Genomic DNA, 41412 nt, shown 5'->3' on the forward strand with positions numbered 1-41412 from the left:
GGCCCCCTCACGGCCCCGCCCCGCCCTAAACCCGTCCACCCCCCCCGCTCCGGAGCGGGGGTGTTCGACGTGACCGGCCCGGACGTCGGGCCACCGGCCGTTCGCCCACCGCCCATCGGCGCATTCGGCCGGGCCGGTGTTCACCGATGCACCTCGGACCTGCGACGCTCGGAGCAGCCCCACCGGGGCCCGACCCGCGGGCCGAAGGAGCAACGAGCGGAATGACGACACCGAAGCCCGCGACCGCTCCCGGTGTACTCGGGAGCGCGGCGCTGCTGGCGTCGGGCACCGCCCCCGGAACGGCCCTGCTGCTGCGCGCGGTCGTCGAGGCGGTGCGCGTGCGCTATCTGGGCCGGGAGACGACGCTGCGCAGCGGCCAGGGCGACGTCCGGTTGGTGCCCACCGCGGTGACGACCTCCGGCCTGGACCGGCGTGCGCTCGCCACCGGCAGGCTCGACGAGGTACGGCTCACCGCCCGGGACGTCGTCGCACCCGCCGTCCGGTTGCGCGAGCTCACCCTCGTCGCCCACCACGTCCGGATCCGCCCCGCGTTCGCCCCCGAACTGGTCACCGGAGCGGTCGAGCTGACGGCCGAGCTGGACCCGGACTGGCTCGCCGAGCGGTTCTGCGAGCACGCCCCGGGCCTGGAACCGACCATCGACGACGGGGTGCCCCGGGTCCGGCGGCGACACCGGCCGGGTCTCGGCTCGGCCGAGCTGGAGCTCGCCGTGCACGGGCACACCGTGACCTGGAAGGTCGTCGGACTCACCGTGGCGGGACGCCGGATGGGGCCGCCGCGTTCGGCCGAGACGCGCCGGTCGGTCCGCGCGCTGGTGGACCGCAGCCCCCTGCGCGGGATCCGCTCGGGCAGCGTGGCGCTCTCCGGGCTGCCCCCGCAGTTGTTCCTGCACGACCTGCACATCGCGCCGGGCCGGGTCGTCGTGCACGGCAGGCTCGACGGCTGGCGGCGGGCGGTGCCCCCGGCACGGTTCGACGACGTGCTGCGCGGCGCGCTGTCGCTGCTCGTGCCGAGCCGCTGACGGCTACGGGACGGGTTGCGGATGCGGCCCCGGCCCGGCGCACCGGGTCGGGCGCCCGGCCGGCCCCGACCGCAGCGGTGCCCTCGGCTGCCGGCCGGGTACGCCACGCGTGGGGGCCACCCGGTGCTGCCTCGTCAGCTCCGGAGCAGCCGGTGCAGCACCGAGCGCACCGGTGAGGGGTGCCCCGACCGGTCCGGCAGCCGCCCGGCGACCGCGTCGTCCAGCAGCGACCCGATGGTCTCCGCAGCGCAGGTGCGGTTGGCCCCGATGCCACCGGAGGGGCCGCGTTTGATCCAGCCGACCACGTAGTGCCCGGGTCTGCCCTCGACCCGCCCCGCATCGTTCGGGACGACGCCGCGCTCGTCGTCGAAGGGCAGCCCCGGGACCGGGCGTCCGCGGTGGCCGACCGATCGCACCACCAGCCCGGCGGGGACGACGGCCCCGTCGGCGGTGTGCACGGCCTGCACCCGAGCGGACCCCTCGAACCGCTCCGGCGCGGAGTGGAACCGGAACACCACCCGCGGTCGCTCCGCCGGGACCGACCAGTCGATCTTCTCCCGGGCCGCGCCCTGGAGCAGGGCGTGCGCGGCACCGACGGCGGGCCCGTCCAGCGACTCGGTGATGCGCGGGTCGTGCTCGTCGACCAGCACGTCCACACCGGACCGGCCGAGCAGCTCGCGCAGCTCCGGCGCGGTCGCGGCGACCGCCTCCGGCCCGCGTCGGGCCAGCAGCACGACCTCCCGGATCGCGCCCGCACGCAGCGCCGGCGGCACGTGCGCCGCGACCGGGGTGCCTGCCAGGTCGTCCGGGCGGGCGGTGAGCACCCGCGCCACGTCGATCGCGACGTTGCCGGTGCCGACCACGACGACCCGCGACACCGAGGTGTCGACGGCATCGGCGGGCACCTCGGGATGGCCGTTGTACCAGCCGACGACGGTGTCCGCGGCGATGCTGCCCGGCAGCCCGGCACCGGGCAGGTCCAGGTCCTTCGGGACCGGCGCTCCGACCGCCCACACGACCGCGTCGTGCCGCCGGGCGAGCTCGTCGGCGGTGACGTCGCTGCCCACCTCGGTGCCCAGGAGCAGCCGCACCCGGGGGTGGCGGTGGAAGCGGGCGAACATCTCGCCGATCCGCTTGGTCGAGGGATGGTCCGGGGCGACGCCGAACCGGACCAGCCCGCCCGGGGTGTCGAGCCGGTCCACCAGCGTGACCCGGGAGGAGGTGTGCAGCAGCAGGTCCTGCGCGGCGTACATGCCGGCGGGCCCGGTCCCGACGACGGCGACCTCCAGCGGCGCCATGTCGGCGGGCAGGGTGCGGGTGAACGTCGGCTGCTGCCAGGCGTGGAACGTCGGCGACCCCTCCTCGGCCGCCGCCGAGACCGGTCGTGCGGCGTAGAAGTCGGCGTTGACCTGTGCGTACCCGGCCAGCGATGCGCTCAGCCGCTCCACCGGGAACACCGCGTCGACCGGGCACGCGTCCGCGCACGCGCCGCAGTCGATGCAGGTGCGCGGATCGACGTAGAGCATGTCGGTGGTCCCGAAGTCGGGCTCGCCGGGGGCCGGGTGGATGCAGTTGACCGGGCACACCGAGACGCACGAGGCATCGGTGCAGCAGGTCTGGGTGATCGCGAAGGGCACGGTGGGCCGCCGCTGTCAGATCAGGTTCGCGCGACGGTAGAAGTACAGCGCCGGCTTCGTGAGCAGACCGCAGGAGGACAGGAACTCCATCAGGCCGGCGCAGGAGCTGCGCAGCAGTGCCTTGTGGTGCTCGTTGGCCTTCGCCTCGCGCAGCGCGCGCTCCCGGTCGAGGCCCACGTTCTCGTAGACCTTCTCGTTCCACATGCTGGAGACGATGAAGTAGGCCGCCGCGGAGACGTAGAACGCGTTGAACTGCCTGCGCATCCGGCCGGCCCGCTGCAGGTGCTCCCGGGTCTCCTCGCGGGCGAACTTCATGTGCCGCGACTCCTCGACCACGTGGATGTTGGAGACGGTGCGCACGAACGGGACCACGCGCTCGTCGCGCATCCAGTCGCGCTGCATGACGTCGAGGACCTCCTCGGCGACCAGGATCGACGCGTAGGCGGCCTCGCCGCTCGCGGTCGTCTTGAACAGCCTGCCGAGCTCGATGGTGGACCGCTTCGGCACGTAGGCGGGTGCGCCGAGCTTCGCCGAGCCACGGGCGAACATGATCGAGTGCCGGCACTCGTCGGCGATCTCGGTGAGCGCCCACTGGAACGACGGGTCGGTCGGGTCCTTGGCGTAGAAGTCCCGCAGCATCATCTGCTGGAGGATCATCTCGAACCAGATCCCGGTGGAGGCGACCGATGCGGCCTCGTGCCGGGTCAGCTCGGTGCGCTGCTCCTCGGTCAGCTCGTCCCAGTAGGCGGTGCCGTAGAGGCTGCTCCACTCCGGGCTCATGCCGTGCTTGGTGCGGTCGAGCGGGGTCTCCCAGTCGACCTGGGTGGTCGGGTCGAACGACAGCTCCGCGGACGAGCGCAGCAGCCGCTCGGCAGTGTCCTTCCGCTCGGCAGGCTGGTCGGCCCTGGCCTCGGGAACGGTCGCGGTCATCTCGACTCCTCACGGACGACGACGTCGCATGGTGCACGTCAAGTGCTGTAACCACTGGTAACGTTACCACTGGTAACGCCATGATGCACGACGTGCCCGCCGCACGGAACCCCCGGATCGACGGGCGGTGGCGGGACCACCCGCCGGGGCCGCCGGCCATCGGGGAGGGTGACCGGGCGTCGCCGGAACCGCTGCGGACGTGTGACGCCGGACACGTTCGAGAACGCCGGCGCGCCCACCTCGGCCATCAGCCGCAGGGTCGGTGCGGACCGGACGGTCCGCCGATCCGCCGGACACCGGCGTCCGCCCAACCCGGTGGGGCCGAGGTGGGCAGGTACGCAGCGCCGGACGGAATCGGCCTCGGGCGCCGGCTCGACCCGGGCGCGCTCGGCCCCGGGCTCCTGGCGCGGGTCAGCCGCGACCGGAACGGGAGGCCGAGGTACGGGCGTCGTCGACCCGGCCACCGCGGCCGTCGAGGAAGGCTCGCATCCGGGCCTGCGCCTCGTCGCTGCTGGCCGCGACGGCGGCGACCAGCGACTCCAGCAGGTAGCCCTGGGCGGGCGCGGCCTCGGCGATGCGCGGCAGGGCCTGCAGCACCGCGAAGTTGGTCAGGTCGGAGTTGGCGGCGACGGCGCGGGCCAGCCGGAGCGCCTTGGGCAGGCCCTCGCCGGGCCCCACCAGGTGGTGGGACAGTCCGCAGGCGAACCCCTCCGCGGCGTCGAGCACCCGGCCGGTCAGCATCATCTCGGCCATCCGGTGGGCGCCGATCAGCCGGGGCAGGCGGACCGATCCCCCGCCGCCGACGAACAGACCGTGCTGACCCTCCGGGAGCGCGTAGAAGGCGCTCGGTTCGGCGACCCGTACGTGCGTGGCCGCGGCCAGCTCCAGTCCGCCGCCGATCACCGCGCCACGCTGCACCGAGACGACCGGCACCCGGCCCTCGGCCATCCGCTCGAAGGCACGGTGCCACATCCGGGAGTGCTCCATCGCCGCGACGACGTCCCGGTCACCCAGCTCGGACAGGTCGAGCCCGGCGCAGAAGTGGTCGCCCTCGGCGTCGAGCACGACGGCACGCACGCCGCTCGGCGGGTCGGTGAAGAACGCCTCGACGCCCAGGACGGTCGCATCGTCCAGCGCGTTGCGTTTCGCCGGGCGGGCGAGCCGCAGCACCAGCACGTCGTCGTGTCGCTCGGTCGTCAGCGAGGCGGGCAGCGACCGCGGCCCGGCCCGGTCCACCGCGGTCATCGGGCGGCCGCCCGCTCCTGCAGCTCGACCCGCCGGATCTTGCCGGTGGCGTTGCGCGGCAGCTCGTCGACCAGCTCGACGTACGCGGGCACCTTGTAGCCGGCGAGTCGCGCGGCCAGGTACCCGCGCAGCTCGTCCGGGTCGACGACCGCGCCCGCACGGGGCTGGACGTACGCGACGCCGACCTCACCCCAGCGCTCGTCGGCGATCCCGACGACGGCGCAGTCCGCCACCGCGGCGTGCCCGAGCACAACGGCCTCCACCTCGGCGGGGTACACGTTCTCACCGCCCGATATGTACATGTCCTTCACCCGGTCCACGGCGAACGCCCAACCGTCGGGATCGGCCCGCACGACGTCACCGGTGCGGAACCAGCCACCCTCCACCCGGGACCCGATCGTCTCCTCCGGCCGCTCCCAGTAGCCGGGCCCGACGTGCGGGCCGCGGACCAGCAGTTCGCCCGGCTCGGCGTCGACCGGCGCCGGGCCGCCCGCACGCAGGATCGCGACGTCGGTGAAGAAGTGCGGGACCCCGATCGAGGTCGGCGGATGCGCGGCGGTGCCGTCCCGGGTCGCCATGTAGACGCCCGGCGACGCCTCGGTCATCCCGTAGCCCTGTTGCAGGTGCACCCCCCGGTCCAGCCAGGCGCGCGCCACCCGCTCCTGTACCGGCGACCCGCCGTAGACCACGGTGCGCAGCGAGGACAGGTCGGTGGCGTCCCAGTCGGGGTGCTCGCAGAGCATCTGCAGCATGGTGGGCACCGCCGCGAATCCGGTGATCCCGGCGTCGGTGATCCGGCCCAGTACCCGCGCCGGGTCGAAGCGTTCGACCAGCTCCACGCTCGCACCCTTGAACAGCGCGGGAAGGGTGACCTGGCTGAGCCCGACGCAGTGGAACAGCGGCGAGACGCACAGCGTGCGGTCGGTGGAGAGCAGGTCGATGTGTGCGAGCTGGTTGACCGTGTTCCAGGTCAGGTTCCCGTGGGTGAGGATCGCCGCCCTGGGTCGTCCGGTGGTGCCCGAGGTGTAGAGGAGCACCGCCGGGTCGTCCAGGCCGGTGTCCCCGTCGGCGGCGGCCGGGGGGCCGGTCGCGAGACCGGTCTCGAACTCGGTGTCGGCGACGAGGGCCCCGGTGGGACGGGACGGGTCGGGGCGGACCGCGACGAGTCGGCGCACCGACGGCGGCAACGGAGCGGCGTCGGCGACGAGCTCGGCCGCATCGGCGCTGTGGACCAGCACGCAGGCGCCGCAGTCCTCGAGCAGGTACCGCAGCTCCCGGCCGGCCAGTCGGTGGTTGAGCGGGACCGCGATCGCTCCCAGCGACCAGGCGGCGAAGCAGGTCTCCAGCACCTCGACGGCGCTCACGCCCAGATAGGCGACCCGGTCACCGCGGCGGACCCCGTTGCGGGCGAGACCGCCGGCGACCTGGGCGACACGGTGCGCCAGTTCGGCGTAGGTCAGCGACCTGCGCCGGTCGACGAGTGCGGGGGCGTCCGGGCTGATGCGGGCCCGACGGGCAGGCCAGGTTCCCAGGCCGAGGCCCGGGCCGGTGATCGGGCTCATCTCTCCCTCACACGACACGCGATATCAGAATCGTTGACAGCAAAGCTGCTGATACGGATCAGGCGTCGAGACCCGCATCCGCCGGCGGCGGCTCGATGTAACCGTCCGGTTCGGTCAGCGCGTCCAGGCAGCGCTCCAGGTTGATCGTGAAGGTCGCCGCCTCGGCCTGCTCCAGGTTGGCGAGCATCCGCTTCTCCACCTGGTCGGCCGCCTGGTGGCAGGCGGAGAGCATCCGCTCCCCGTGCTCGGTCAACCAGACGCGCAGGATCCGCCGGTTGGCGCTGTCCGCCCGGCGCTCGATGAGCTGGTCGCGCTCCATCCCCGCGACGAGCTGTTGCATCGCCTGCGGGGTCACGAAGTGCCGGCGGGCCAGCTGGGCCGAGGACAGACCGCCCCGACGCTCCAGCACGCTCAGTGCCGTGTACTGGCCGAGCGTCACCCCGAGCGGCCGCAGACGCTCCTCGAGACGGGCCCGCTCGGCCATTTCCAACCGTTTCACCAGATATGTCAGTCGTTGACCGCGCCGCCCGGTGGGCACGGCCGGAGAAGCCGGATCAGTCACGAAAACAAGCGTAACGGCCCTCAACTCTATAACAATGCTCTTGTTATAGAGCTACTTGCTATATAGGGGGTTTCGCGCAGATCTGCGCCCGCACCCGGCGAACTGCGCCGACGCCGGGCCCCCCGTCGTTCCCGTCGGCCACCGGGCGGGCGCCGCAGCCGGGACCCCGGCCGGGCCGACGGTCCGGCACCGCAGCACGGGCGCCGGACCACGGGATCACCCGCCGGTGGCCCCCGCCGCCGCCCGCGGGGCCTCCCGGCGACCGACGAACAGCGCGACCACCAGCACGAGCAGCGACACGAACGCCGCGGTCAGGAACGCCGCGTGCACCCCGGCCGCGTCCACCCCGGAACCGGCCGAGGCCAGCGTCATCACGGTGATGAACAGTGCCGTTCCGGCGGCGCCCGCGACCTGCTGCAGCGTGGTGAGGATGGCGCTGCCGTGCGAGTACAGCTCGCCCGGGAGCGCACCGAGCGCGTCGGTCATCAGCGGCGTGAACATCAGCCCGAGCGCCACCGACAGACCGATGTGCAGCAGGACGACCAGCCAGATCGGCGACGTCGCACCGAGCGTGGTGAACCCCCACATGACCGCGCTAAGCAACAGCGCACCCGGGATCACCAGCGGGCGCGCCCCGACCCGGTCGTACGCCCGGCCGATGAACGGCGCGACCAGCCCCATCACCAGCCCGCCCGGCAGCACCACCAGACCGGCGACGAACGCGCTGCCGCCGAGCACGTCCTGGATGTAGAGCGGCAACAGGATGATCGCGCCGAACAGCGACATGAAGCCGACGGCCACCAGGATCACCGCCATCGTGTAGCGGCGGATCGCGAACGGACGCAGGTCGAGCAGCGGCGCGGCGGTCCGCTGCAGCCGGATCTGCCGGTACACGAACACGGCCAGTGCCAGCAGGCCGACGACCAGCGGGACCCAGGCCGGCAGGCCCTCCTCGCCACCCCCCGCGGCGGCCGACTCACCGATCGCGGACAGGCCGTACACGAGCCCGGAGAAGGCGATCGCGGAGATCAGCACGGACAGCACGTCCAGCGGGGTCTTCGAGGTCTCGGCGGTGATCCGCAACCGGGCCGCGCCGGCCGCCAGCGCCACCAGCGCGATCGGCAGGACCAGCCAGAACATCCAGCGCCAGCCGAGCGCGGAGAGGATCACCCCGGACAGCGCAGGCCCGACCGCGGGCGCCACCGCGATCACGATCGAGATGGTGCCCATCGTCTGCCCACGGCGGGAGACCGGGACCAGCCGCAGGATCGTCGTCATCAGCAGCGGGATCATCACGGCGGTGCCGGACGCCTGCACGACCCGACCCACGAGGAGCACCCCGAAGGTGGGCGCGAGCGCGCAGAGCAGGGTGCCCGCGGCGAACAGCGTCATCGCCGCCAGGTAGACCGCGCGCGGCGGGAACCGCTGCAGCAGGTACCCGGTGATCGGGATGACCACGGCCATCGTCAGCAGGAAACCACTGGTCAGCCACTGCGCGGTCGCCGCGGTGATGTGGAGGTCGGCGATCAGCGCGGGCATCGCCACGCTCATGATCGTCTCGTTCAGGATCATCACGAACGCGGAACCGACGAGTAGCGCGATGATCAGCGGTGCACCCGCCGGGAGCCGTTCGGCCTCGGCGGGCTCGGTCGTCGGCTCGGTCGTCACGGCGGGTCGCCTCCTGTGTGTCGGACGTCGGACCGGTACGGATGCCCGGCCACGGTGGGTTCGGTACTGCACGTTCGGGCCCTGCGGGCTCGCCACCGCGGGATCGAGTCAACACGACACGATCCCGGGTGGCGACCGGATTCGCGGCGCGGACGCTGCGCCGGCCCCGTCCACCGTTGGTGTTCGCAAGTAGAATGACACGCGGGTACGACGGTGTCGGCGACATGGGTGATCCGTCACCGTCGCCGGGCCGGTGCGGACCCGGTCGGGTAGACAGGACACATGGAACAGGTCGTGCTGCTCGACGACGACGGCAACCCGGTCGGGGTCGCCGACAAGGCGACCGTGCACGGCGAGAGCACCCCCCGCCACCTGGCGTTCTCCTGTTACGGGCTGGACGACTCGGGCCGCCTGCTGGTGACCCGCAGGTCCCGGAGCAAGGCCGCCTTCCCGCTCGTCTGGACGAACACCTGCTGCGGTCATCCGGCCCCCGGCGAGGACATCGCGGCCGCGGTGCACCGCAGGCTCTCCGACGAGCTCGGGATCCGGGCCACCGAGCTGCGGCTGGTGCTGCCCGACTTCAGCTACCGGGCGTCCCAGGACGGTGTGGAGGAGAACGAGCTGTGCCCGGTGTTCGTCGCCCGGATCACCGGTGAACCGGATCCCCGGCCCGACGAGGTCGAGGACGTCCGCTGGTGGAGCTGGGAGCGGTTCCGGGCCGCCGCCGACGATCCCGGGTCCGGCCTCTCACCGTGGGCGCGGCTCCAGGTGCCGCTGCTCGACGCCGCCGACGACCCGCTGCTGGCGGCCGCGCGCGGCTGACCGGACCGGGCTGGTGTGATGGAGGCGTGAGTCGCGCGCCCGAGGCCCCTGGCACCGATCTCGCGGCCGATCTGGCCGCGGCACTCGACGACGCGCTCGATCCGGTCCCGGCCGGGCGACTCGGCCCGGTGGTGGACCGGCTGATCGGCGACTACCGCAGCGGGTCGGTTCCCGCCGCACCGATCCTGCGTACCGCCGACGACGCGGCGGCCTACGCGGCGTACCGGATGCCGGCCACGCACGCCGCCGTGCTCGACGTGCTGGGCCGGGCCGCAGGCCGGGTGCCCGAGCCGCGGGAGCTGCTCGACCTCGGCGGCGGCACCGGCGCGGCCGTCTGGGCGGTGGCGCAGACCTGGCCCTCGCTGCGCCGGGCGACGGTCCTGGAGGCGGCCGCGCCGGCCCGCGCGCTGGGGACCCGCCTCGCCGCCGGTGCCACCGCGACCGCCGTCCGGGACGCGCGCTGGGAGCCGGTGGTGCTCGGGACCGGGACCGAGCTCCCCGTGACGGACCTGGTGACGGCCTGCTACCTGCTCGGCGAGCTGCCGGCACCGGTGCGGGACGCGCTGGTCGACGCCGCTGCCCGGGCGGCCCCGGTGGTGGTCGTCGTCGAACCGGGCACGCCGGCCGGGTACGCCCGCGTGCTGGCGGCACGAGCCCGGCTGATCGCGGCCGGGATGAGCATCGTGGCACCCTGCCCGCACTCGGGAGCCTGCCCGGTGACCGGCGAGGACTGGTGTCACTTCGCGGTCAGGGTGAGCCGCAGCCAGCGGCACCGCGCACTCAAGGCGGGTTCGCTGGGTCACGAGGACGAGAAGTTCTCCTACGTCGTCGCGAGCCGCTCCGGCACCGGCGGGCCCGCTCCCGGACGGGTGGTCCGGCATCCGCGTTCCCGCAAAGGACTCGTGACGCTGCGTGTCTGTTCGGCGGACGGGACGCTGCGCGACACCCCCGTTCCACGCAGTCGCCGAGAGCACTTCCGAGCCGCCCGCGACACCGCGTGGGGCGACCCGTGGCCGAACGTCTGACGATCACCGGCAGGCGTGACCGAGCGCACCTCTGTGATCCACGACATTTTCGTTGTGCACCTGTAACACACACCGGCATCGTGGGCGACTGACCGGGCGCGACGGCCATCCGGTGGGCCGCGAGCAGTGGCTTTCTAGTAGATCGAGCACGAGCATGACCGACGTCCCCACCGGTGCCCCCACCGATCGCCTCCCCACCCTCGTGCGTACCCGTCACGGCTACCGGGTGCACGACCCGGCGCTCGTCGCCGGCACCTCCTACGTGATCGACGATGCCGGTGACCTCGTCTGGACCCGGCTCCCCGCGGGTGCGATGACCGCCGGTGCCGTCATCACCTCGCTCGTCGTGGCCGTCACCACGGGTGACAACAGCTGGACCTGGTCGGTGCTCACCTTCCTGGTCGCACTGACCGTGTCCTTCGCCGCCGTGATCGCCGTGCTGTCGGTGATCCACGCGGTCACCGACCCGGTGCGGGCCTACCGCGCACGGTTCGGGCACACCCGGTTCGCGGTCGACGTCACCGACCGGGGCTCAGCGGCGTGGCAGCTCTGCGCCCGCGCGGAGCGGCTCGCCGCGAGCCGGTCCTGGCAGGCCGGGCGGATCGATCCCACCCGCAGCCTCGGCGCGCTGCTGTGGACCGCCGTCGGCGGCGGTGAGGAGTGGGCGGCGCAGGCGCTGCACTCGCTCACCGAACCGGCGACCGGGCCCGACCTCACCGCCGTCTGAGCCCGTCGGCGCGGTCACACCGCGTAGCGGGCCACCGGCAGCAGGGCGTCGGGATCGCGGCGGTCGCCGTCCCGGGCGACGCAGGCCTGCAAGGACCGTTGCAGTGCGTCCTCGTCGAGCCCCGTGCCGATCAGCACGAGCGTGGTGCGCCGGGGCTCACCCGCCTCCCACCGGCTGCGGTGGAACCGGACATAGCGGCCGACGGTGTGCAGGTCCCAGCGCTCCCGGGACGGGGCGGCGGCGAACCGCACCGAGCCCTTGACCCGGTACAGCCCGGCCGGGCGGGCGTCGAGCAGCTCCTGCAGCCGGGCGGCGTCCAGCGGCTCGTCGCAGAGGAACGTCACGCTCTGGTAGCCGGCGTGCAGGTGCGCGGTGTGGTCACCGTCGACGGGGATGTCGCGGACCTGCTCGCCGAGCATCAGCTGGCGGCCGGGGACGATCTCGATGTCGAACAGCAACGCCGGATCGATCATGCCCTCCCGGACCGGGACGATCGGGGCCCGCGGGTTCGCCTCCCGGCAGAGCCTGCGGACCCGCCACAGCGGGCCCGGACCGACCCGGTCGATCTTGTTCAGCACCACCAGGTCGGCCATCCCGACGTGCCGGTCCAGCTGCGGGTGCTGCCGCCGGGTCGCCTCGAACTCGGCGGCGTCGACGACCTGGACCAGCCCGCCGAAGCTCAGGTGCGGGCCCAGCGCGTCGAGCACCAGCTGGACCAGCGTGCCCGGCTCGGCGATCCCGCTGGCCTCGATGACGATCACGTCGATCTCGTCCCGGCGCCGGGTCAGGTCCGCGAGCACCTCGCCGATGCCGCCCTCGCCGATCTCGCAGCACAGGCACCCGTTGCCGAGCCCGACGACGCCACCGGCCTGGCCGGCCAGGCGCATCGCGTCGATCCCGACCGAGCCGAAGTCGTTGACGACCACACCGATGCGCGTGTCCCCGCCGGCGACGAGGAGATGGTTCAGCAGGGTCGTCTTGCCGGCTCCGAGGAACCCGGCCAGCACCACGACCGGGATCTTCCGGGGCACCCGACATGAGTACCACGCTCTGCGATCGTGGCAGAGTTCCCCCTATGCCCGACTCAGCTGCCGGACGCGCACCCCGCGGGACGATCGCCGTCGCCGGTGAGGCCCTCGTCGACATCGTGCCCGCTCCCGTCCAGCGGGGAGCGGACGCGGACCGCGCATCGATACAGCGGGGAGCGGACGCGGACCGCGCATCGATACAGCACTACTGGGAGCTCGCGCCCGGTGGCAGTCCGGCGAACGTGGCGGTCGGGCTGGCCCGGCTCGAGGTGCCCGCCCGGATGCTGGCGCGGCTGGCCGACGACCTGCTCGGGCGCAGGCTGCGCGACCACCTGGCGGCCAACGGCGTCGACCTCTCGCACGCGGTCGAGGCGGACGAGGCGTCGTCGCTGGCGATCATCGAGCTGGCCGACGACGGGCAGGCCATCTACGACTTCCGGGTCGAGGGCACCGCGGACTGGCAGTGGACCCCGGACGAGCTGGCCGGAGCCCTCGACGACGGCCCGGCCGGGCCGGTCGTGGCCGTCCACTCCGGCTCGCTCGCACTCACCACGGCGCCCGGCGCGGAGGTGCTGCGGGAGCTGATGGCGAGCGCCGTGGACACCGCCACCGTCAGCTACGACCCGAACTTCCGGCCGCTGCTGATGGGGTCGCCGGACGAGGTGCTGCCCGGCGTGCACGAGCTGCTCGGCCTGGCCGACGTGGTGAAGGTCAGCGAGGAGGACCTCGCGTGGCTGCACCCGGGACGGGAGCCGGGCGACGTGGTCGGCGAGTGGCTGGAGCTGGGGCCCGCGGTCGTCGTCGTCACGCTGGGGGCGAACGGGGTGCTCGCGGGCACCGCCTCGGGCCTGCACAGCGTGCTGCCCGGGCGGAAGGTCGACGTGGTGGACACCGTCGGTGCCGGGGACAGCTTCTCCGCGGCGCTGCTGGCCGGGCTGCACCGGCGCGGGCTGCTGGGCGCGAGCGCCCGCGAGGACCTGTACCGGATCGGCCGGGACGCGCTGGACGGCGTGCTGGGCGAGGCCGTCACCGCCGCCGCCATCACCTGCTCGCGCCACGGTGCGGACCCGCCGACCCGCGCCGAGCTCGACGCCGAGAGCTGATCCGCTACCGACCGGCCAGCATCGCGTCCTGGGCCTGCTGCTCGTCCGGCGTCAGCTCGCGCGGCGCCCGCTCCGGGTAGTCACGCGGCTGACCGGTCGCGTTCGCTCCCGGTGGCAGGCTCAGCGTCGCGGGCTCGCTCTCCGGGATCGCCCACTGGCTCGCCCAGTCCATGTGCATCGCGGTCGGACCTCCCGCCGGCGGGAAGTAGTCGAGCTGCATGGTCATGTTCATCGGGCGCGGCGGGAAGTGGTCGGTGGTGGTGTTGCTGTACCACTGCTCGCCGTCGACGTAGGCGGTCATCTTCTCGGGCGTCCACTCCAGCGCGTAGGCCGACCACTCGGTGGAGTCGTGCTGCGTGGCGCCGTGGTCCTGGTCGTTGTCCGGCCCGTAGTGCAGGAAGAAGCTCGTCTCCTGGCGGTCGTCGGAGAGGATCTCCATCCAGTCGATCTCGCCGCCGACCGGGAAGTCCTCGGCCACCGGCCAGAGCAGCAGCAGCGCGTTGAGCCCGCCGCTGGCCTCGTCCGACCGGACGCACGCCTCCCAGCGGCCGTGCCGCTGGCCGGGGTGCCAGCTGACCGCGCCGGTGGTGCCCTCGGCGTCGGCGGTGATGGACATGACGCCGTCGGTCACGGTCACCGCGTCCGGGGTTCGGACACCGTTCTTCGCGTGGCCGGGCTCGGGGCCGTAGGGATGCCAGTCCGGCGGGACCTCGTCGACGCCCTCGAAGTCGGAGTGCCGGTCGGGTTCGCCCCAGCCGTACCGCTCGGCCGCGGTCACCGGGCACCTCGACGGGGGCTGCGCCGTACCGGGCTGCGCCGTACCGGGCTGCGCTGTACCGGGTTGCGCCGTACCGGGCTGCGCCGTACCGGGTTGCGCCGTACCGGGCCGGGGCTCCGACGGCGGGTCGGTGCCGGGTCCGGCCGGGCCCGGGTCGCCCCGGCCCACCACCACCGGTGCCGCCGACGCGGCGGAGGTGCCCGCCACGGTGGTCGTCGCCGACACCGCCACCGTCGCGGCCAGCACCGTCAGTGCCGCCAGACCGGTTCTCGTCCTCGTCCGCACCGTGGATCACTCCTGTCCCTCGCGTCACCGCTCGTCCCATCTGACGAGCCGACGGTGCGCGAGGCCAGCGGAAGCACCCGTCCGGGTCTCCCCCGATCAGGGCGGCGCGCACCCCCGGTGACCGGACCCCTTCGCCCCCTCACCCCGGGTGACCCCGCCCGAGCGGCGGCGTCGAACGATGGGAGGGTGGCCGGATGGTCCGTCCTGGTGTCGCTGTCGCGCTGGACCTCGCACCGCACCCCGAGGGCGGCTGGTACCGCCGCACCTGGACCTCGCCGGTCACCGTCGACACGCCGTACGGGCCGCGGCCCTCGGCGACCGCGATCCTCTACCTGCTCGACGAGCCGGGACGCTGGCACCGGGTGCGCTCGACCGAGCTGTGGTGCTGGCACTCCGGCCCGGAGGCCGAGCTCCTCCTCGCCGGTGACCGCGACGACCCCGGTGACCCGGTCGCGCTCCGGCTGGGGCCGCCCGGCCCGCCGGGGGCGGGTACGGCGGCGGTTCTGCCCCAGCGGGAGGTCCCGCCCGGGGTGTGGCAGCGGGCCGCGCCGCTGGGCGAGGGTCCGGTCCTGGTCAGCTGCGTGGTCTCCCCCGGTTTCGACTTCGCGGACTTCGAGCTGCGCTGAACGGATCGGTGCGGACGGTGCGGCGGGCCCGCCACCGTCAGCGGCTCAGCAGTCCGGCCGCGTCGCGGGTGTTGCGGATCCGCCCCGGTTCCACCCCGCAGGCCACCGCCCGGGCGCACCCGTGGTCGAGCCAGTCGAGCTGGCCGGGGGCGTGCGCGTCGGTGTCGATCGTGAACTCGCAACCCGCCTCGACGGCCAGGCGCAACAGCCGCTTGGGCGGGTCCAGCCGCTCCGGGCGCGAGTTGATCTCGACGGCGACGCCGTGCTCGGCGCAGGCGTCGAACACCCGCTGCGCGTCGAACTCCGACTCCGGACGCTTGCGGCGCCCGGTGACCATCCGGCCGGTGCAGTGCCCCAGCACGTCGACGTGCGGGTTCGCGACCGCGGCGAGCATCCGGGCCGTCATCTCCGCACACGGCATCCGCAGTTTCGAGTGCACGCTGGCGACCACGAGGTCCAGCTGCCCGAGCAGTTCCTCGGACTGGTCGAGGCTCCCGTCGTCGAGGATGTCGACCTCGATCCCGGTGAGCACCCGGAACCCGGAGCCACCGGCCGCTATCCGCTCGTTGAGCACCGCGACCTCGTCGAGCTGGCGGCGCAGCCGCTCGGCGGACAACCCGTTGGCCACGGTGAGCCGCGGGGAGTGGTCGGTGACGACGAGGTAGTCGTGCCCCAGCGCGATCGCCGTCTCGGCCATCTCGGCGAGCGGGGAACCGCCGTCGGAGGCGTCGGTGTGGCTGTGGCAGTCCCCGCGCAGCGACTCCCGGAGCCGCTGCGCCGCCTCGGCCAGCGGGACGCCGTCGGCGTCGGCCCGGGCCACCGCGTCCTCCAGCCGACGCAGGTACACCGGCTCCTCACCGGACACCGACTCGCCGACGCAGCGGGCGGTGACCTCACCGACGCCGCGCAGATCGGTCAGCCCACCGGACGCGTGCAGCCGGGCCAGCTCGTCGGCGTCGCGGCCGCGCAGCGCGGCGGCCGCGGCGCGGAACGCGCGGACCCGGTAGGTGGACTCGCCGGCCCGTTCCAACAGGAACGCGATCCGCCGCAGGTCGGCCACGGCGTCGCGGGGTTCGGTCACGCCCGAGAGGCTAGTCCCGCATCCAGCGCCGGGCCCTCGACGTCCACACCTCGGCCCAGACGCCGGGCAGCTGCCGTTCCAGCTCCAGCATCTGGGCGGTGTCCCTGCCGTGCAGCACGCCGAAGGTGAACCCGTTGCCGTTCTCCGCGCCCGCCCGGGCACCGAGGGTGCGCAGCAGGTCCCGGGAGACGACGACGTCCTGGTGGTCGCCCAGCACCCGCTGCACCCGCTTGAGCCGCTTCGCGAACCGCCGGGCGTCGGAGCCGGCGACCGGGCGGACCACCTCGGTGGCGTAGCGGAGCTGCTTGCCGGTCTTGCGGGCGTCGTGCAGCGACACCGGTGCCACCTGCCCGGACTCCAGGTCGCCCAGCGCACGTTCCATCCGGCGGTCGAGCTTGCGGGCGGTCCGGCCGACCATCGCGGGCATCGTCCGCGCGGCCGGGCCGGCCGCCTGCGCCGAGAGCGGCGGATCGGCCAGGAGCCTGCGCAGCGCTCCCTTCAACGCCGCGTACCGGTCGCCGTCGACGACCTCCAGCACGGCCGCGCCGGTCTCGGCGCGGGTCCGGGCGAAGTGCCGGGTGACGGCGGCCTGCACCGGCCCGAGCAGCAGCTCCGGTTCGAGCTCGGCGAGCCGGGCGTCGAGGCGTTCCTGCTGCACCTCGGCGTCGCGCTCCCCGGCGAGCGCGCGACCCAGCCAGCGCAGCTCGGCGATCAGGTGCGCCACCCGGGGGCCTTCCAGGAGCTTGCGGTAGGTGCGCAGGGCGCTGCGTGCGCGCCGGGCGGTGACCCGCATCTGGTGCACCGCGTCCGGTACGCCGTCGCGCAGGTCCCGCTCCCGGGCGGTCAGCGTGTCGACCTGCTCGCCCAGGTAACCGAGCAGCACCGCGCCCGCGCTTCCCTTCCGGCCGGTCCGCCGCGGTGGCTCGGCGACGCCCGCCGCGGTGAGCAGCTCGATCAGCCGCCGCTGGGCGACACCCGGGCCACGACTCAGACCGGTCGTGCGCAAGGCCTCGTCGATCTGCTGGAGCAGCTCGGTCGGGGCCGCGCCGGGCCGCACCACGGTCTCGGTCCAGCTCTCCACCGCGGTGGACGCCCCGAGCGTGGCGACCCGCACCTGGTCGCGGCGCAGCAGGGCCAGCTCGCGGCCGGAGGCGTCGTGCAGCTGCTCGACGGCACGCACCACGTGCACCCGGCCGACCGGCCCCAGCTCGGCGTCCCCGCGGACCCGCCGGACCAGCGTGTCGATCTCCTCCGGGACCCCCCCGGAGCCGGTGTCGCCGCCGGCGCCCTCCACCTGCGGTTCCGGCAGGTCGATGCGCAGCTCCTCACCGGGCTCGCCGTCCGGGAGCCGCAGCACCCAGGCTGCGGTACCGGGTCGCGAGCTCGCCCGGTCCGGCACGACCCGCTCGACGACGAGCTCGATCCCGGCCGCGGACAGCCGCAGGTCGGGAGTGTCGAAGCGCTCCTGCTCACGGACCTCCGCGTCGGTCACCGTCCGCACACCGTGCAGCCCGGGCAGCCCGGTCAGCCGGGGGGCACCGGTGTGCGCCGGTCCGCGGTAGGCGAGTTCGTCGGACGATGTGCTGGTCGTGCGGGTGTCACTCATGCGGTGAGGGTTCCCGTCGACCACCCGGGGTAGTCGCCGCCATCCGGGGGACGGTTCAGACGGCCTTGCCCGGATTGAGGATGCCGTGCGGGTCGAGCGCCGCCTTGACCGCGCGCTGCAGCGCCACCACCCGCGGCCCGAGCTCGCGCTCCATGCCCTCCCGTTTGAGCAACCCGACGCCGTGCTCACCGGTGACCGTGCCGCCCAGGTCCACAGCGGCGGTGATGATCTCGTCGAACGCGGTCCGGGTGCGGCTGCGCGCAGCGGGGTCGTCGTGCGGCGTCAGCATCAGCGGGTGCAGGTTCCCGTCGCCGGCGTGCGCGACGGTCGCGATCCGCACGTCGAGCCTGCGCCCGATCTCCTCGATCCTGCCCAGCATCTGCGCCATCCGGTTCCGGGGCACGCAGACGTCCTCGGTCAGCATTCCCATCCCGAGCTGTTCGAGTGCCGGGTAGGCCATCCGCCGGGCCGCGAAGAGCGCCTCGGCCTCCACCGGGTCGGTGGAGGCCATCGCCTCGCTCGCACCGTGCTCGGTGAAGGCGGCGAGTCGCGGGTGACGCCGTACTTCACGCAGCACAGCCCGCCCGCGTTGGTGGCCACGTTGCCGCCGATCGTCGACCAGGGCGCCGACGCCGGGTCCGGTGGGTACCAGAGCCCCTGCTCGGCACAGGCGGCGCGCAGGTCGTCGTTCACCACCCCCGGTTCGACGACGGCGAGCCGCTCCCCCGGCGAGATCTCCCTGATCGCGGTCATCCGTTCCAGCGACAGCAGCACGCAGCCCTCGACGGCGTTCGCGCCACCGGACAGTCCGGTGCCCGCGCCGCGCGGGACGACCGGGACCCGGTGCCGCGCGCAGGCGGCGACCACGGTGGCGACCTCGGCGGCGCTGCGGGGCCGGACCAGGCACAGCGGGGTGCCGTGCTCGGCCCATTCGGCCTCGTCGTGCACGTAGGGGCGGACGGTGTCCGGGTCGGTGCGGACCCGGTCCCCGGCCAGCGCCCCGGCCAGCTCGGCGAGCACCGCGCGGCCCGCCGGGTCCGGGCCCGACGGGTCCAGCTCCGCTGCGGCGGTCGAGGCACCGAACGGCCTGCCCTCCGGTCGGGCGATCACCGGTGGGCCGTCGAGCAGGTGGTCCCCGACGGGCTCGCGCTCGGACATGCCGATGACGGTAGGTCCCGGCGCGGCGCCGGGCCAGCACCGGCACCGCGCTCGGCCGGTGATCCCGCACTGCGGCCCTCCCGTACCGCACCCGCACCGGGCGGCCCCGTTCCGATCCGTACCGGGGTGCGGCCCCGGCGCGGGCGGTCAGCGGCGGCCCGGGTGCACACCGGCCGGGCGGGACCGCCGGGCCGGGGCCTGGGCCTCGGCGTCGCGCCCCGGTACCGCCGCGGGTGGCGCCGGGGCCCCGGCCCACTCCATCCGCGACCACGGCAACGCCAGCTCGGCGGTGCCGGTGACCGGATGCGGCGCCAGCTGCTCCATCGGTGCCACCTCGGCGTGCCGGGCGAACACCGCGCCGACGTAGCGGTGCCCGGTGTCGGGTGCGACGAACACGACGGTGCGACCCGGATCCAGCTCCCGTTCCCAGCAGGCCGCCAGGTGCGCCGCGCCCGCGGACAACCCGGCGAACACCGCGTGCCGGCGCAGCAACGCCACCGCACTGGAGCACGCGGCCCCGAAGCCGGTCCAGTGCACGACGTCGTAGGCGGCGTGGTCGACGTTGCCGAACGGTATCGAGCTGCCGATCCCGGCGATGATGATGTCCGGATCGGCGACGTGCTCACTGCCGAAGGTGACGCTGCCGAAGGGCTGCACCCCGGCCAACCGGGTCCGCCGTCCGGGCGGGTCGGTGGCCCGCAGGTAGCGGGCCAGCGCACCGGTGGACGCTCCGGACCCGACGCCGCCGACCACGGTCAGCGGGACCGGGCCGAGCGCGTCACGGACCATCTCGGCGACCGGTCGGTAGCCGAGCTGGTGGATCTCGTCGTGGTACTGGCGCATCCAGTGCAGCCGGGGACGGGCGGCCAGCAGCTCGTGCACCCGCGCGACCCGCCGGCACTGGTCGAGCTTCAGGTCCTCGGAGGGCGGCATCGGGTCCAGGGTGGCGCCGAGCAGCTCCAGCTGGGCCCGCACCGCTGCGTCCACGGTGGTCGAGCCGACGATGTGGCAGCCCAGCCCGTACCGGTGGCAGGCGAGCGCGAGCGCGAGCGCGTAGATGCCGCTGGAGGAGTCGAGCAGGGTGTCACCGGGGCCGACCCGTCCGGTGTCGAGCAGGTGCCGGACGGCCGCGTCGGCGCTGAGCACCTTCATCGTCTCGAACCGCACACAGTGGAGACGTTCGCCGAGGTGGATCAGGTCCGGCCGGCCGACGGCGTCGGCGACGTGCCCGACCGGGTTCACCGGCACGCTCCCGCCGCGACCGCCGCCGATCCGGTGCCGACGACGAACGGACCGGTCACCGCGAGCCCGGTGGCGCGCAGCGCCCGGTCGGCCCGCTCGACCACCACCGCCGGATCGGCACCGGCCGGGTCGACGAGGAGCCCGGCGACGCTGCCGCTGTGCGCGATCTGCACGCCCAGCACCCCCGGCACCTCCGCGGCGGCGAGCAACCGGTCCAGCTGGTCGTCGGTGCGGTGCAGGCGGGCGCTGCGGGTGGCGACGGCGGCCACCCCCGCCGGGTCGCCGACCGCCAGCGCGGCGCGCAACCGGTCCCGCAGCTCCTCGTAGGCGTCGACGAGGCGCGCCGCGGGCACCGCGGGTTCCCCGGCCGGGGTGTCGACCGGACGGCCGCCGTCGAGCAGGCAGCCGAGCACCAGCAGCGGGGGCAGCGACGGCCCGAGCACCTCGACCACCACCCCGTCGCGCTGGGCGAACAGCCGGGCGGCCGGGTCGTCGAACATCAGGGGGTCGCTGGCCCCCTCCGCCGCGACCGCGATCCGGGCGACCGTGTGCGGATCGGGGACGGCCCCGCAGGCGTCGGCGACCGCCCGCACCGCGGCCACGACGTCGGCGGTGGACGAACCCATTCCCAGCCCGGGCGTCACCGGCCCGGCCAGCCGCAAGCGGCCGCCCCAGGGTGCACCGGGCGGAGTGACCCGGCGCAACGCGAGCCCGGCGGCGCGGGCCGCCTTGGTCCGGCCCGGTGGGTGGACCGTCACACCGGTCAGCTCCGGATCCGGCCGGAACCGGGCGTGCACACCTGCGGCCGGCGAGGGCAGCGTGACCAGTCCGGGCCGCGGTGTGCCGCCCGGGCCGCGGAAGAAGCCCTGCAGCAGCTCGCCGTGGTGGCAGCCGCTGTATCCGTGGCCGGTCCTCACCGCTCGGCCCGGTACCGGTACAGCGCCGTCGGGTCGGCGCTGAACTGGGAGAACGGGAACGGCTCCGCGGACAGCGCGCTGACACCGTCGCCGAGGAAGGCGCGGGCCACCGCGGCCCCGGTCTGGGCGTAGACGGTCAGCGGCACCCCCCGCTCGCGGCAGCGCGCGACGATCGGGTCGAACGTGGCGTTGGCCAGCGTCATCCCGGTCGCGACGGCCGCGTCGGCGGCGTCGATCACCTCGTCGGCGGAGTCGGAGACCGGATCGCCCCACTGGGTGCGCCGCAGGTCCAGGTCGCACGGCAGGCACTGCGCGCCGCGCGCCCGGATGGCCGCGACCAGCGGGTTCACCACCCCAATCAGGGCCACTCGGGCCCCGGCGGGCACGTCCACCAGCCCGGCGACGGCGGCGTCGCGGGCCAGCGCCCTGGTCTCCGGGGTGCCTGCGGGCAGCTCGACGCGTTCAGCGGCGGGATCCGTGGCGAACGGGCGGGCCGCGGCGAGCCGGGCGTCCAGTGCGGCGATCCGCACCGGACAGGGCTGGTCGGGCGCCATCAGCTCGGTCAGCGGGCGCCCGGAGAGGTCCTGGCAGGCGACCGGGTCGAGCTCACCGGAGCGCACCGAGGCCGCCCCGAACGCGCGTCCGCAGCGGACGAGGACGTAGTGGTTGCGGTAGGTGACCGGGCCGCCGGCCAGGCGGGTCCCGTGACCGAGCCAGAACACGCTGGTGGCGGTGTCGCCGTCGGGCAGGGCCGCCCCGATCCCTCCACCGCCGGTGAGCGCTCTGTCCAGCAGGTCGGCGACGGTCCCGCTCACCGCGGACACCCGGGCCCGGGCCCGCCGTGCGCGCCCCGCGCGTGCGGTGTTCCGGCCGGCCGGTCCGGTTCGACGCTCCGGTCGGCGGGCAGCGGCGGCAGCTCTCGCAGCAGCACGGGATCGGGTGATCTGGTCATGATCTAACGACTATCATTATCGATACGGCCTCGCAACGGTGACGCGTCGTACGCCCCACCCCCTGGCGAACGCTCCGGACGGGTGATAAATACTCACGACAATCATGTTCATCAGAAGTGCCCTCGGGCTCTCCGTCGCGCTGCTCGTGTCGATCGTCCTGGCGATCGGGCTCGGGCCCGCACCCGTCCCCCCGTCCGACACGCTGCGCTACCTGGCGGCCGCCCTCACCGGCGGGACCATCACCCTCGACGAGCTGCCGACCTACGAGATCATCTGGCAGCTCCGCACCCCGCGGGTGCTGCTCGCCGCGGTGGTCGGCGCCGGTCTCGCCGCGGTCGGCGTGGCGGTCCAGGCGCTGGTGCGCAATCCGCTCGCGGACCCGTTCGTGCTGGGGATCTCCTCCGGTGCCTCGGTGGGTGCGGTCGCCGTGATGGTGACCGGTGCGCTCGCCGTCGCCGGCATCCACGCGCTGTCGGTCGGAGCGTTCCTCGGCGCGCTCGCCGCGGCCGCGCTGGTGCACGCCGCCGCCCGACGCCGCGGACCCGCGGGCACCAGTCCGCTCCGCCTGGTGCTCACCGGCATCGCGTTGGCCTACGCCTTCCAGGCGGCGATGGCGCTGCTGATCTACCTGGTACCGCAGGGCGAGGCGACCTCCACGGTGCTCTACTGGACCCTCGGCGGTTTCGGTGCCGCGACCTGGGAGTCACTGCCGGTGGTCTCCGTCGTGGTGGTGGCCGGCATGGTGGTGCTGCGGTCCTGGGCCCGCGATCTCGACGTGCTCGCACTGGGTGACGAGACCGCCGCCAGCTCCGGTGTGGACACCCGCGTCGTGCGCCGGCGGCTGTTCGTGCTCACCTCGCTGATGACCGGTGCGATGGTCGCCGTCTCCGGCGCGATCGGGTTCGTCGGGCTGATCGTGCCGCACCTGGTGCGGATGGTCACCGGGGCGGTGCACGGGCGGGTGCTGCTGTTCGCACCGCTGATCGGCGCGGTGCTCGCGGTCTGGGTCGATCTGTTGTCCCGCACCGTCGTCGCCCCTCGCGAACTCCCGCTCGGCGTGGTCACAGCGCTGGTCGGTGTTCCGGTGTTCCTGGTGCTGCTGCGCCGCCGCGGCTACGTGTTCGGCGGGGTGTGAACCGGATGGGCCTGGAGCTCAAGGGGATCTCCGTCGTCGCCGGCGGCCGGGAGATCGTGCGCGAGCTGTCCCTCGACGTCGCGACCGGCACCGTCGTCGGGCTGGTCGGTCCCAACGGCAGCGGCAAGTCCACCGCGCTGCGCTGCATCTACCGCGCACTCCGGCCGGTCCGCGGCACCGTCCGGCTCGACGGTGACGACCTCGCGGAGTCCGGGCTGCGCGAGAACGCGCGCCGGGTGGCCGCGATGACCCAGGACCACGGGTCCGATCTCGACTTCACCGTCACCGAGCTGGTCTCCCTCGGCCGGGCACCGCACCTGGCCGGGCGCCGCTCCCCCGGCCCGGAGGACGCACGGATCTGCACCGAGGCGATGGCCCGGGTCGGTGTCTCCCACCTGGCCGATCGCGGGGTGCTGACGCTGTCCGGGGGCGAACGCCAGCGGGTGCTCGCCGCCCGCGCGCTGGCCCAGACACCCGAGGTGCTGGTGCTCGACGAGCCGACCAACCACCTCGACATCGCCCACCAGCTCGGCCTGCTCGCCGCGCTGCGCGATGCCGGGCTGACCGTGCTGGTCGTGCTGCACGACCTCAACCTCGCCGCGGCCGCCTGCGACCGGGTCGGCGTGCTCGACGACGGCCGGCTGGTCGCTGCGGGCACCCCCGAACAGGTACTGACCCCCGAGCTCGTGCAACGGGTGTTCGGCGTGCGCGCCGACGTCGTCGCGCACCCGCTCACCGGCGCTCCCCGGCTGCTCTACGCACTGCCGGCCCCCCACTTCCCGTGAACACCCCCACCCTGGAGGCTCCTGTGCGGACCACCCGCGCCGTGCCGTTGCTGCTCGCCACCCTGATCGCCGCCACCGGCTGCGGCGCCCAGGTGGCGGACGCCGACGCCGCTGCCACGACGACCGTCCCCCGCTGCGCCCAACCGGTCGAGTACCGCCAGCCGCAGGCCGCGGTCGCCTACGAGGGCGGCAGCGCCGACAAACTCTTCGCCCTCGGTCTCGCCGACAAGGTCCGCGGCTACGTCATGCCGCCGGCCAACCCGCCGGTCACCGAGTCCCCGTGGGCGCAGGACTACGCGAGCGTCGAGATGCTCTCCGACGACCTGCTCAACCGCGAGCTCGTCGTCGACGCGGGCGCCGATCTCGTGGTCGCCGGCTGGCGGTCCGGGTTCAGCGACGAGCGCGGCATCACCCCCGAGCTGCTCGACCGGCTCGGCATCCAGAGCTTCATGCACACCGAGAGCTGCTGGAACTACCCGGGCTTCGCCGAGCGGGTCACCCCGATCGAAGGTCTGTACGAGGACATGCGCCGGCTCGGCGACATCTTCGGTGTGCCCGAGCGGGCCGACGCCGTGGTCGCCGACATGCAGGCCCGGGTGGCCGCGGTCGAGGCGGCCGCGCCCCGGCTGGACCCGCCGCCGTCGGTGTTCCTCTACGACTCCGGCACCGACCGGCCGAACAGCGCGGCCAACCAGGTGCCGCCGAACGACATCATCCGCATCGCCGGGGGCCGCAACATCCTCGACGACGTCGACGGCCGCTGGACCGACGTCGGCTGGGAGACCGTCGTCGAACGCCGGCCCGAGATCATCATGATCCTCGACTACGGCGACCGGTCCGCCCAGGAGAAGATCGACTTCCTTAAGTCGCTCCCGACCCTGCGGAGCGTCCCGGCCGTGCAGAACGACAACTTCTTCGTGCTCGACTACAACGAGGGCATCTCCGGCCCGCGCAACATCGACGGCCTGGAGCGCTTCGGCGCCTACCTGCGGGAGCTGCGCCGGTGACGGCGCGGTCGGTGCTCCGCGAGCCCGCCTTCCTGCGGCTGTGGAGCGGGACGACGGCGTCCGGCCTGGCCACCTGGGCGTTGCCCTTCGTGCTCGGCCTCGCCGTCGTCGACGGCTCGGTGACCGCCGTCGGGCTCGGGCTCGCACTCGGGGTGCGCACCGCCGGGTTCCTCGCCGCCGTCCCGGTCAGCGGGGTGCTGGCCGACCGGTACTCGCGCCGGGCGACCGTCGGCTGGTCCGGCGCGGTGGCCGCGCTCGGGTCGGTCGCGGTGGCCGGTGGCCTCGGCGGGCCGCTCTGGCTGCTGCTCGCCGGGTGCGCACTGGCCGGGGCCGGCCAGGGGGCCTGCCGGCCGGCGTTCCAGGCGCTGGTCGTGGAGGTCGTCGACGCCGAGCGGCGGCAGCAGGCCAACGCGGCGATGACCTTCTCGGTGCGGGCCAGCACGCTGGTCGCACCCGCGCTGACCGCGTTGCTGGCGACCGCGTTCGGGGTCCGGGTGATCGCGCTGGTGATCGCCGCGCTCTGGGTGGTCGCCGCGGCGCTGCCACCGCGCGGGCTGCGCCGGCCGGCCCCCGCCGGAGCCCGGCCGGGCTTCCTCGCCGAGTTCGCCGAGGGCGTCGGCGAGGCCCGGCGGCACCCGTGGTTCCTGGCCGGGCTGGGTGCGCTGACCGCGGTCATCGCGACCGGGTACTCGGCGACCGGGGTGGCGCTGCCGCTGGTCAGCCGGGACACCTACGGCGGGGCGACGGTGCTCGCCGCCGCGCTCACCGGTTACACCGCCGGCGCGCTGCTCGGCGCCGTGCTGGTCGCCCGGTGGCGGCCGGTCGCCCGCGGCTGGGCGGCGCTGGCCGGGCTCGGCGTCTACGCGGTCGCTCCCCTCGCTCTGCTTACCCCGCTGCCGGTGTGGGTCGTCGTCGGGGCCTATGTGGTGTGCGGGATCGGCATCGAACTGTTCAACGTGCCGTGGTTCACCGCGGTGCAGCGCGAGGTCGACCCGGCGACGCTGGCCCGGGTGTCGTCGCTGGACTTCCTGCTCTCCTACGGGCTCGCCCCGCTCGGGCTGGCGCTGATCGCACCGGCGATCGCCACCTTCGGGCTGCAGCCGGTGCTGCTGGTCTGCGCCGCGGTGTGCGTGCTGGCCCCGGCGCTCGCCGCGCTCGCCCCGGGCGCGCGGCGGTTCTCCCGGGAGCCGGCGACGACCGGCTGAGCAGCGCTCCCCACCGGGCTCAGCCGGCCGGCCCAGCCACCCCGCCCGCCGCAGGCCCGGTCGCCCGGCCCGCGCCGCAGGCCCGGCTGCCCAACGCCCGGCTCAGCCGCCCAGCCGACCGGCCAGCTCGCGGCCGAGCCGGAGCCCGGACAGCCACGCCGTCTGCACCCGGGACCGGCCCCAACCGTCCCCGGCCAGGCCGATCCCGTCGTCGTCGAGATGGAACGACCGGTCCCGCCGCTCCCTCGGCGCGGCGTAGGGCCAGTGGTGCTGGTGGGTCCACTCCGGCTCCGCCGCGGTCCCGAGCAATCGTCCGACGGCCGCCGTCATCGTGGTGACCGCCGCCTCCGGCGCGGCCTCGTGGGCTCGGGCGAGCGCACCGGTCGAGTGCGCGACGAGCACCGGTGCCCGGTCGCCGCGCCGGTCGCCGTCGTCGGCCACCGACGCCAGCACCGGGTGATCGTTGACGAACGCGGCGGGCAGCTCGGGCCAGCCGCGACGGGCGAACCCGATGGTCAGCGCGAGAATTGGATCCCACTCCCGGTCCGCGACCACGGCGCCGGCCGCGGTGTGCGGGTCGAGCAACCGGGCGGCCTGCGGATCCGGCATCGCGAGCACGACGGCGTCGCAGGGCTCGCCGTCCACCCGCGGACGCCCGTCCGGCCCCGGGCGGATCTCACCCACCTCGCACCCGGTGCGCACCGTCACGTCCCGTGCGGACTCGGTGACCAGTGAGGGCAGACCCCCGGGCGCCGCCCAGCGCATCGGGCCGGAGCTGTCCCCGATCCGGGTCGTGCCCTCGAAGACCGCGAGCGTGTCGGTCCACTCCCGGACCAGGCCGTCGCGGCGCCACTGCCGGACACGCGTGTCGAACTCCTGGTCGGAGACGGTGAAGTAGGCGGCACCGATGTCGGCCGGGCGCCCGTCGTGCCGGTGCACCGCCAGCCGCCCGCCGACGCCGCGGGCCCGCTCCAGCACCACGACGTCCACCCCGCGGGCCGCGAGCTCCCCGGCGCAGGTCACCCCGGCGATGCCGGCCCCGACCACGATCACGCCCACGTCGACGACCATAGGCCGCCGTTTCCCGCCGCGCCCACCGCGGGTTAGGGTCACCTCACAACGAGGGGGGCGAGATGGAGGACATCACCGACGAGGCCCGGTTGCGGGAGATCGTCGCCGAGCCGTCGAAGGCGATCAAGGAGAAGGAGCGGGACCGGGTCGACGCGGTGACCGCCGAGTGGCTCGCCGCGTCGCCGTTCTTCCTGCTCGCCACCACCGGGCCGGACCGCGTCGACGTGTCGCCGCGGGGCGATCCCGCCGGCTGCGTGCTGGTGCTCGACGAGGGCCGGTCGATCGCGTTCGCCGACCGGCGCGGCAACCACCGGCTCGACTCGATGCGCAACATCCTGCACGACCCCCGGGTCGGGATGATCTTCCTGGTGCCCGGGTCGAACGACACCGTCCGGGTCAACGGACGGGCCCGGATCGTGCACCGGCCGGACTTCGCCGACCGGCTCGCCGTCCGGGGCTCGGTCCCGGAGCTGGCGATCGTCGTGCAGATCGACGAGCTGTTCCTGCACTGTGCGAAGGCGTTCCTGCGCTCGTCGCTGTGGGACCCGGCGACCTGGCCCGCCAAGGGCGAGGTGCCCAGCGCCGGGAAGCTGGTGAAGGGCCAGTACCGGATCCCCGGCCCGGCGAAGGTGATCGACGCCGCGATGCGCCGCGAGGCCAGGGCCAACCAGTACTGACCGCTGCACACCCCTTCGCCCCGGCACACACCTGCTGCAACGGGTGTGCACGGGGGCGAAGGGGTGTGCGCACCGGGGTGCGAGCTCAGCGCAGCGCGTCGACCCGGGCGTACCGGGCCCGCCACCAGGCGTCGCGCTCGGGCGGGGCGGCGACCTCAGCGCGGCGGACCGGTTCCGCGGCGCGCCGGGGCACCGGGAGGTACCCGCCGACCGGCAGCAGCCGGTCGGCGTCGGCGACGACGTCGTCGGCCAGCAACGACGCGGTGCCCAGCCCGCAGGCGTGGCGCAGCTCGGGCAGCGCCCCCGCGAGCGCGAGCCCCGCGGCCAGCCCGACGCTCGACTCGAGCGCCGAGGACACGACCACCGGCAGCCCGCACTCGGCGGCGATCCGCAGCGCGCGGCGCACCCCACCGAGCGGGGCGACCTTGAGCACCACGATGTCCGCCGCCTCGGCGCGCACCACCCGCATCGGGTCGTCGGCGCGGCGGACCGACTCGTCCGCGGCGATCGGGACGTCCACGGCGCGGCGCAGCGCGGCCAGCTCCTCGACGGTCGCGCACGGCTGCTCGACGTACTCCAGCCCCCCGGCCGCCCGCTCGATCCGGCGGATCGCGGTGATCGCGTCGTCGACCGGCCAGGCACCGTTGGCGTCCACCCGGATCAACCCGCCCGGTCCGAGCGCGTCGCGCACCGCGGCGACCCGTTCCTCGTCGGCACCGGCGGGGTCACCCCGCTCGGCGACCTTCACCTTCACCGTCGTCGCCCCGGAGGCGCGCACGATCCGCTGGGCGTGCTCCGGACCGACGGCGGGCACCGTGCAGTTGACGGGCACCCGCTCACGGACCGGTTCGGGCCAGCCGTCCTCGGCGGCCTCCCGGGCCGCGGCCAGCCAGGCCGTCGACTCCTGGTCGTCGTACTCCGGGAAGGGGCAGAACTCGCCCCACCCGGCCGGGCCGTGCAGCAGCAGCCCCTCCCGGACGGTGATCCCGCGGAAGCGGGTGGTCATGCCGAGGGCGTAGACGTGCACGGCACGCCACGTTAGGCGATCAGCTCGTGGGCGGCCGGATCGACCCGGCGGGTGCGGCGGCGGAAGGCCGACGTCGAGCCGGGCCACAGCGTGCGGTTGTTGCCCTGCTCGTCGAGATACCAGGAGGAGCAGCCGCCGGAACCCCAGACCGCGGTGCCGAGCCTGCGCTGCAGGTCGGCGTTGTGCTCGTCCTGCACGTCGGCCCGGGTGTCGATGGCGACCGCGTCGTTGCGCTCGACCAGGGCCATCGCGTCGAGCACGTAGTTCAGCTGCGACTCGATCATGAGGACCATGGAGCTGTGCCCGAGCCCGGTGTTCGGCCCGACGATGGTGAACAGGTTCGGGAAACCGGCGACGGTGGTGCCGTGGAGGGCCTGCGCGCCGTCCCGCCACACGTCGGACAGCGTGACGCCGTCCCGCCCGGTGATCGCCATCCGGCCCGGGCCGGCCGTCTGCGCCGAGCCGGGCCGGAACCCGGTGCCGAAGACGATCGTGTCGACCTCGTGCAGCACACCGTCGGCGGTACGGATGCCGCGCTCGGTGATCCGGTCGATCCCCGCGGTCTCGACCGTCACGTCGTCGCGGCGCAGGGCCGGGTAGTAGTCGTTGCTCATCAGGACCCGTTTGCACCCCATCGTGAACTCCGGGGTGACGGCGCGCCGCAGCTCCGGGTCACCGGCGAACACCCGGTGCAGGTACAACCGGGCGACCTGTTCGGCGACCCGCATGACCCGCGGGTGCAGGAAGCCGAGCACCATCGCCTCGTGCCGCCAGTAGAGCGCGGCGCGGTAGCCGGCGCGCAGTCCGGGGACCCGGCGGAACGCCCTGCGGGTCCGGTCGTGGATCGGCTTGTCCGGCTTGGGCAGCACCCACGGCGCGGTGCGCTGGAAGACCGTGAGGTGCTCGGCGACGGGGGCGACGGCGGGCACGAGCTGGATCGCGGACGCGCCGGTCCCGATCACCGCGACCCGCTTGCCGCGCAGGTCGTGGCCCGCGGGCCAGCGCGCGGAGTGGAACGCGGCGCCGGCGAACCGGTCCATCCCCTCGATCTGGGGGACGGCGGGCTCGTGCAGGGCACCGGTCCCGACGATCACGTAGCGGGCGCGGAGCACCGAGCCGTCGGCCAGCACTACGTCCCAGCCACGGCCGTCCCACTCGGCGCCGGTGACGTGCGCACCGAACCGGATCCGCTCACGCAGCCGGTAGTGGTCGGCGACGTCCTCCAGGTAGGAGCGGATCTCGGCCTGGCGGGCGAAGGTACGGCTCCAGTCATGGTTGGGGAAGAACGAGAACGAGTACAGGTGCGACTCGACGTCGCAGGCGCACCCCGGGTAGACGTTGTCCCGCCAGGTCCCACCGAGGGCGTCCGCCTTCTCCAGCATCAGCCAGTTCCGGCGGCCCGCCTCGTCCAGCCGGACGGCGGCGCCCAGCCCGGTGAACCCGCTCCCGACGATCAGCGTGTCGATCTGCCCGGACATCCGACCTTCCTCACTGTTACCAGCGGTAACATACCAGGGGTAACCTACTGCCGGTAACGTCCCGGCCATGAGCCCCCAGGCCGTTCGGACCGTGCGCCGCCGGGTGCCGCGGGCCGAGCGGGAACGCCAGATCGTGGACGCCGCCGTCGCCGTGTTCGGGGAGCGCGGGTACGCCGCCACCTCGATGGACGCCGTCGCCGAGCGGGTCGGCGTCACCAAGCCGGTGCTCTACGCCCACTTCGGCTCCAAGGAGGGGCTGCTGCTCGCCGCGATCTCGCGGGCACGGTCCGAGCTGCTCGAGGTGGTCGCGGCAGCGGCCGCCGGTGCGGCCGACCCGGAGTCGATGCTGCGTGACGGCACGCTGGCCTTCTTCACCTACCTCGACCGGCGAGCCCCCGCGTGGCAGCTGTTCTGCTCCGAGGCCGGGGTCGCCGACGCGGCGCTGGAGGAGATCCGCACCCAGCAGACCGACTTCATCGCCGCGCTCCTCGCCGCGCAGGTGCCCGGCACCGCACCGGAACGGCTGACCGGCTGGGCGCAGGTGATCGTCGGCGCGTGCGAGCGGCTCGCGGTGTGGCGCGGACAGGACGAGTCCGTCACCGCCGAGCAGGCGACCGAGTACCTGATGGAGGTGGCCTGGGCCGGACTGGCCGGGCTGGGGCGAACGGCGGGCCTGCGGGCCGCGGGCCGGCCCGCAGGCGGCGTCCGGGAGACTGGACCGCCATGAGCACGACCGCACCCCGCCTGCTGCAGGTCGCCCGCACCGAGCGGATCACCCCCGCGATGGTCCGGGTCACCCTGACCGGTGCGGAGCTGGCCGGATTCCCCGGGCACGGCCCGGACCGCCGGATCAAGATGTTCTTCCCGGTGCAGGGCCAGGAGCGTCCCGCCGTACCGCGGGCCGGCACCGGGGGCCCGGTCTGGCCGGCCGGTGCGGCCCGACCCGCGATCCGCACCTACACCGTCCGCCGCTTCTCCCCGGACGCGGGCGAGCACGGCGAGCTGGACGTCGACTTCGTCGTGCACGCCGGCCACGGCCCCGCCGCGGCATGGGCGGTGACGGCCCGGCCCGGCGCCTGGGTCGGGGTCTCCGAGCCGGGCGGCCGCTGGGAGCCCGATCCGGACGCCGAGCACCACCTCCTCATCGGTGACGAGTCCGCGCTTCCCGCCCTCGCCACCGTGCTGGAGACCCTGGCCTCGGACCACCCCGCGGTCCCCGTGCAGGCCGTCGTCGAGGTCGCCGATGCCGGTGAGGAACAGCCGCTCCCCGGAACGGCCGAGGTCCGGTGGGTGCATCGGGGCGACGCGCCGCCCGGCGGGCCGCTGGTCCGCGCGGTCCGCGCGGCCACCGTGCCGCCGGGGCGCGGGCAGGCGTGGCTGTCCGGCGAGTCGGCGGCGGTGAAGGAGCTGCGCGAGCACCTGCTCACCGATCGGGGGTTCGATCGGCGCGCCGTCTACGCGACGGGCTACTGGCGCGCCCGCTGACACCGATGTCGGCATCGAGACCGACACCAGCAGCCCCGACCCGACGGTTCGTCGCCCGCCCCGGGCGCACGGCCGGGCTACCCGTCGGTGGGTGCGGGGTCGGTGGGTGCCAGGTCGGTGGACAGCTCCCCGATGAAGTCGTCCATCGCCTCCTGCATGGTCTGCCGGAACGCGCCCAGCAGCGACCGGGTCGCCACCGGCTGCAACGCCTCCACCGCCGTCCGCAGGTCGGCGATGCCGCTGCGCGGCAGACCGGCCTCCACGTGCCGCCGCCACACCTCGTCGCGGAACAACCCGACGAACACCTCGGCGATCTCCCGGGTGCGCACCTGCAGCTCCGCCCCCGCCGCCACGACGGCCTCCGGTGAGAGTCCGAGCGCGACGGCGTGCGCCCCGGCCCGCACCATCGACGGGTTGAGGATCCGCAGCCGCCCCGGCCGGGGCCGGTCCACCAGCCCGGACCCGGTGAGCCGCGCCGTCGCCGCGGCGCTCAGCTCGGTGCCCGCCCAGAGTGCGAAGTCGTCCTCGTCGATCTCCTCCGGCTCCTCGGGCTGCCAGGGGGCGAGCATGCCCCGGTAGAGCCGAAGCGCGTCCTCGGCGCTGCCCGAGGGCGTCTGGTTGATCAGGACGCCGATCGCGGCGAGCGAGAACCCGCGCCGCTGCAGGCCGGCGATCAGCTCCAGGCGGGCCAGGTGTTCGGGCCCGTACCAGGCCGTGCGCCCGCGCATCTCACCCGGCGGGAGCAGACCGCGGGAGAGGTGGGCGCGCACGTTGCGCACGGTCATCCCGGCCTGCGCCGCGAGCCGGTCGATCGGGTACGCGTCACGCGCGGACGGCGGTCCGGACATCGATCCGGAGCCTACCCGCGCGGGCCCGGCCCGGCCTCCCGTCGCGACCCGTTCCCCGCGCCGCGCGGTCAACGGTGACACACCCGCGACGGCGCCGACGGCGACATCGCAGATAGCTTGTCGAAAACACGATCTCCGCAGCTCACAGGCTCCTCCGAGGAGAACATTGACATCGTCACGCACCCGTCGAGTACTGTTCGGCGATGTCCTCGTCAGACGGGTCGTCACCCGGGCCGGGACGGGGCCCGGCCCGGCCCCGTCCGCGCCGGCCGGCCGGTCACCGGCCGGCCGCGACCCGCCTGGCGTCGACCTGCCGGACGTCGGCCGCATGCCCGCGGCCGGCGCCCACCGGGCCGGCCGGCGGGTCCCCCTCCCTGCCGGCCGGCTCGGGCCCCGGGAGATCAGCTCCGGCCGAGATGCTCGCGCTGCAGGATCGCCATCCGGTAGGCGTCCCGGTAGCGCCCGTCGGCGAAGTACTCCTCGCGCAGGGTCCCCTCGACGGTGAACCCGGTCTTCTCGTACACGCGCACCGCCCGCGGGTTCTCGACGTCGACGACCAGGTAGATCTTGTGCAGGTTCAGCACACCGAAGGCGTAGTCGAGTGCGGCCCGGGTCGCCCGCCCGGCCAGCCCACGCCCCTGGTGACCGGGATGCACGATGATCTGGAACTCGGCGTTGCGGTGGATGTAGTCGATCTCCACCAGCTCGACCAGGCCGGCCCGCTCCCCCGCGCAGTCGATGATGAAGCGGCGCTCCCGGCTGTCGTGCACGTGCCGGTCGTAGATCTGCTGCAGCTCGACGAGCGCCTCGTAGGGCTCCTCGAACCAGTAGGACATGATCCCGGAGTCGTTCGACAGTCCGTGCACGAACGGGAGGTCGTCGCGCTCGAGGGCGCGCAGCCGCATCTCCGGCCCGGTGCCGCCCGGCACGCTCAGCGCCCCGCGCGCACCCGCTGCGGGGTACAGGCCGGGCAGTCCCGCCAGGGCAGGGTCCGCGCGTCGGCGGGACGTGGCGCGCCGCACCGGCAGACGCCGGCGATCCCTCCGAAACCGGGCATTGCCTTGGCCGGGCGGCCGGCCCGGACGAGTGGCCGGGCGGAGGCGGACGTGCGGGCAGGCAGGTACAGACGCATCAGGATCCCCGACGGTGTGTGGTGGAGGGTGGCGACCGGTGGGTCACCGACGGATACTTCGTCTTCACTCTACGAAACATGACGGACATACCCCGTGAGCTCTGACACAGATCACCGCAACGGGTCCGGCCGCCGGCCGGATGCCCCTGCGAGACTTCGCTTCATGGCCGCCTCCCCGCTGATCCGGAATCTGACCGGCACCGCCCGCACCGCCTACGAGCTCGGCAGCGGCACCGCACGCGCGGGGGTCGCGCTGGCCCGGTCCGGCGTCGTCCGCCCGGTGGGCCCCGGCCGGCTGTTCGGCATGGGACGCGCCCTGGTGCGCTACGGCCACAGCATCACCGCCGCCTTCGCGGTCGGCGCCGCCCGCCACCCCTACCGGCTGGCCGTGGTCGACGACGACGGCGTCACCACCTACCAGGAGCTGGAGGAGCGCACCGATCGGCTGGCACTGGCCCTGCTCGACTCCGGCGCGGGCCCCGGTGCGCCGGTCGGCATCCTGTGCCGCAACGCCCGTGCCCCGATCGAGGCGATGGTCGCCGCCGGGAAGGTGGGCGCCGACGTCGTCCTGGTCAACACCGGGTTGTCCGCCGAGCAGATGCGCGGCGTCCAGGAGCAGCAGGGGCTGCACACCGTCGTCGCCGACCAGGACTTCCTGGAGATCGTCCCGGCCGGTCCGCGGGTGGTGCTGACGAGCACGCCGGACGGCCCGCGCCCGGCCGGTGACCGGGTGCTGGACGACCTCGAGGCGATGGTCGCCCGCAGCGGTCCGGGTGAGCTGCCGTTCCGGCCGGAGCCTTCGAAGCAGATCGTGCTGACCTCGGGGACCACCGGGACCCCGAAGGGCGCCAAGCGGCCGCACCCGTCCACGCTCGCCCCGGCGGCGTCGATCCTCTCCGCGATCCCGCTGCGCGCGGCGGAACCGGTGCACATCGCCGCTCCCCTGTTCCACACCTGGGGCAACGCCGGTCTGCTGCTGGCGGCGCTGCACGGCGCCACGATCGTCCTGCGCCGCAAGTTCACCCCCGAGGATTTCCGGGCCGCGGTGACGCACCATCGCTGCACGACCGTGTTCGCGGTGCCGGTGATGCTGCAGCGGGTGCTCGACTCCGGGGCGACGGGATGGGGCTCGTCGCACGCCCCGCGGATCGTCGCTGTCTCCGGCTCGGCGCTGCCGGGCGGGCTGGCGGGCGCGTTCATGGACCGGTTCGGTGACTGCCTCTACAACCTCTACGGCTCCACCGAGGTCTCCTGGGTCTCAATCGCCGGGCCGCAGGATCTGCGCGACGCCCCTGGCACCGCGGGCCGGGCGCCGGCGGGCACCACCCTGGTGGTCCTCGACGAGAACGACGAGCCCGCCGCACCCGGCGTGCCGGGCCGGGTGTTCGTGGGCAACGACCTGCCGTTCGACGGTTACACCGGCGGCGAGGCGGGCCTGGAGGAACGGGACGGGCTGCTCGGGACCGGCGACGTCGGGCACCTCGACGAGCAGGGCAGGTTGTTCCTGACCGGCCGGGCCGACGACATGATCGTCTCCGGCGGGGAGAACGTGCACCCCGGTCCGGTCGAGGATCTCGTGTCCGGGATGCCGGGCGTGCGCGAGGCCTGCGTGCTCGGCGTCGAGGACGAGGAGTACGGCCAGCGGCTGGCGGCCTGGGTCGTGCGCGATCCCGACCGCACAGAGGGCACTGTGACGGCCGACACCATCCGCGCGAAGGTCCGTTCCGACCTGGCGAAGTTCGCGGTCCCGCGGGACGTGCACTTCCTGGATGAGTTGCCGCGCAACCAGACCGGCAAGGTGTTGCGAGCGGAGCTGCCCGGCCGGGAGTGACCCTCGACCGGGTGGCGAGCCCGATCCCGACTTGAACTTAGGGTCGGCTTCCCTACACTGACCCGATGACGGTGACGGCCGCGCAGCACGCTCCCGCGCCCGCCCCTGCCCGGCAGGGCACCGGCTGTGCCGTGCTCAGCAGGGCCGCCGGTGAACCGCTCGCGGGTACCGCCCCGGCGGCGCGCCGGCTGGTCGCGGTGGAGCACGTCGGTGCGTGGCCGCGCACCGTCGCCGATCATTCCGACCCCGATGTCACCGAGCTGTTCCACCGGCTCCGTGCCGACGGCATCGTGCTGCTGCTGATCCGGCGCACCGGCCGGGCCGGGCGGGACTGCGACGGAGCGCGCACCGTCTACGTCGCGGATCTCGTCCCCGGTGCGTCCCGGGTGACCAGCCGCACGGTCCGCTCCACCGACGACCTGGCCGGGATCACGTTCGACCCGGAGGCCGGTGAGCCGGTCACCGATCCGGTGCTGCTCGTCTGCGCGCACGGCAGACGCGACGTGTGCTGCGCCGTCCGGGGCCGGGCACTCGCCGCGGAGCTGGCCGCCGAGTCCGCCGATGTCTGGGAGTGCACACACCTGGGCGGGCACCGGTTCGCCCCGACCGCGCTGGTGCTGCCCACCGGTTACGCCTACGGCAGGCTCGACACCGGCAGCGCCCTCGCCGCGCTCAAGGCGGCCGGCGAGGGGAACGTCGACCCGTGGTCGTGCCGCGGACACGCCGGGTTGGACCCGGTGGCGCAGGTCGCCGAGCTCGCGGTGCGCGAGCACACCGGTATCGGCGACGCCGGCGCGCTGCTCGTGCAGCCGGTGGACGGTCCGGGCCCGGTCGTCGTCCGGGACCGTGGGGGCCGCCGCTGGGCGGTGGACGTGTGCGCCGACGGCAGCCTGCCGCCGCGGCCGCCGTCCTGTGGTGCCGCCCTGGAACCGACGACGCCGCTGGTCGCAGGCACCCCGGTCGCGCTGCGCGGTTAGAAGAACCGCCGCAGCGCGGCGGCGAGACCGTCGTCGGTGACCGATGCGGTGGTCTCGTCGGCGTCCGCCCGGACCTCGTCCGGCGCCTGCCCCATCGCGATCCCGTGCCCGGCCCAGCGGAGCATCTCGCGGTCGTTGTCCCCGTCGCCGACGGCCAGCACCTCGGACCGGTCGATGCCCAACCGCGCGGCGACCCGGGCCAGGCCGGAGGCCTTGGACACCCCGGCCGGGACCAGCGTCACCCAGGGCAGCTCGTGATCGAGGGTCATCGTGACACCGTCGACGTCGAGTGCGGCGGCCCGCGCCGCGGTCTCGGCCGGGGTCCGGCCCGGCCAGTAGGCGATCAGCTTCGGCGTCGGTTCGCGCAGCAGACCGGCATGCCCGACCTCGGTGACGGTCCCGGCGAGCAGGCCGTCCGGGAACGGGCCGCTGACCCGCTGTCCGACGCCGACGTGCTCGGCGGCGAACACGGCGCCCGGGAACAACTCCCGCAGCCGGCCCAGGGCCGCGGTGACGTCGAACCGGGCCACCGACAGCACCTCGCGGGACGCGGTGTCCATCTCGACGGCACCGTTCGAGGTCAGCGTGACGCCACCGGTGAGCCCGATCTGGTCGAGCGCGACGGCCGCGCCGATCACCGTGCGGCCGGTGCAGAGCATCACCTCGGCGTGATCGGCGGCCGCGGTGATCGCCGCCTGCACGGCGGGGGACGGGGGGTTGCGGCCGTCGACGATCGTGCCGTCGATGTCCAGGGCGACGAGCCGTGGGCGGTGCACGGGCCGAGCCTAGACCGGGCTCGCCGGGGCCCCGACAACCCCGTCCGCGGCCCCGGGAGATCACCGGCCCACACAGCAGCCACCGCGCCGGTTGGACGAGGACGGGTCGATCTCCCACGATCTCGAACCTGCGCAGGACGTGAGCGGAGCGACCCCACGACTCGCTGATGCGGATCGGGCCGGTGCCGGTGCCGCAGAGGTGTCCGTCCGATGACCGAAGTCGCCGGGCCGAACTCCCGTTCGAGGCAGTCGTCGCGCACCGGGGTGGCCATGCAGGTCCTGGCGGGCGCCCCTCTGCGATCGAGGCCGCAGGGATCGTGCTCGATTTCTGATCGATCTACCGGAATCGCCGATCGTCGCAGGCTGACGGCCCGTTGGTACGGCACCGGACCCGGTCCTCGCGACGACCGGACACCGTTCGTTCACCACCGTGCCGTGTCGCGCTGCTGACATTCGTGCTCGGCCACTACCGAAGGAGACCTGCGGTGAGCCGCATCCAGATCGAGGGTCTGACCCGCCGTTTCGCCGACGTCACCGCGGTCGACGGTGTCTCGCTCGACGTCGCCGACGGGGAGTTCCTCGTCCTGCTCGGCCCGTCCGGCTGCGGGAAGTCGACCCTGCTGCGCATGGTCGCCGGGCTGACCCCGCCGACCGGCGGCCGGATCCTGCTCGACGACCGTGACATCACCGCTGTCGCACCGCGCGAGCGCGACCTGGCGATGGTGTTCCAGAGCTACGCGCTCTACCCGCATCTGACCGTCGCCCGCAACATCGGTTTCCCGCTGCGTGCCCGGCGACGGCGGGACGTCGACGCGAGGGTGGCCGAGGTCGCCTCGGTCCTGGGGCTGCGCGAGCTGCTCGGCCGCCGGCCGCGGGAGCTGTCGGGTGGGCAGCGTCAGCGGGTGGCGCTGGGCCGGGCGCTGGTACGTGACCCGGGCGCCTTCCTGCTCGACGAGCCGCTGTCCAACCTGGACGCGACGCTGCGCACCGCGACCCGTGCCGAGCTGACCGGCCTGCACCGCAGGCTGGGGTCGACGTTCCTCTACGTGACCCACGACCAGGTCGAGGCGATGACGATGGCGACCCGGATCGCCGTGCTCGCCGAGGGCAGGCTGGAGCAGGTCGGCACCCCGCAGGAGGTCTACGACGCACCCGCGTCGACGTTCGTGGCCGGGTTCATCGGCTCGCCCGCGATCGGTCTGCTCCCCGCCCGGCTGCACAGCGTTGGCGGTGGGCTGCGGGCCGTCGGCGACGGCGTCGACGTGCCGTTGGGCGCCGGGGAGGAGTCCGGGGGCCGGGAGGTCCTCGTCGGAGTCCGACCCGAGCACCTGCGGATCGCACCCGATGGTGCCGGCAGCGGTGCCCAATGGCGTGGCACGGTCCGGCTCGTCGAGAACCTCGGTGGCGAGGAGGTCGCCCACCTCGATGTCGGCGCCGGCCGCATCGCGCTGCGCGGGCCCCGGCCCGTCGGGCTCGACGTGGGTGACCACGTCACCCTGACCTGCGACCCCGGTCGTGTCCACCTGTTCTCCGCCGCCGGTGGCCGCCGGCTGGTCCGAACCCCCGATCCCGACCACGCCGCCATGGCGTCGGTCTGAAACCCCGAGGAGTCGACGTGCGTTATCTCCGTCCCGCCGCGGCCGTGCTGGTCGCGTCCGCCCTGCTCGCCGGCTGCGGGGTCGGCGGATCCGGGTCGTCGGCACCGGGTGGCGGGTTCAGGCCGGCTCGACGACCAGCGTCATCGTCAACGAGTGCCCGACCCCGAGCCCGGGCCCCCCCCCCGGGGGGGGGGGGGGGGGGCGCCCCCCCCCCCCCCGCAGCCGGTGGCGTCGAGCGCGCCCCCGAGCTGGCGCCCGACCAGCAGGTCTCGATCACCTTCGAGTCCTACAACTTCGGTCAGGCCGGGCCGTGGACCGACACCTTCGAGGAGCTCCTCGCGGCCTTCCACACCGAGCACCCGAACATCACGGTGACCGCCCAGAAACCCCAGGGCACCAGCTCGAACCCGGCCGCGGACACCGTGTCGAGCCTGCAGACCCAGGCCGCGACCGGCAACGCCCCGGACGTCGCGCAGGTCGGGTTCTCCGACATGGGTTTCCTGGTGGACTCGCTCGGCGCCAAGTCGCTCGACGATCTCGTCGGCGCCGACACGGTGCAGGAGAACTTCGGCGGCACCCATCCGTTCGCTCCGGCGACGACCACCCTCGGCCAGTTGGACGGTGTCACCTACGGCGTGCCGTTCGTGCTGTCCACACCGGTGCTCTACTACAACGCGTCGCTGTTCACCGCAGCCGGCTTGGACCCGGCCACGCCCCCCGCGACCTGGGCCGAGGTCGCCGACGCGGCCACCCGGATCGTGGCCGCGACCGGCAAGGAGGGTGCCTACGCGGACTGCGTCACCACCCAGGCGAAGGACTGGTGCCTGCAGAGCATCGTCCGGTCCAACGGCGGCCGGGTGATCTCCGAGGACCGCTCCACCCTGCAGTACGCCGAGCCACCTGCGGTGGAGGCGATCTCGACACTCGCCGACATGGTCTCCTCCGGTGCCACCCCGAAGTTCACCCAGCAGCAGGCCGTCGAGGCGTTCGCCCGAGGTGAGCTGGGCATGATCCTGGAGTCGTCCTCCCTGGAGGGCACGTTCGGCAAGGGCGCGGCGGGCGGGGGCTGGGAGCTGCGCGGCGCGGCGACCCCGTCGTTCGGCGACGCCCCGGCGGTACCCACCAACTCGGGTGCCGCGCTCTACGTGCTCTCCGACGACCCGGCCCGCCAGCGCGCGGCCTGGGAGCTCATCACATTCCTGACCAGTGACGAGGCGTTCACCCAGATCGCGAAGAACATCGGCTACCTGCCGCTGCGCACCGGCCTGATGGACTCCACGCTCGCGGACTGGGCCGCCACCAACCCGACCACCGCCATCAACATCGACCAGCTCAACCGGATGGAGCCCTGGGTGTCGTTCCCGGGCGAGGACTACCTCCAGATCCGCGACGGGATGATGGACGCCGTCGAGCAGGTCGTGCTGCAGGGGGCGGATCCGCAGGCCACCCTGACCGCCGCCCAGGAGCGGGGCCAAGCCCTGCTGGAGAGCCCGTGAGCTGGCTCGCCGTCGTCTCCGACATCCACCTGACCCCGGACCCGGAGTCCGCCGCGGCACTGTCGAGGGCCCTGGCCCGGATCGGCGCGGGCACCCCGCCGGACGCGCTGATCCTGCCGGGTGACCTCGCCGCGGACGGCAGGCCGGAGGCCTACGACACGTTGCGCCGCCTGCTCGAGCCGGTGGGTGTCCCGGTCGTGCCGGTGATGGGCAACCACGACGGGATCGAGCCCTTCACCGCGGCGTTCGGCACCCCGGACCGAACGCTGCGGATCGGGGGGACGCGGATCGTGGCGCTGGACAGCACGATCCCGGGCCACCATCACGGTCGGCTCGGGGCGGAGCAGTTGGAGTGGCTCGCGGCCGAGCTCGCCGAGCCGGCCCCCGAGGGGACGGTGCTGGTCCTGCACCATCCGCCGTTGCCGTCGCCGGCCCCGTCGGTGGACCTGCTGCGGCTGCGGGAGCCGGAGAAGCTCGGTGAGGTCCTGGCCGGCTCGGACGTCCGGATGATCGTGTGCGGGCACGCCCACCACGCCGGGGCGGGCGTGCTCGCCGGGATCCCGGTGTGGGTCGCGCCCGCGCTGGTCCACCAGGTGGACGTGTTCCCGCCGGTGGGGCGGTTGCGCGGGGTCGCGGGGGCGTCGCTGAGCCGGGTCGACCTGTTCGCCGACTGCACGGTGGCCACTGCGGTCCCCCTCGACGGCGACCCGGTGTACGACGTCGACGCCGCCGAGCGGATCGCCTGGATGACCGAACGGATCCCCCGGTGACGACGCTCGTCGAGGTGCCGGCGCCGGTGGCCGTGTCCGGCTGGGGGATCGTCGCGCTGACGACCGGCCTCGAGTACCCGTGGTTCCTCTGGGTCTCCGCGCCACCCGGTGCGGTGCTG

Annotated in this window: 37 protein-coding genes and 1 pseudogene; 18 read left to right on the forward strand and 20 right to left on the reverse strand. The window is 74.3% G+C overall.

The window, feature by feature from the left end; genetic code table 11:
• The first annotated feature begins 221 nt into the window (after positions 1–221).
• Entirely contained in the window at positions 222–1040 is an 819-nt protein-coding gene (locus AB0J24_RS26985; protein WP_358686470.1) for an LmeA family phospholipid-binding protein, read from the forward strand.
• Between the two features lie 134 nt (positions 1041–1174).
• Here AB0J24_RS26985 and AB0J24_RS26990 read toward each other — a convergent pair whose 3' ends face one another.
• The 6 genes from AB0J24_RS26990 to AB0J24_RS27015 all read right to left on the reverse strand — a co-directional run bounded on the left by AB0J24_RS26990 (position 1175) and on the right by AB0J24_RS27015 (position 8644).
• Complete coding sequence (locus tag AB0J24_RS26990) at positions 1175–2677, reverse strand: FAD-dependent oxidoreductase (RefSeq protein WP_358686473.1); 1503 nt, start codon at positions 2675–2677, stop codon at positions 1175–1177.
• A gap of 15 nt (positions 2678–2692) precedes the next feature.
• The gene (locus AB0J24_RS26995; protein WP_358686475.1) at positions 2693–3607 is read right to left on the reverse strand and encodes a diiron oxygenase; all 915 of its coding nucleotides are present in this window, start codon (positions 3605–3607) and stop codon (positions 2693–2695) included.
• Between the two features lie 411 nt (positions 3608–4018).
• Positions 4019–4852, reverse strand: a complete 834-nt coding sequence (locus AB0J24_RS27000; protein WP_358686477.1) for a crotonase/enoyl-CoA hydratase family protein — start codon at positions 4850–4852, stop codon at positions 4019–4021.
• Positions 4849–6414, reverse strand: coding sequence for a long-chain fatty acid--CoA ligase (locus AB0J24_RS27005; protein WP_358686480.1), 1566 nt, complete (start codon positions 6412–6414; stop codon positions 4849–4851). The genes AB0J24_RS27000 and AB0J24_RS27005 overlap by 4 nt, the downstream gene beginning before the upstream one ends.
• Before the next feature lie 58 nt (positions 6415–6472).
• Positions 6473–6913 carry a MarR family transcriptional regulator gene (locus AB0J24_RS27010; RefSeq protein WP_358686483.1) on the reverse strand — a complete coding sequence of 147 codons (441 nt, stop codon included), beginning with the start codon at positions 6911–6913 and terminating at the stop codon, positions 6473–6475.
• Positions 6914–7192: 279 nt separating this feature from the next.
• A complete protein-coding gene (locus AB0J24_RS27015) occupies positions 7193–8644 on the reverse strand; it encodes an MDR family MFS transporter (protein WP_358686486.1) in 1452 nt (483 codons plus the stop codon).
• Between the two features lie 282 nt (positions 8645–8926).
• Between AB0J24_RS27015 and idi the strand changes: the two genes are divergently transcribed.
• The 3 genes from idi to AB0J24_RS27030 all read left to right on the forward strand — a co-directional run bounded on the left by idi (position 8927) and on the right by AB0J24_RS27030 (position 11218).
• Positions 8927–9466, forward strand: coding sequence for an isopentenyl-diphosphate Delta-isomerase (gene idi, locus AB0J24_RS27020; RefSeq protein WP_358686488.1), 540 nt, complete (start codon positions 8927–8929; stop codon positions 9464–9466).
• 26 nt (positions 9467–9492) lie between these two features.
• Positions 9493–10491, forward strand: coding sequence for a small ribosomal subunit Rsm22 family protein (locus AB0J24_RS27025; RefSeq protein ID WP_358686490.1), 999 nt, complete (start codon positions 9493–9495; stop codon positions 10489–10491).
• 154 nt (positions 10492–10645) lie between these two features.
• Positions 10646–11218, forward strand: coding sequence for a hypothetical protein (locus tag AB0J24_RS27030; RefSeq protein ID WP_358686493.1), 573 nt, complete (start codon positions 10646–10648; stop codon positions 11216–11218).
• Positions 11219–11232: 14 nt separating this feature from the next.
• Here AB0J24_RS27030 and AB0J24_RS27035 read toward each other — a convergent pair whose 3' ends face one another.
• Entirely contained in the window at positions 11233–12249 is a 1017-nt protein-coding gene (locus tag AB0J24_RS27035; RefSeq protein ID WP_358686495.1) for a GTP-binding protein, read from the reverse strand.
• A 44-nt stretch (positions 12250–12293) separates the two neighbouring features.
• On the opposite strand from AB0J24_RS27035, the gene AB0J24_RS27040 reads away from it, so the two are divergent.
• Positions 12294–13349 carry a carbohydrate kinase gene (locus AB0J24_RS27040; protein WP_358686497.1) on the forward strand — a complete coding sequence of 352 codons (1056 nt, stop codon included), beginning with the start codon at positions 12294–12296 and terminating at the stop codon, positions 13347–13349.
• Positions 13350–13353: 4 nt separating this feature from the next.
• On the opposite strand, the gene AB0J24_RS27045 is transcribed toward AB0J24_RS27040, so the two are convergent.
• A complete protein-coding gene (locus AB0J24_RS27045) occupies positions 13354–14412 on the reverse strand; it encodes a family 16 glycosylhydrolase (RefSeq protein WP_358686499.1) in 1059 nt (352 codons plus the stop codon).
• Positions 14413–14606: 194 nt separating this feature from the next.
• On the opposite strand from AB0J24_RS27045, the gene AB0J24_RS27050 reads away from it, so the two are divergent.
• Positions 14607–15038 carry a cupin domain-containing protein gene (locus tag AB0J24_RS27050; protein WP_358686502.1) on the forward strand — a complete coding sequence of 144 codons (432 nt, stop codon included), beginning with the start codon at positions 14607–14609 and terminating at the stop codon, positions 15036–15038.
• A 37-nt stretch (positions 15039–15075) separates the two neighbouring features.
• Here AB0J24_RS27050 and AB0J24_RS27055 read toward each other — a convergent pair whose 3' ends face one another.
• The 6 genes and pseudogenes from AB0J24_RS27055 to AB0J24_RS27080 all read right to left on the reverse strand — a co-directional run bounded on the left by AB0J24_RS27055 (position 15076) and on the right by AB0J24_RS27080 (position 21857).
• A complete protein-coding gene (locus tag AB0J24_RS27055) occupies positions 15076–16119 on the reverse strand; it encodes a PHP domain-containing protein (RefSeq protein WP_358686504.1) in 1044 nt (347 codons plus the stop codon).
• A 10-nt stretch (positions 16120–16129) separates the two neighbouring features.
• The gene (locus tag AB0J24_RS27060; protein WP_358686506.1) at positions 16130–17725 is read right to left on the reverse strand and encodes a CHAD domain-containing protein; all 1596 of its coding nucleotides are present in this window, start codon (positions 17723–17725) and stop codon (positions 16130–16132) included.
• Between the two features lie 55 nt (positions 17726–17780).
• Positions 17781–18883, reverse strand: a pseudogene (locus AB0J24_RS27065) (FAD-linked oxidase C-terminal domain-containing protein).
• Positions 18884–19030: 147 nt separating this feature from the next.
• Positions 19031–20125, reverse strand: coding sequence for a pyridoxal-phosphate dependent enzyme (locus tag AB0J24_RS27070; protein ID WP_358686508.1), 1095 nt, complete (start codon positions 20123–20125; stop codon positions 19031–19033).
• On the reverse strand, positions 20122–21042 hold the full coding sequence (locus AB0J24_RS27075) for a GHMP kinase (RefSeq protein ID WP_358686511.1): 921 nt from the start codon (positions 21040–21042) through the stop codon (positions 20122–20124). Before AB0J24_RS27075 ends, AB0J24_RS27070 begins: the two co-directional genes overlap by 4 nt.
• Positions 21039–21857, reverse strand: a complete 819-nt coding sequence (locus AB0J24_RS27080) for a DUF364 domain-containing protein (RefSeq protein WP_358686514.1) — start codon at positions 21855–21857, stop codon at positions 21039–21041. The genes AB0J24_RS27075 and AB0J24_RS27080 overlap by 4 nt, the downstream gene beginning before the upstream one ends.
• A gap of 241 nt (positions 21858–22098) precedes the next feature.
• Here AB0J24_RS27080 and AB0J24_RS27085 point away from each other — a divergent pair, with 241 nt between their 5' ends.
• The 4 genes from AB0J24_RS27085 to AB0J24_RS27100 are packed head-to-tail and all read left to right on the forward strand — an operon-like array spanning position 22099 to position 26127.
• Positions 22099–23130, forward strand: coding sequence for an iron ABC transporter permease (locus AB0J24_RS27085; RefSeq protein ID WP_358686516.1), 1032 nt, complete (start codon positions 22099–22101; stop codon positions 23128–23130).
• A gap of 5 nt (positions 23131–23135) precedes the next feature.
• Positions 23136–23915, forward strand: coding sequence for an ABC transporter ATP-binding protein (locus AB0J24_RS27090; RefSeq protein WP_358686518.1), 780 nt, complete (start codon positions 23136–23138; stop codon positions 23913–23915).
• 23 nt (positions 23916–23938) lie between these two features.
• Positions 23939–24922, forward strand: a complete 984-nt coding sequence (locus tag AB0J24_RS27095) for an ABC transporter substrate-binding protein (RefSeq protein WP_358686520.1) — start codon at positions 23939–23941, stop codon at positions 24920–24922.
• The gene (locus tag AB0J24_RS27100; RefSeq protein ID WP_358686523.1) at positions 24919–26127 is read left to right on the forward strand and encodes an MFS transporter; all 1209 of its coding nucleotides are present in this window, start codon (positions 24919–24921) and stop codon (positions 26125–26127) included. Before AB0J24_RS27095 ends, AB0J24_RS27100 begins: the two co-directional genes overlap by 4 nt.
• Positions 26128–26229: 102 nt before the next feature.
• On the opposite strand, the gene AB0J24_RS27105 is transcribed toward AB0J24_RS27100, so the two are convergent.
• Entirely contained in the window at positions 26230–27186 is a 957-nt protein-coding gene (locus tag AB0J24_RS27105; protein WP_358686526.1) for an FAD-dependent oxidoreductase, read from the reverse strand.
• Between the two features lie 74 nt (positions 27187–27260).
• Between AB0J24_RS27105 and AB0J24_RS27110 the strand changes: the two genes are divergently transcribed.
• A complete protein-coding gene (locus AB0J24_RS27110; RefSeq protein WP_358686528.1) occupies positions 27261–27875 on the forward strand; it encodes an MSMEG_1061 family FMN-dependent PPOX-type flavoprotein in 615 nt (204 codons plus the stop codon).
• Between the two features lie 85 nt (positions 27876–27960).
• Here the strand turns inward: AB0J24_RS27110 and AB0J24_RS27115 are convergent, their stop codons facing one another.
• Together AB0J24_RS27115 and AB0J24_RS27120 are read right to left on the reverse strand one after the other, a co-directional pair.
• Positions 27961–28902 carry an o-succinylbenzoate synthase gene (locus tag AB0J24_RS27115; RefSeq protein ID WP_358686530.1) on the reverse strand — a complete coding sequence of 314 codons (942 nt, stop codon included), beginning with the start codon at positions 28900–28902 and terminating at the stop codon, positions 27961–27963.
• A gap of 11 nt (positions 28903–28913) precedes the next feature.
• Positions 28914–30380 (reverse strand): NAD(P)/FAD-dependent oxidoreductase, encoded by a 1467-nt coding sequence (locus AB0J24_RS27120; protein WP_358686533.1) that lies wholly within the window; start codon positions 30378–30380, stop codon positions 28914–28916.
• Between the two features lie 67 nt (positions 30381–30447).
• Between AB0J24_RS27120 and AB0J24_RS27125 the strand changes: the two genes are divergently transcribed.
• Positions 30448–31107, forward strand: a complete 660-nt coding sequence (locus tag AB0J24_RS27125) for a TetR/AcrR family transcriptional regulator (RefSeq protein ID WP_358686535.1) — start codon at positions 30448–30450, stop codon at positions 31105–31107.
• On the forward strand, positions 31104–31865 hold the full coding sequence (locus AB0J24_RS27130) for a siderophore-interacting protein (RefSeq protein ID WP_358686537.1): 762 nt from the start codon (positions 31104–31106) through the stop codon (positions 31863–31865). The genes AB0J24_RS27125 and AB0J24_RS27130 overlap by 4 nt, the downstream gene beginning before the upstream one ends.
• Before the next feature lie 77 nt (positions 31866–31942).
• On the opposite strand, the gene AB0J24_RS27135 is transcribed toward AB0J24_RS27130, so the two are convergent.
• Both AB0J24_RS27135 and speG read right to left on the reverse strand, forming a co-directional pair.
• Positions 31943–32713: a MerR family transcriptional regulator gene (locus AB0J24_RS27135; RefSeq protein ID WP_358686540.1), complete on the reverse strand. Its 771-nt coding sequence runs from the start codon at positions 32711–32713 to the stop codon at positions 31943–31945.
• Positions 32714–33114: 401 nt separating this feature from the next.
• A complete protein-coding gene (gene speG, locus AB0J24_RS27140; protein ID WP_358686542.1) occupies positions 33115–33735 on the reverse strand; it encodes a spermidine N1-acetyltransferase in 621 nt (206 codons plus the stop codon).
• 273 nt (positions 33736–34008) lie between these two features.
• On the opposite strand from speG, the gene AB0J24_RS27145 reads away from it, so the two are divergent.
• Both AB0J24_RS27145 and AB0J24_RS27150 read left to right on the forward strand, forming a co-directional pair.
• The gene (locus AB0J24_RS27145; protein WP_358686545.1) at positions 34009–35676 is read left to right on the forward strand and encodes an AMP-binding protein; all 1668 of its coding nucleotides are present in this window, start codon (positions 34009–34011) and stop codon (positions 35674–35676) included.
• A gap of 65 nt (positions 35677–35741) precedes the next feature.
• Positions 35742–36653, forward strand: a complete 912-nt coding sequence (locus AB0J24_RS27150; protein WP_358686548.1) for a sucrase ferredoxin — start codon at positions 35742–35744, stop codon at positions 36651–36653.
• Here AB0J24_RS27150 and AB0J24_RS27155 read toward each other — a convergent pair.
• Positions 36650–37429 carry an HAD family hydrolase gene (locus tag AB0J24_RS27155; protein ID WP_358686550.1) on the reverse strand — a complete coding sequence of 260 codons (780 nt, stop codon included), beginning with the start codon at positions 37427–37429 and terminating at the stop codon, positions 36650–36652. The genes AB0J24_RS27150 and AB0J24_RS27155 overlap by 4 nt on opposite strands.
• 485 nt (positions 37430–37914) lie before the next feature.
• Between AB0J24_RS27155 and AB0J24_RS27160 the strand changes: the two genes are divergently transcribed.
• Genes AB0J24_RS27160 through AB0J24_RS27170 form a run of 3 tightly spaced genes read left to right on the forward strand, consistent with a single transcriptional unit; the run spans position 37915 to position 41293 of the window.
• Positions 37915–39027 carry an ABC transporter ATP-binding protein gene (locus AB0J24_RS27160; protein WP_358686552.1) on the forward strand — a complete coding sequence of 371 codons (1113 nt, stop codon included), beginning with the start codon at positions 37915–37917 and terminating at the stop codon, positions 39025–39027.
• Between the two features lie 44 nt (positions 39028–39071).
• Positions 39072–40523, forward strand: coding sequence for an ABC transporter substrate-binding protein (locus AB0J24_RS27165; protein ID WP_358686557.1), 1452 nt, complete (start codon positions 39072–39074; stop codon positions 40521–40523).
• A complete protein-coding gene (locus tag AB0J24_RS27170; RefSeq protein WP_358686554.1) occupies positions 40520–41293 on the forward strand; it encodes a metallophosphoesterase in 774 nt (257 codons plus the stop codon). Before AB0J24_RS27165 ends, AB0J24_RS27170 begins: the two co-directional genes overlap by 4 nt.
• Positions 41294–41412 lie beyond the last annotated feature (119 nt).

The sequence above is a fragment of the Pseudonocardia sp. NPDC049635 genome (genome assembly GCF_040659795.1).
Taxonomy (GTDB): domain Bacteria; phylum Actinomycetota; class Actinomycetes; order Mycobacteriales; family Pseudonocardiaceae; genus Pseudonocardia.

Bases quoted from the DNA above. Each gene is read 5' to 3' on its own strand.
- AB0J24_RS27060 (WP_358686506.1), bottom strand. From the start codon at position 17,725: ATGAGTGACACCCGCACGACCAGCACATCGTCCGACGAACTCGCCTAC.
- AB0J24_RS27090 (WP_358686518.1), top strand. From the start codon at position 23,136: ATGGGCCTGGAGCTCAAGGGGATCTCCGTCGTCGCCGGCGGCCGGGAG.
- AB0J24_RS27130 (WP_358686537.1), top strand. From the start codon at position 31,104: ATGAGCACGACCGCACCCCGCCTGCTGCAGGTCGCCCGCACCGAGCGG.
- AB0J24_RS27135 (WP_358686540.1), bottom strand. From the start codon at position 32,713: ATGTCCGGACCGCCGTCCGCGCGTGACGCGTACCCGATCGACCGGCTC.
- AB0J24_RS27150 (WP_358686548.1), top strand. From the start codon at position 35,742: ATGACGGTGACGGCCGCGCAGCACGCTCCCGCGCCCGCCCCTGCCCGG.
- idi (WP_358686488.1), top strand. From the start codon at position 8,927: ATGGAACAGGTCGTGCTGCTCGACGACGACGGCAACCCGGTCGGGGTC.
- AB0J24_RS26985 (WP_358686470.1), top strand. From the start codon at position 222: ATGACGACACCGAAGCCCGCGACCGCTCCCGGTGTACTCGGGAGCGCG.
- AB0J24_RS27000 (WP_358686477.1), bottom strand. From the start codon at position 4,852: ATGACCGCGGTGGACCGGGCCGGGCCGCGGTCGCTGCCCGCCTCGCTG.
- AB0J24_RS27145 (WP_358686545.1), top strand. From the start codon at position 34,009: ATGGCCGCCTCCCCGCTGATCCGGAATCTGACCGGCACCGCCCGCACC.
- AB0J24_RS27125 (WP_358686535.1), top strand. From the start codon at position 30,448: ATGAGCCCCCAGGCCGTTCGGACCGTGCGCCGCCGGGTGCCGCGGGCC.
- AB0J24_RS26995 (WP_358686475.1), bottom strand. From the start codon at position 3,607: ATGACCGCGACCGTTCCCGAGGCCAGGGCCGACCAGCCTGCCGAGCGG.
- AB0J24_RS27085 (WP_358686516.1), top strand. From the start codon at position 22,099: ATGTTCATCAGAAGTGCCCTCGGGCTCTCCGTCGCGCTGCTCGTGTCG.
- AB0J24_RS27120 (WP_358686533.1), bottom strand. From the start codon at position 30,380: ATGTCCGGGCAGATCGACACGCTGATCGTCGGGAGCGGGTTCACCGGG.
- AB0J24_RS27005 (WP_358686480.1), bottom strand. From the start codon at position 6,414: ATGAGCCCGATCACCGGCCCGGGCCTCGGCCTGGGAACCTGGCCTGCC.
- AB0J24_RS27050 (WP_358686502.1), top strand. From the start codon at position 14,607: ATGGTCCGTCCTGGTGTCGCTGTCGCGCTGGACCTCGCACCGCACCCC.
- AB0J24_RS27110 (WP_358686528.1), top strand. From the start codon at position 27,261: ATGGAGGACATCACCGACGAGGCCCGGTTGCGGGAGATCGTCGCCGAG.
- AB0J24_RS27030 (WP_358686493.1), top strand. From the start codon at position 10,646: ATGACCGACGTCCCCACCGGTGCCCCCACCGATCGCCTCCCCACCCTC.
- AB0J24_RS27040 (WP_358686497.1), top strand. From the start codon at position 12,294: ATGCCCGACTCAGCTGCCGGACGCGCACCCCGCGGGACGATCGCCGTC.